Origin of the sequence: Mycobacterium pseudokansasii (assembly GCF_900566075.1) — a bacterium.
Lineage (GTDB): Bacteria > Actinomycetota > Actinomycetes > Mycobacteriales > Mycobacteriaceae > Mycobacterium > Mycobacterium pseudokansasii.
Genome location: NZ_UPHU01000001.1, coordinates 3,628,941 through 3,686,611, shown reverse-complemented (window position 1 = coordinate 3,686,611; position 57,671 = coordinate 3,628,941). Strand labels below are relative to the sequence as shown.

Annotated in this window: 41 protein-coding genes, 1 tRNA gene and 1 pseudogene (2 of these 43 cut by a window edge); 30 read left to right on the top strand and 13 right to left on the bottom strand. The window is 68.4% G+C overall.

Annotated features, from left to right (window positions below):
- Window positions 1-120, top strand: the 3' end of a protein-coding gene (locus EET10_RS16660) for an Rv2175c family DNA-binding protein (RefSeq protein WP_036407259.1). The gene continues 285 nt to the left of window position 1, outside the view; only the last 120 of its 405 coding nucleotides appear in the window; the start codon falls outside the window, past its left edge; the stop codon is at window positions 118-120.
- Window positions 121-248: 128 nt separating this feature from the next.
- Here EET10_RS16660 and EET10_RS16655 read toward each other — a convergent pair whose 3' ends face one another.
- Both EET10_RS16655 and idsA2 read right to left on the bottom strand, forming a co-directional pair.
- Complete coding sequence (locus tag EET10_RS16655) at window positions 249-1,790, bottom strand: alpha-(1->6)-mannopyranosyltransferase A (RefSeq protein ID WP_036407257.1); 1,542 nt, start codon at window positions 1,788-1,790, stop codon at window positions 249-251.
- 4 nt (window positions 1,791-1,794) lie between these two features.
- Window positions 1,795-2,853 (bottom strand): bifunctional (2E,6E)-farnesyl/geranyl diphosphate synthase, encoded by a 1,059-nt coding sequence (gene idsA2, locus EET10_RS16650; protein ID WP_036407307.1) that lies wholly within the window; start codon window positions 2,851-2,853, stop codon window positions 1,795-1,797.
- 241 nt (window positions 2,854-3,094) lie between these two features.
- Here idsA2 and EET10_RS16645 point away from each other — a divergent pair, with 241 nt between their 5' ends.
- Complete coding sequence (locus tag EET10_RS16645; RefSeq protein WP_036407256.1) at window positions 3,095-3,991, top strand: mycobacterial-type methylenetetrahydrofolate reductase; 897 nt, start codon at window positions 3,095-3,097, stop codon at window positions 3,989-3,991.
- Window positions 3,992-4,028: 37 nt separating this feature from the next.
- Here EET10_RS16645 and lppM read toward each other — a convergent pair whose 3' ends face one another.
- Both lppM and EET10_RS16635 read right to left on the bottom strand, forming a co-directional pair.
- Window positions 4,029-4,715, bottom strand: a complete 687-nt coding sequence (gene lppM / locus EET10_RS16640; RefSeq protein WP_122502328.1) for a lipoprotein LppM — start codon at window positions 4,713-4,715, stop codon at window positions 4,029-4,031.
- 101 nt (window positions 4,716-4,816) lie between these two features.
- Window positions 4,817-5,455 carry a GNAT family N-acetyltransferase gene (locus EET10_RS16635; RefSeq protein ID WP_036407254.1) on the bottom strand — a complete coding sequence of 213 codons (639 nt, stop codon included), beginning with the start codon at window positions 5,453-5,455 and terminating at the stop codon, window positions 4,817-4,819.
- 308 nt (window positions 5,456-5,763) lie between these two features.
- Between EET10_RS16635 and EET10_RS16630 the strand changes: the two genes are divergently transcribed.
- The 22 genes from EET10_RS16630 (at window position 5,764) to EET10_RS16525 (ending at window position 31,041) form a co-directional block, all read left to right on the top strand.
- A complete protein-coding gene (locus EET10_RS16630; protein WP_036407252.1) occupies window positions 5,764-6,168 on the top strand; it encodes a DUF3040 domain-containing protein in 405 nt (134 codons plus the stop codon).
- Between the two features lie 378 nt (window positions 6,169-6,546).
- Window positions 6,547-6,978, top strand: coding sequence for a division/cell wall cluster transcriptional repressor MraZ (mraZ, locus tag EET10_RS16625; RefSeq protein ID WP_036407249.1), 432 nt, complete (start codon window positions 6,547-6,549; stop codon window positions 6,976-6,978).
- Between the two features lies 1 nt (window position 6,979).
- Window positions 6,980-8,158: a 16S rRNA (cytosine(1402)-N(4))-methyltransferase RsmH gene (rsmH, locus tag EET10_RS16620; protein WP_099187447.1), complete on the top strand. Its 1,179-nt coding sequence runs from the start codon at window positions 6,980-6,982 to the stop codon at window positions 8,156-8,158.
- The gene (gene ftsL / locus EET10_RS16615; protein ID WP_099187445.1) at window positions 8,155-9,393 is read left to right on the top strand and encodes a cell division protein FtsL; all 1,239 of its coding nucleotides are present in this window, start codon (window positions 8,155-8,157) and stop codon (window positions 9,391-9,393) included. The genes rsmH and ftsL overlap by 4 nt, the downstream gene beginning before the upstream one ends.
- Before the next feature lie 176 nt (window positions 9,394-9,569).
- Window positions 9,570-11,447, top strand: a complete 1,878-nt coding sequence (locus tag EET10_RS16610) for a peptidoglycan D,D-transpeptidase FtsI family protein (protein ID WP_246013649.1) — start codon at window positions 9,570-9,572, stop codon at window positions 11,445-11,447.
- 83 nt (window positions 11,448-11,530) lie between these two features.
- Window positions 11,531-12,802 (top strand): PE family protein, encoded by a 1,272-nt coding sequence (locus EET10_RS31690; protein ID WP_122502327.1) that lies wholly within the window; start codon window positions 11,531-11,533, stop codon window positions 12,800-12,802.
- 336 nt (window positions 12,803-13,138) lie between these two features.
- Window positions 13,139-14,725, top strand: coding sequence for a UDP-N-acetylmuramoyl-L-alanyl-D-glutamate--2,6-diaminopimelate ligase (locus EET10_RS16600; RefSeq protein WP_122502326.1), 1,587 nt, complete (start codon window positions 13,139-13,141; stop codon window positions 14,723-14,725).
- Window positions 14,722-16,296, top strand: coding sequence for a UDP-N-acetylmuramoyl-tripeptide--D-alanyl-D-alanine ligase (locus EET10_RS16595; RefSeq protein ID WP_036407240.1), 1,575 nt, complete (start codon window positions 14,722-14,724; stop codon window positions 16,294-16,296). The genes EET10_RS16600 and EET10_RS16595 overlap by 4 nt, the downstream gene beginning before the upstream one ends.
- Window positions 16,293-17,372 carry a phospho-N-acetylmuramoyl-pentapeptide-transferase gene (gene mraY, locus EET10_RS16590; RefSeq protein WP_063467495.1) on the top strand — a complete coding sequence of 360 codons (1,080 nt, stop codon included), beginning with the start codon at window positions 16,293-16,295 and terminating at the stop codon, window positions 17,370-17,372. Before EET10_RS16595 ends, mraY begins: the two co-directional genes overlap by 4 nt.
- A 1-nt stretch (window position 17,373) precedes the next feature.
- Window positions 17,374-18,816, top strand: a complete 1,443-nt coding sequence (gene murD, locus EET10_RS16585) for a UDP-N-acetylmuramoyl-L-alanine--D-glutamate ligase (protein WP_063467494.1) — start codon at window positions 17,374-17,376, stop codon at window positions 18,814-18,816.
- A 6-nt stretch (window positions 18,817-18,822) separates the two neighbouring features.
- Entirely contained in the window at window positions 18,823-20,526 is a 1,704-nt protein-coding gene (gene ftsW / locus EET10_RS16580; protein ID WP_036407233.1) for a putative lipid II flippase FtsW, read from the top strand.
- Complete coding sequence (murG, locus tag EET10_RS16575) at window positions 20,523-21,722, top strand: undecaprenyldiphospho-muramoylpentapeptide beta-N-acetylglucosaminyltransferase (RefSeq protein WP_122502325.1); 1,200 nt, start codon at window positions 20,523-20,525, stop codon at window positions 21,720-21,722. Before ftsW ends, murG begins: the two co-directional genes overlap by 4 nt.
- On the top strand, window positions 21,719-23,185 hold the full coding sequence (murC, locus tag EET10_RS16570) for a UDP-N-acetylmuramate--L-alanine ligase (RefSeq protein ID WP_036407230.1): 1,467 nt from the start codon (window positions 21,719-21,721) through the stop codon (window positions 23,183-23,185). Before murG ends, murC begins: the two co-directional genes overlap by 4 nt.
- A gap of 38 nt (window positions 23,186-23,223) precedes the next feature.
- The gene (gene ftsQ / locus EET10_RS16565; protein ID WP_099188441.1) at window positions 23,224-24,144 is read left to right on the top strand and encodes a cell division protein FtsQ; all 921 of its coding nucleotides are present in this window, start codon (window positions 23,224-23,226) and stop codon (window positions 24,142-24,144) included.
- A gap of 203 nt (window positions 24,145-24,347) precedes the next feature.
- Window positions 24,348-25,490: a cell division protein FtsZ gene (ftsZ, locus tag EET10_RS16560; RefSeq protein ID WP_063467508.1), complete on the top strand. Its 1,143-nt coding sequence runs from the start codon at window positions 24,348-24,350 to the stop codon at window positions 25,488-25,490.
- Between the two features lie 91 nt (window positions 25,491-25,581).
- Window positions 25,582-26,298: a peptidoglycan editing factor PgeF gene (gene pgeF / locus EET10_RS16555; protein WP_211187960.1), complete on the top strand. Its 717-nt coding sequence runs from the start codon at window positions 25,582-25,584 to the stop codon at window positions 26,296-26,298.
- A 5-nt stretch (window positions 26,299-26,303) separates the two neighbouring features.
- The gene (locus tag EET10_RS16550) at window positions 26,304-27,080 is read left to right on the top strand and encodes a YggS family pyridoxal phosphate-dependent enzyme (protein ID WP_036407302.1); all 777 of its coding nucleotides are present in this window, start codon (window positions 26,304-26,306) and stop codon (window positions 27,078-27,080) included.
- Window positions 27,081-27,145: 65 nt separating this feature from the next.
- The gene (locus tag EET10_RS16545) at window positions 27,146-27,823 is read left to right on the top strand and encodes a cell division protein SepF (RefSeq protein WP_036407224.1); all 678 of its coding nucleotides are present in this window, start codon (window positions 27,146-27,148) and stop codon (window positions 27,821-27,823) included.
- A gap of 178 nt (window positions 27,824-28,001) precedes the next feature.
- On the top strand, window positions 28,002-28,292 hold the full coding sequence (locus EET10_RS16540) for a YggT family protein (RefSeq protein WP_023364806.1): 291 nt from the start codon (window positions 28,002-28,004) through the stop codon (window positions 28,290-28,292).
- 254 nt (window positions 28,293-28,546) lie between these two features.
- A complete protein-coding gene (wag31, locus tag EET10_RS16535) occupies window positions 28,547-29,326 on the top strand; it encodes a DivIVA-like cell division protein Wag31 (RefSeq protein WP_036407221.1) in 780 nt (259 codons plus the stop codon).
- Window positions 29,327-29,416: 90 nt separating this feature from the next.
- Window positions 29,417-29,758 (top strand): phage holin family protein, encoded by a 342-nt coding sequence (locus tag EET10_RS16530; protein ID WP_036407218.1) that lies wholly within the window; start codon window positions 29,417-29,419, stop codon window positions 29,756-29,758.
- Window positions 29,759-29,868: 110 nt separating this feature from the next.
- A complete protein-coding gene (locus EET10_RS16525; RefSeq protein ID WP_063467492.1) occupies window positions 29,869-31,041 on the top strand; it encodes a Fic family protein in 1,173 nt (390 codons plus the stop codon).
- A gap of 400 nt (window positions 31,042-31,441) precedes the next feature.
- On the opposite strand, the gene EET10_RS16515 is transcribed toward EET10_RS16525, so the two are convergent.
- The 3 genes and pseudogenes from EET10_RS16515 to EET10_RS16505 form a co-directional block, all read right to left on the bottom strand.
- The gene (locus tag EET10_RS16515) at window positions 31,442-31,876 is read right to left on the bottom strand and encodes a type II toxin-antitoxin system VapC family toxin (RefSeq protein ID WP_036407212.1); all 435 of its coding nucleotides are present in this window, start codon (window positions 31,874-31,876) and stop codon (window positions 31,442-31,444) included.
- Window positions 31,877-31,879: 3 nt separating this feature from the next.
- Window positions 31,880-32,335, bottom strand: a pseudogene (locus tag EET10_RS30940) (type II toxin-antitoxin system Phd/YefM family antitoxin).
- Between the two features lie 404 nt (window positions 32,336-32,739).
- Window positions 32,740-32,825 (bottom strand) — tRNA-Leu (locus EET10_RS16505).
- A gap of 88 nt (window positions 32,826-32,913) precedes the next feature.
- On the opposite strand from EET10_RS16505, the gene EET10_RS16500 reads away from it, so the two are divergent.
- The 3 genes from EET10_RS16500 to EET10_RS16490 are packed head-to-tail and all read left to right on the top strand — an operon-like array spanning window position 32,914 to window position 35,575.
- The gene (locus tag EET10_RS16500) at window positions 32,914-34,305 is read left to right on the top strand and encodes a M20/M25/M40 family metallo-hydrolase (RefSeq protein WP_051490786.1); all 1,392 of its coding nucleotides are present in this window, start codon (window positions 32,914-32,916) and stop codon (window positions 34,303-34,305) included.
- A gap of 51 nt (window positions 34,306-34,356) precedes the next feature.
- The gene (locus EET10_RS16495) at window positions 34,357-34,887 is read left to right on the top strand and encodes a YbhB/YbcL family Raf kinase inhibitor-like protein (protein WP_036407206.1); all 531 of its coding nucleotides are present in this window, start codon (window positions 34,357-34,359) and stop codon (window positions 34,885-34,887) included.
- 46 nt (window positions 34,888-34,933) lie between these two features.
- Window positions 34,934-35,575 (top strand): dienelactone hydrolase family protein, encoded by a 642-nt coding sequence (locus tag EET10_RS16490; protein ID WP_174719696.1) that lies wholly within the window; start codon window positions 34,934-34,936, stop codon window positions 35,573-35,575.
- On the opposite strand, the gene EET10_RS16485 is transcribed toward EET10_RS16490, so the two are convergent.
- Window positions 35,563-35,958, bottom strand: coding sequence for a hypothetical protein (locus EET10_RS16485; RefSeq protein WP_122502322.1), 396 nt, complete (start codon window positions 35,956-35,958; stop codon window positions 35,563-35,565). The two genes, EET10_RS16490 and EET10_RS16485, sit on opposite strands and share 13 nt — an antisense overlap.
- A gap of 323 nt (window positions 35,959-36,281) precedes the next feature.
- On the opposite strand from EET10_RS16485, the gene EET10_RS16480 reads away from it, so the two are divergent.
- Complete coding sequence (locus tag EET10_RS16480) at window positions 36,282-36,929, top strand: response regulator transcription factor (protein WP_122502321.1); 648 nt, start codon at window positions 36,282-36,284, stop codon at window positions 36,927-36,929.
- Window positions 36,930-37,023: 94 nt separating this feature from the next.
- Here the strand turns inward: EET10_RS16480 and EET10_RS16475 are convergent, their stop codons facing one another.
- Together EET10_RS16475 and EET10_RS16470 are read right to left on the bottom strand one after the other, a co-directional pair.
- Window positions 37,024-38,274 carry a sensor histidine kinase gene (locus EET10_RS16475; protein ID WP_063466498.1) on the bottom strand — a complete coding sequence of 417 codons (1,251 nt, stop codon included), beginning with the start codon at window positions 38,272-38,274 and terminating at the stop codon, window positions 37,024-37,026.
- A gap of 186 nt (window positions 38,275-38,460) precedes the next feature.
- Window positions 38,461-48,603: a PPE family protein gene (locus EET10_RS16470; RefSeq protein WP_122502320.1), complete on the bottom strand. Its 10,143-nt coding sequence runs from the start codon at window positions 48,601-48,603 to the stop codon at window positions 38,461-38,463.
- A gap of 440 nt (window positions 48,604-49,043) precedes the next feature.
- Here EET10_RS16470 and EET10_RS16465 point away from each other — a divergent pair, with 440 nt between their 5' ends.
- Window positions 49,044-54,875, top strand: coding sequence for a PE family protein (locus EET10_RS16465; RefSeq protein ID WP_099187417.1), 5,832 nt, complete (start codon window positions 49,044-49,046; stop codon window positions 54,873-54,875).
- A 55-nt stretch (window positions 54,876-54,930) separates the two neighbouring features.
- On the opposite strand, the gene EET10_RS16460 is transcribed toward EET10_RS16465, so the two are convergent.
- From EET10_RS16460 to EET10_RS16450, 3 genes are read right to left on the bottom strand one after another with little or no spacing between them, the layout of a single operon-like run.
- Window positions 54,931-56,013 carry a quinone-dependent dihydroorotate dehydrogenase gene (locus EET10_RS16460; RefSeq protein WP_036406973.1) on the bottom strand — a complete coding sequence of 361 codons (1,083 nt, stop codon included), beginning with the start codon at window positions 56,011-56,013 and terminating at the stop codon, window positions 54,931-54,933.
- Window positions 56,014-56,039: 26 nt separating this feature from the next.
- Entirely contained in the window at window positions 56,040-56,246 is a 207-nt protein-coding gene (locus EET10_RS16455; RefSeq protein ID WP_051490763.1) for a DUF5703 family protein, read from the bottom strand.
- A 53-nt stretch (window positions 56,247-56,299) separates the two neighbouring features.
- Window positions 56,300-57,352: a YncE family protein gene (locus EET10_RS16450; RefSeq protein WP_218028472.1), complete on the bottom strand. Its 1,053-nt coding sequence runs from the start codon at window positions 57,350-57,352 to the stop codon at window positions 56,300-56,302.
- Window positions 57,353-57,473: 121 nt separating this feature from the next.
- Here EET10_RS16450 and EET10_RS16445 point away from each other — a divergent pair, with 121 nt between their 5' ends.
- A protein-coding gene (locus tag EET10_RS16445; protein ID WP_036406878.1) for a hypothetical protein crosses the window boundary here: on the top strand, window positions 57,474-57,671 show its 5' portion. The gene runs 105 nt beyond the window's last position; 198 of the gene's 303 nt are visible here — the first part of the coding sequence; it begins with the start codon at window positions 57,474-57,476; the stop codon falls past the right edge of the window.

Sequence of the window (57,671 nt, the reverse complement as noted above, 5' to 3'; positions counted from 1 at the left end):
TCGCTGATCATTACCCGCGATGGCTCACGCGATGTCGTGAACAATGCGCGCCCGGTCGATGCGCTCCACGCCCACCAGGCGCGCGAAGTCGTGCGTCGCGCCCAGGCTATGGCCTATTGAGGCCTATTGAGGCCTATTGAGGCCTATTGAGGCCTATTGAGGCCTATTGAGGCCTATTGAGGCCTATTGAGGCCTATTGACGGCTTATTGAGGGCCTATTGACGGCTTATTGACGGCTTATTGAGGGCTTATCGAGCGGGTTCCGTTGCGTCCCTTGGGGCAGCCGGCTCCGGCACCCGGTACAACGAATACCAGGCCAGCAGCGCGAACGCGGTCGCAAACCCGACGTGCAGCCAGGAATACATGCCGTGTGAACCGTCGGGTTTGAAGATCACCATGACCCAGGTCGAGAACCCGGCGATAGCCGCGACAGCCGGCCGTGACTGGGCCAGTGGGGCCACTATCGCCAGTGGCCAGGAGTAGTACCACGGCAGGGCGGCGGGGACGAACAACACCACGATCAGCATCGACCACGCGATGCCGGCCAGCACCGCCCGGTCGTCGCGCCGGAACCGCCACCACAACAGCGGCAGCGACACCGCGATGATCAGAATTCCGATGAACCTGGTTACCCGCAGCAAGGTGTAGAAGTCGATGGTGAAGAAGTTGCTGCCCAGGGCGTGGATCAGGTTCGCCGCTCCCGTCGGCACAGTCAACCAGTTGATGATCTTCACCGAGCCCGCCAGCGCCGTGAGCCACCCCACTCCGACGCCGGCCACCGCGGACAGCACCGCGAACACCGCCACGAATATCAGCAGCGACGCTGCGGCGGCTGCCAGGAACGCGTGAATCGGCCGGTACCCCCGGCCATCGCGCAGATGCCGCATCCATACCCAGAACAGGAACGGCAGCGCCAGCCCGGCCGTGGCTTTGACCGCGATCGCCACCGTGATCAGCGTGATGCCCGCGACATGGCGACGCTGCATGGTGAGCGCGATGCCGGCGGCCATCAGGCCGACCATCAGCATCTCGTTGTGCACTCCACCCATCAGATGGATGAGCACCAGTGGGTTGAGCACGCAGGTCCACAGCGCGGTGGCGCCGTCGGCGCCGAGGTGACGTGCCAGGCGCGGGGCCGCCCAAATCAACAGCGCCAGCCCGGGCAGCATGCACAAGCGCAACAGCATGGTCCCGGCGACCACGTTGTTGCCGACGATAATCGTCACGAGCTTGGCCACCAGAATGAACGCCGGACCGTAGGGGGCGGTGGTGATCGTCCAGATCGGGCTCACGTCGTCCAGCAACGCATTCGGGTTACCCACCGGCCCTACCGCATAGGGATCCAGGCCGTCGCGCAACAGTGCGCCCTGGGCCAGGTAGGAATAGGTGTCGCGGCTGAAGACCGGCACCGACAGCAGCAGTGGCGCCAGCCAGAATGCGGTGGTGGCACGCATGGTGAACTCGGTTGCTTCGCCGGTGAGGACTTGTCGGCCCAGCCACAGCCACGCGATCAGCATCACGCCCACGCCCAACCACAACACGATCGACGACACCACCAGCCCGTGGCCGAAGCGCAGCCACGACATGTGAATCGTCTCCAGCAGCGGGTCATGCTGGCGGGTGCTGCCGGCTCCCAACCCTCCCGCGGTGATCAGCACAGCCCCCAGGAAACCCAGCCAGGCGGGTTTGGCCTGCGGGGTGCCGGCGAATGCACGAAATCGTGAAATACGTTGGCTCACTGACATTTTCGTCGCGGAATCAGCTTCCGGCGGGGGCGTCGCACTGGTCATCGGTTCAGGCCGACCGGTCGGTTGCCGTCCGGGCCAACTGCGACAATCCGGCCTTGGCGCGTGCGTTGATGGGTGCGGACGCGAGTGTTGCCAGCGCCCGTTGGGTGAGTTCGGTGATCCGATTCTCGGCCGCTGCCACAGCGCCGACCCCCGCGATAACCTCACGCAGCTCGCGCACCTGCACGTCGGTCAGCTCGGTGCCGATCGAGCTACGCAACAGGCTGGCGGCCCGAGGGTCCGACTTCTCCGCGAGCTCGGCTGCCTCGGCTATCAGCACCGTGCGTTTTCCCGACCTCAGGTCGTCGCCGGACGGCTTGCCGGTCACCGCAGGGTCTCCGAACACGCCCAGCACGTCGTCGCGCAGCTGAAACGCCACCCCGAGGTCCGTCCCGAACTGATGAAACGCGGCCGCGACGTCGGGCCTGTCTGCGGCGGCGGCAAGCCCGAGTTGCAGCGGTCGCGACACCGTGTAGCAGGCGGTTTTGAAGGTGGCGACCGTCATCGCCGAGTCGATCGAGTTCGCGGCGCTGGCCTCGGCGACGATGTCGAGGTATTGCCCGCCCAGCACCTCGGTGCGGATGCCGGACCATACCCGCCGCACCCGGCGCGCAGCGTCGGGCGGCAGGCTGGTCTGGCCCACCTCGGAGACGATGTCGTCGGCCCAGGCCTGTGCCACGTCGCCGAGCAGTATCGCCGCCGAGATGCCGAACTGGTGCGCCGGGCCGAGCCAGTTGCGCTCCCGGTGCAGCGCGGCGAAATGCACATGGGCCGTCGGCCGGCCGCGCCGGGTCGAAGAGGCGTCGATCACGTCGTCGTGTATCAATGCCCAGGCGTGCAACAGTTCGAGGGCAGAAAACAAGCGCAGTACCTCGGGGCCGGGTTCCTCGGTTTCCACGGCGTGCCAGCCCCAGTATGCGAAGACCGGCCTGAGCCGTTTGCCCCCGCGCAGCGCAAAGTCTTCCAGCCAGGCCGTCAAGAGGTCGTAGTCGCTCCCGATATAGGCCGCCTCGCGGCGACGGTCGTGCAGATACCGTCGTAGCTGGTCGGTGATGGCGCCGCCCAAGTCGGTTGCCGATGCTTCGACGCTCAGCGCGGCGCCCCTTTCTGCTCGGCACATCCCTGGCCCGACAGTCTATTCGGCCCGGGCGCGGTGGGCGGGCATTGGCTCCCACGGGCGGCCATATGCCCTCTCAGCTAGCCATTCCGCCCCTATGCTGTCGTGGTGGCCCTCTGTTGTGGCCGGTGTGGGGGTGCGCGCGGCGTGGCGCGATTTGAGCAGTAGTCGTCTGAGGAAGAGGTGCCGTGTGACGCTCAACACCATCGCTCTCGAGCTGGTGCCGCCCAACGTCGACGGGGGCCGGGAGCGCGCACTGGAAGACGCGCACAAAGTGCAGCGGTACTCCGCCGAGTCCGGTCTTGACTGCCGAATCCGGCACGTGATGATCCCCGGGATGATCGCCGAGGACGACGATCGGCCGGTCCCGATGCAGCCCAAGCTCGACGTCCTAGATTTCTGGTCGATCATCAGACCGGAGTTGCCGTCGATCAGCGGCCTGTGCACGCAGGTCACCGCCTTCATGGACGAGTCGTCGTTGCGTGGGAGGCTCGCCGAGCTGTGTGCTGCCGGGATGGAGGGTGTCGTGTTCGTCGGGGTGCCGCGCACGATGAACGACGGCGAAGGCTCCGGCGTCGCACCGACCGACGCGTTGTCGATCTATCGGGAGCTGGTGGCCAACCGTGGTGTGATCGTGATTCCCACCCGAGACGGCGAGCAGGGTCGGCTCGATTTCAAATGCAATCAGGGCGCGACCTATGGCATGACGCAGCTGTTGTATTCCGACGCGATCGTCGGGTTTCTGACCAAGTTCGCCGAGGCCACCGACCACCGACCCGAGATCCTGCTGTCGTTCGGTTTCGTCCCCAAGGTCGAGGCTCGCGTCGGCTTGATCAACTGGTTGATCCAGGACCCCGGCAACGCGGCCGTGGCCGAGGAGCAGGAATTCGTCCAGAAGCTGGCCGGCAGCGAACCCGCCCAGAAGCGCCGGTTGATGGTCGACCTCTACCAACGCGTGCTCGATGGAGTCGTGGACCTCGGCTTTCCGCTGAGCATCCATTTCGAGGCAACCTACGGCCTTTCCGCGCCGGCTTTCGAGACCTTCGCCGAGATGCTGGATTACTGGTCGCCCGACAAGCAGGGCTAACCGGGACTAACCGAGCCCGGTAAGCGACCTGATCCGGTTACTTCGGCGGCTGGTCGCCCGCGGCCGTGAACCGGGGGGAGCGGTCCCGGCTGACCCAGGCCAGCAGTGCAACCACGCCCGCGGCCAGCAACGACCCGATTCCCAGCCAGATGCCGGCCGCGGTGAATGACCGGGTGTTGGGATCGGTATAGCGGGCCTGAGCGTTCATGGTGCTCACCACGCCCGGCTTGAGCTTCCATTGCACCACCTCGGGCTCGATGCGGTCACCGTTGGTGGAGGTCACGGTTCCGGGAAAGGCGACGGTCAGCTCGACGTCGGCATCGGCGTCGGTGAGTGAGGTCAGATCCACCCGGCCCTCCAGAATCACCAGGTTGCCGTTTCGCCGCAGCGATAGGTTCACCCCGGCCGCGTCGGAGTTCATGTTGGCCAGCTGCGGCAACTCGGCGAACGTCAAATCGGAAAACACCGCCTGCGACCCCACGTAGCCGTCGCTGTCGTAGTTGGAGACAGCCACTTTCTGGCTGAATGCCAGGTTGTTGCTGTCGAGTTGAGGGCCGGCGTCCTTGTTGTTCTTGGGCTTTGCCGCGGCGATGATCTCGCCGGACACCAGGTCGTCGGGTGAGATGGTGATCGACGCCCGGACGCGCAGGCATCCGGTGGCCAGGGGCACCAGCATCAACAGCATCGCGATGGCCAGCATGCGACGCCGTCGGGTCCCGGCCACGTGAGATTTGCGGGCTGAGAGCGAGGGAGAGCTGGCGCGCACCAGGTCATCGTGCCAGACCCGGTGTGCCGCTTGGGCAAGCCGTCCGCAGTCGGTCGGGCCTACAGCGGTAGCGCGCGGCCCAGGACCGCGAACGCGCGGGGGTCGCCGGCGAAGTAGTAGCCGCGGATGATGTCGGTGAAGCCCAGCCGCCGGTACAACCGCCACGCCCGGTTGGCCTCGCCATTGGTCTCCGGAGTGGACAGTAGGACGTGGTCCTCCTGCCGACCGGCGAGTAGCCGGCGGACCAGTGCCTCGCCGACGCCATGGCCCTGGGCGCGCGGCTGGATATGTAATTCCGTCAACTCGAAATAGCTACTCATCACCCGGGAGATCGCCTGCGGCGGAAAACCACTGCGCTGCAGCCCGAGGACCACTTGCTGCTGCCACCACTGCCCGGGGGCGCCGGGGTAGCCGTAGGCGACGCCCACCATCGGTGCGTTGCTCAGATCGCCAGCCGCCGACGCCCGGCTGTCGGGGTCGGCTCCCACGATTCCGGACGGATCGGACCCGCCCGGGTCCGCAACGTCGACGGCGGCGACGGCCTTCCAGCCCGGCCGGCGGATGTGCTCCAGCCACATGGCGGCGCGCTGGTTCTCGGTGCCTCTGGGGTAGCGCATCGCGTCGACATAGACGGTCAGGGCCTCCCTGAGGCGGCGCTCCATCTCGCTCGGGGCCAGATCGATGAGGAATATCGCCAACTGCCCTCCTCGCGGTGATCCGGTGCGGTGCCTAAGCACCAGTATCGGACCACCGCCGTCGCGGTTGGCCGAGCGGTCGAGATGCGCACCGGTATGAAGCGATAGGGAGCGACGCGGAGTTTGTGACCGGTTGCACCCCATGGGGTGTCGGGCGCATTCGTGCGACGGGGTGCGGCCGGGATAGAATCGCCGGCGAATCAGTGGTACGGCTGGGATTGACCTCGTATCATCTGAGTTAGTTGCCCCCACAACGGGCATCCGCGTTGCTACCGGTAGTTACGTGACAGTCTGTCGGCAAGGAGGGACGAATGCCACTCTCCGATCATGAGCAGCGGATGCTTGAGCAGATCGAGAGCGCGCTCTACGCCGAAGACCCTAAATTCGCGTCGAGTGTCCGTGGTGGGGGCTTCCGCGCACCCACGGCACGGCGGCGCTTGCAGGGTGCGGCGTTGTTCGTCATCGGCCTGGCCATGCTGGTTTCCGGGGTGGCATTAAAGGCCACGATGATCGGAAGCTTCCCGATCCTCAGTGTCTTCGGTTTTGTGGTGATGTTCGGCGGCGTGGTGTATGCCATCACCGGTCCGCGGTTGCCGGGTCGGCTGGATCACTCTCGGCAAGCGTCCGGCGGGTCGCGCCAGCGTCGCAGTAAGGGCGCCGGAGGCTCATTCACCAGCCGGATGGAGGATCGGTTCCGGCGCCGCTTCGACGAGTAGGCGAACGAAAGTAGACCTGACGGGGCAGCCATCTGGCTGTCCCGTTTTTCGTGCGCACCCGATATCTCGCACCGAAGCCGCCGTTCCCGGGCGTCGGGGAATCCACCCCGAAACCCCAGTCGTGAACTATTGATCTGGTTGTGCCCCACTGCGCCCCACTTGACGCTCCGTTTTCAATCACTGGCCTCTGAAATGCGGTTTTAGCATGACCAGTGAGCTGGATGCCGGGGCGCAGGGTGATCTAGAGGTGACCTGACGCCGCAGATTCTTGCGGAAATGCCGTGGCGACACCCCATCAATGGGGCGAAGTGGGGGATTGTGGGGTATGGTGGCTGAAGTGTTTGGGTGAGCGAGCAGCTCTAGGTGGGAGGTGGCCTAGTGTTTCTCGGCACCTACACGCCCAAACTCGACGACAAGGGGCGGCTGACGCTGCCGGCAAAGTTTCGCGACGCGTTGGCAGGGGGGTTGATGGTCACCAAGAGCCAAGATCACAGCCTCGCCGTGTACCCGAGAGCGGAGTTCGAGCAGCTGGCGCGCCGGGCGAGCAAGGCGCCGCGAAGCAACCCCGAAGCACGGGCGTTCCTGCGCAATCTTGCCGCCGGCACCGACGAGCAGCACCCCGACGGCCAGGGCCGGATCACGCTATCCGCCGACCATCGCCGCTACGCGGGTCTTTCCAAGGACTGCGTGGTGATCGGCGCGGTCGACTACCTCGAGATCTGGGACGCCCGAGCTTGGCACGACTACCAGCAACTCCATGAAGAGAACTTCTCCGCGGCCAGCGATGAAGCACTCGGCGACATCTTCTGAGGTGCGTGTCCGTGCACCGTGGTCTCTGCCCGAACCGACCCTGGCGTACTTCCCCGACGCCAGGTTCGCGACTTCGGACAGGGACCTCGGTGCAGGGACGCCACTGTGGCCAGACTGGTGGACAGACCGGTATTGCCCCACCCGGGGAGGTGTCACGGTGGCTGATGGCCCAAGGGATTTCGGTCATGTTCCCGTCCTGGCGCGCCGCTGTGTCGAGCTGCTCGCTCCGGCGCTGACGCGGCACCACCCAGACGGTTCCGGGGCGATTCTCGTCGACGCGACCCTCGGCGCGGGCGGGCACGCGGAACGCTTTCTGCGCAACTTGCCGGGCCTGCGGCTCATCGGGCTGGATCGCGACCCGCGCGCCCTGGACATTGCCCGGGATCGGTTGGCGCCCTTCACCGAGCGGATCACACTGATACGCACCCGCTACGACGGCCTCGCGCCGGCACTGGCCGAGTTAGGTTATGGCGCAGTCGAATCGGTCGACGGGGCGCTGTTCGATCTGGGCGTCTCGTCCATGCAACTCGACCGCGCCGAGCGCGGCTTCGCCTATGCCAAGGATGCTCCGCTGGACATGCGGATGGACCCGGACACACCGCTGACCGCGGCCGACATCGTCAACACCTACGACGAGGCCGCGCTGGCCGATATCTTGCAGCGCTACGGTGAGGAGCGGTTTGCGCGCCGCATCGCCGGGCTTATCGTCCGGCAGCGCGCCCATACGCCGTTCACGTCGACCTCCGAGCTGGTTGCCGTTGTCTACCAGGCGATTCCGGCTGCGGCCCGGCGCACCGGCGGGCATCCGGCCAAACGCACCTTCCAGGCTCTGCGCATCGCGGTCAACGAAGAGCTGGACTCGCTGCGTGGCGCCGTTCCCGCTGCGATGGCCGCACTCCGCGTTGGCGGACGCATCGTGGTGATGGCCTACCAGTCGCTGGAGGACCGGATCGTCAAGCGGGTGTTCGCCGACGCGGTCGCCTCCAGAACGCCGATCGGGCTTCCGGTCGAGCTTCCCGGCCACGGACCGCGGTTCCGGTCGCTGACCCACGGCGCCGAACGCGCGGATGCGGTCGAAGTGGAACGCAATCCACGCAGCGCCGCGGTGCGGCTGCGGGCGTTGCAACGCATTGACCATGAGGCGGAACCGCAGCACGCGACCGGGAAGGGCGATTCATGACGGCGAAGCGCGAAGCTCGGGCGCCGGGGAACCGCCGCGGTAGCGATCGTCGCGGCGAAGGCGATCGTACGGCTGCTTCCAACCGGCACACGGCAGCCGACTCGGCGTCGCGTCGCTCCCGGGCGGGAAAGACCACGGCGCCGCACCGCGAGGCGCGGATGCCGAAGTCGGGACCGCAGACCAGTCCGATGCCCCGGCCCGTCGACCGTCCGGCCCGGCCCAAGAACACCAGTCAGGCCAAAGCTCGGGCCAAGGCCCGAAAAGCCAAGTCGCCCAAAGTAGTACGTCCTAAACTGAGCGAGCGGTTGGCCGTCCGGCTGGCATCGATCGACCTGCGCCCCCAGACCTTGCTGAGCAAGGTCCCGTTTGTGGTTTTGGTGATCGGGTCCCTCGGCGTCGGGTTGGCGCTCACTTTGTGGCTGTCGACCGATGCCGCCGAGCGTTCGTATCAGCTAAGCCACGCCCGGGAGCGGACGCGGATATTGCAGCAGCAAAAGGAGGCGCTGGAACGCGATGTTCGTGAGGCCGGGTCGGCGCCGGCACTGGCAGAGGCGGCCCGCAAGCAAGGCATGATTCCGACCAGGGACACCGCCCACTTGGTTCAGGCGCCCGACGGCAATTGGGTGGTGGTGGGAACCCCCAAGCCTGCTGACGGTGTTCCGCCGCCCCCGCTGAACACGAAACTGCCGGAAGAAGGTCCGCCGCAGCCTCCGAAACCGCCGGTGGTTCCCCCGGAGGTTCCGGTTCGGGTCCTGCCGGGTCCCGGTGACCCGGCACCGCCTGCCCGGTCCGGCCCGCAGTTGCTGCCTCGCACTCCCGACGGCGCGTCGACGCTGGGTGCCGACAGCAACCACCTGCCGGGCCAGGCGCCGGCGGTGCCGGGACAGACTGCGGTGCCGGGACAGGCGCCGGGCATGCCGGGACAGCTCCCGCCGCAGCTTCAATTGCCGGCACCCGTCGGCTCGGCGCCCGCCGCGCCGGTGCAGCTGCCCGGTCAAGTGCCGGCCCCGGTACCAGTCGAGGTACCGGTACCACTGCAATCGGGCACCGCGCCGCCGGTGCTCGGCGTACCGCCGGCTCCTGCTGCCCCCATGACCCCGGTAGCTCCGGCAGCGCCCGCGCCCCCGATCACGGTGCACGCACCGCAGCCGATCCCACCACCGGTGCCGTCCAACGGCGAACAGTTCGTCCCGGTGGCTCCCACGGTGCCGGCGGCGCCGGGGGGGGCGCGGTGAGCCGCGGCGGGCGCATTCGCCCGGCGCCATCGACGGGTGGTGCGTGCAAACGGCAGCAAGCCGTCGATGCACGGCAGTCGAAGCGGTCGAAGAAGTCAAGCGAGCGCCGGGTCGACGAGCCCCCGGCTCCCAAGCGGCTCCGGAAAGCCAAGGAAGCCAATAAAACCCGCGTCGCGGTGCGCGCGGAAACAGCCCCACCCGGCCGGCCGGCGGGGCAACGGCGGACCCGTCAGGCAGTGGAAGTGGCGACCCGCGGTGCGTCGTTTGTCTTCCGGCATCGGGCCGGCAACGCGGTGATTTTCGCGTTGACGATGGTCGCCGCGACCCAGCTGTTCTACCTGCAGGTGTCCAATGCCGCGGACCTGCGTGCGCAGGCGGCCGGCCAGCTCAAGGTCACCGACGTCGAACCGGCGGTTCGCGGTGCCATCGTCGACCGGCACAACGACCGGCTCGCGTTCACCATCCAGGCGCGTGCGTTGACCTTCCAGCCCAAGAGGGTTCGCCAACAACTGGAGGAGGCCAAGAAGAAGTCCCCCGCCGCCCCGGACCCGCAGCAGCGGCTCAAGGACATCGCCCGGGAGATCGCGGGCAAGCTGAACAACAAGCCCGACGCCGCAACGCTGCTGAAGAAGCTGCAGAGCAATGATGCGTTCGTGTACCTGGCACGTGCGGTCGATCCCGCTATCGCCAGCGCCGTCTCCGAGAAGTATCCCGAGGTGGGCTCCGAGCGGCAGGACCTGCGCCAGTACCCCGGCGGATCGCTGGCCGCCAACATCGTGGGCGGGATCGATTGGGATGGCCATGGTCTGCTGGGTCTGGAGGACTCCATGGATGCCGTGCTGGCCGGAACCGACGGCTCGGTCACCTACGACCGCGGATCGGACGGCGTGGTCATCCCCGGCAGCTACCGCAACCGGCACAAGGCGGTTCACGGTTCCACCGTCCAGCTCACGCTCGACAACGACATCCAGTTCTATGTGCAACAGCAGGTGCAGCAGGCCAGGAACCTGTCCGGGGCCCACAACGTGTCAGCCGTGGTATTGGATGCCAAGACCGGCGAGGTGCTCGCCATGGCCAACGACAACACCTTCGACCCGTCCCAGGACATCGGGCGCCAGGGCGACAAGCAGTTGGGCAACCCGGCCGTGTCGTCACCCTTCGAACCGGGATCGGTGAACAAGGTGATCACCGCGTCGTCGGTCATTGAGTACGGGCTGTCCAACCCCGACGAGGTGCTGCAGGTGCCCGGCACGATCGAGATGGGCGGGGTCAGCGTGCACGACGCCTGGGAGCACGGCGTGATGCCCTACACCACGACCGGCGTGTTCGGTAAGTCGTCGAATGTTGGCACGCTGATGCTGGCGCAGCGGGTGGGCCCGGAGCGCTTCTACGACATGGTCCGCAAGTTCGGGCTGGGTCAGCGCACCGGGGTGGGGCTGCCCGGTGAGAGCGCCGGGCTGGTGCCGCCCATCGACCAGTGGTCGGGCAGCACCTTCTCGAATCTGCCCATTGGCCAAGGTCTTTCGATGACCTTGCTGCAGATGGCGGACATGTATCAGGCTATCGCCAACGACGGGGTGCGGATACCTCCTCGGATCATCAAGGCGACCATCGCAGCCGACGGCACCCGCACCGAGGAACCGCGTCCCGACGGCGTCCGCGTGGTGTCGGCGCAGACGGCCCAGACCGTACGCCAGATGTTGCGCGCCGTCGTACAGCAGGACCCGATGGGCTACCAGCAGGGCACCGGCCCGGCGGCGGCGGTGCCCGGTTACCAGATGGCCGGCAAGACCGGGACCGCACAGCAGATCAACCCCGCCTGCGGCTGCTACTTCGACAACGTCTACTGGATCACCTTTGCCGGGATGGCCACTGTCGACAGTCCGCGATATGTGATCGGGTTGATGATGGACAACCCGGAGCGCAACGCCGACGGTAGCCCGGGCCACTCGGCGGCCCCGCTGTTCCACAACATCGCCGGCTGGCTGATGCAACGCGAAAACGTGCCGCTGTCACCCGACCCGGGGCCGCCGCTGGTCTTGCAGGCCACCTGAGGCCACCCGCGTCCGCCCAAAGCGCCCGACGGGGTGCACGGGTCGGGATACGATCCGCTTGCTGACCCGTGGGGAGGTACCCGATGTCATTGGTCGTCACGATCCCTTCGCAGCTGGCCGCCGCAGCAACGGAGTTGACGGGCATCGGGTCCACCGTCACCGCGGCGAGTGCGGCTGCGGCGGCGCCCACGACGAATGTGCTGGCCGCGGCCGCCGACGAGATCTCCACCGCCCTTGCGGCCTTGTTCGGTGCTCATGGCGATGGTTTCCAGGCCCTCAGCGCGCGGGCGGCGGTCTTTCACGACCAGTTCGTGCTCGCCCTGAACGCGGCTGCCAGCTCATATGCCGGTGTCGAGGCGATCGGCGCGGCAGCGCTGCAGTCGCCGATCGCGGGCCTGTTGGATGTGGTCAACGCTCCCACCCTGGCTCTGTTGGGGCGGCCATTGATCGGCGACGGGGCAAACGGGGCTTCGGGGCGAGACGGGGGGGCCGGCGGTTTGCTCTTCGGCAATGGGGGCAACGGCGGCCCGGGGAACGGCAGCCACCCCGCCGGCGGCAACGGCGGCGCTGCCGGACTGATCGGCAACGGCGGAGCCGGCGGCGCTGGCGCCAACACCGGCGCCGGCGGCCGGGGCGGCGACGGCGGATGGTTGTTCGGCAGTGGCGGTGTCGGCGGCGCGGGCGGGGCGGGTACCTCGAACGGGGTGGCCGGTGCCGGCGGCGCTGGCGGCAACGCCTGGCTGTGGGGTCATGGCGGTGCCGGTGGCAACGGTGGCAGTGCCGGTCTCGGCGTGCCCACCGCGGGCGCGGCCGGTGGTAACGGCGGGCATGGGGGCTTCGTGAGCGGAAACGGCGGTGCCGGTGGCGACGGCGGGTCGAGCGGAAGGTCGTTCACCGCGGGCGCCACCGGTGGTGCCGGCGGTGCCGGCGGTGCCGCCGGTTGGTTGTTCGGCACCGGAGGTGCCGGCGGTGACGGCGGTAACGGCGGCGACGGCGGCAACGGCACCGTCGCCGGCGGGCAGGGCGGGGCCGGTGCCGGCGGCGGCCGCGGTGGGCTCTTGTGGGGCAGCGGCGGCACTGGCGGGGCGGGTGGAAACGGCGCCGAGGGCTCGGTGGGCGGGATCGGCGGCGTGGGCGGCACCGGCGGGGACGCCGGGCTGATCGGCAATGGGGCGGCGGGTGGGGCCGGCGGGACCGGCGGCCTGAGCGCGATTACGGGGGTCCGCGCGGGCGGCGGTGGCGGCGGCAACGGCGGCAATGCCCTGCTGTGGGGCACCGGCGGTGCCGGTGGCCGGGGCGGTGCGGGCGTCCCGGCCGGCGCCGACGGGACCAGCGGGCGCGGCGGGCTGCTCTAGAGCGCGCTCGGCCGGCACCGCTGATCCAAAGGCCCATCGGCCGGAACTTGTGGTGCGGTCGAGGGGTTCCGGAGGGTTGGTGTACGGCAATGGGAGGCCGGGGGGCATCCGCGGGTGCCGGATCCGGCGGCTGTGGGATGCCCGCCGGGCGCTGCTGATCCCGGGTGCGTCACCGCGGCCGCACCGGCTGGTATCACCGCAGATCGAAGCGAGCCGGGCGGCTGCGGCCGTCCAGCGCAGGCGCGGCTCCACATGGTGAGCGGGTGCGTCTAGGTAGGGTGTCAACGCCGACCATGGCGATCTCTCAACATCTGCGGTCGGACGGAGGTGGTGCCAATGGCGGAATCGATGCCCACTGGGCTACGCCCTCGTGCCGTCGCAGGGGTGAAGCTGGCTGTGCTGGCGGCACAGACCGGCGCGGTACCAGACGGCACCGCGGATTACCCCGAAACCTTCCGGGATGTGCAAGTCACCGGCGTGACACTGCGTGCCCAGGACGTCCGGCCCGGTGACCTGTTCGCCGCCTTGCCTGGCTCGACCACACACGGCGCCCGTCATGCCGTCGATGCCATCGAGCGGGGGGCGGTCGCGGTGCTCACAGACGCCGACGGGGTCGCCGCGATGGGTGCCCATGCGGCGAGCGTGCCGGTCTTGGTGCATCCGGCGCCGCGCAGCGTGCTCGGGGGGCTGGCCGCCACCGTGTACGGTCGCCCGTCCGAGCGGCTCACGGTCGTCGGCATCACCGGGACGTCCGGCAAGACCACCACCACCTATCTGGTGGACGCCGGTTTACGGGCCGGCGGTCGGGTCGCCGGGCTGATCGGCACCATCGGCATCCGCATCGACGGCGCCGACATCCCGAGTGCGCTCACGACACCGGAGGCGCCCGCCTTACAGGCGATGCTTGCGGAAATGTCAGAACGCGGCGTGGACACCGTGGTCATGGAGGTGTCCAGCCATGCGCTGGCGCTGGGCCGGGTGGACGGTACCCGCTTTGCCGTCGGCGGCTTCACCAACTTGTCGCGTGACCATCTGGACTTCCACCCCACCATGGAGGACTACTTCGAGGCCAAGGCGCTGCTGTTCGACCCGGCCTCGGCGCTGCGCGCCGACACCGTCGTGGTGTGTGTCGATGACGACGCCGGGCGCGCGATTGCCGAGCGGGCCGAGACCGCGATCACCGTGAGTGCGCGCGATCGGGCCGCGCACTGGTGCGCCGTCGACGTGGTGCCGATGGGCGCCGCCGGACAGGAATTCACCGCCGTTGACCCGTCCGGCATCCAGCACCGGGTGCGCATCGGCTTGCCGGGCAGCTACAACGTCGCCAATTGCCTTCTCGCACTGGCGATTTTGGACAGTATCGGGGTCTCGCCGGAACAGGCTGCGCCGGGACTGCGGCAGGCCCGGGTCCCCGGACGCCTGGAACAGGTGGACCGCGGTCAGGACTTCCTGGCTCTCGTCGACTACGCGCACAAGCCCGGGGCCTTGCGGGCGGTGTTGACTACGCTGGCGAGCCCGGACCGTCGGCTGGCGGTGGTGTTCGGCGCCGGTGGCGAGCGTGACCCGGGAAAGCGCGCCCCGATGGGTGCCGTCGCCGCGGAGCTGGCCGACCTGGTCGTCGTCACCGACGACAACCCACGCGGTGAGGATCCCGCGGCGATCCGCCGGGAGATCCTGGCCGGGGCCGCGGGAGCCGGCAGTACTGCCGAGGTGGTCGAGGTCGCTGACCGAAGGGACGCGATCCGGCACGCGGTCGCCTGGGCCGGCCCCGGGGACGTGGTCCTCGTCGCCGGCAAGGGCCATGAAACCGGCCAGCGCGGCGCCGGGGAGGTCCGCCCGTTCGATGACCGGGTGGAACTGGCCGAGGCGTTGGCCGCGCGCAGGGCCGGCGGGCTTCCCGGATCCGGGCAGACACGCCCATGATCGACCTGACCGTGGCTCAGATCGCCGACATCGTCGGCGGCACCCTGGCCGATATCTCGCCGCAGGACGCCGCACAACGTCGCGTCACCGGGACCGTCGAGTTCGACTCCCGCGCGATCGGCCCCGGCGGATTGTTCCTGGCGCTGCCGGGCGCACATGTTGACGGACACGACTATGCGGAGTCGGCGATAGCGGCCGGGGCGGTCGCCGTGCTGGCCGCTCGGCCGGTCGGTGTTCCGGCCATCGTGGTGGCGCCGGTGCGGTCCGCGGTCGAGGGCGCGCTGGCCGGAGTGCTCGAGCACGACGCCGACGGGTCGGGCGCAGCTGTCCTGGCCGCGCTGGCGAAACTGGCCAAGGCGGTGGCCGCGGAACTGGTCGCCGGCGGGCTGACCATCATCGGGATCACTGGTTCGTCGGGCAAGACGTCGACCAAGGACCTGGTGGCCGCGGTGCTGCAGCCGTTGGGTGAGGTGGTTGCCCCGCCCGGATCCTTCAACAACGAGCTGGGTCATCCCTGGACCGTGCTGCGCGCCGGCCGCGACACCGACTACTTGATTCTGGAGATGTCGGCCCGCCACCCCGGCAACATCGCGGCGCTGGCCGAGATCGCGACCCCGACCGTCGGGGTGGTGCTCAACGTCGGAACCGCGCACCTGGGCGAATTCGGCTCCCGTGAGGCCATAGCACGAACGAAATCGGAACTGCCGCAAGCTGTTCCGCGATCCGGGGTGGTCATTCTCAATGTCGACGACCCGGCCGTGGCGGCGATGGCCGAGGTGACCGCGGCCCGCGTGGTGCGGGTCAGCCGCGGCAGCACTGGCGATGTATGGGCCGGGCCGGTGTCGCTGGACGAGCTGGCCAGGCCGCAGTTCACCGTGCACGCCGGTGCCACCCAGGCTGAAGTCCGGCTGGGCGTCTACGGCGACCATCACGTCAGCAATGCGTTGTGCGCGGCCGCCGTCGCGCTGGAATGCGGTGCCACCCTCGATCAGGTGGCAACCGCGCTTGGCGGCGCGGGTCCGGTGTCGCGCCATCGGATGCAGGTGACCACCCGCGCGGACGGGGTGACGGTCATCGACGACGCCTATAACGCGAACCCTGACTCCATGCGGGCCGGTCTGCAGGCGCTGGCCTGGATCGCCCACGGCGGCTCCGGCACCGGGTCCGACCGCTCCGACAAACGGCGCAGTTGGGCGGTGTTGGGGGAGATGGCTGAACTCGGCGCGGACGCCGTAGCCGAGCATGACCGCGTCGGCCGGCTCGCGGTGCGTTTAGATGTGTCTCGACTCGTCGTCGTGGGAACCGGGAGGTCGGTGAGCGCCATGCACCACGCTGCGGTGCTGGAAGGAGCGTGGGGCTCGTGGGGAGCCGGGGCTGATAGAGGGGCGGTCAACGTCGCCGACGCCGATGCCGCGCTGGAACTGTTGCGCGCCGAAGTCCAACCCGGGGATGTGATCCTGATCAAGGCATCGAACTCGGCAGGCCTGGGAGCGCTGGCCGACGCGTTGGTCTCAGACGGCGCCGACGGCGCAGCTGGGGGCGCCGACAACGGCGGGAGCGCACGCCCATGAGACAAATCCTGATCGCCGTCGCCATCGCGCTGGCGGTTTCCATCCTGCTCACCCCGGCGCTGATCCGGCTGTTCACCAAACAGGGTTTCGGTCACCACACCCGCGACGATGGCCCACCCAGCCACCACAGCAAACGCGGCACGCCGTCGATGGGCGGCGTGGCGATTCTGGCCGGCATTTGGGCGGGCTACTTCGGCACCCACCTCGCCGGTCTGGCGGTCGACGGCGAAGGCATCTCTGCGTCGGGTTTGCTGGTGCTGGGCCTGGCCACCGCGCTGGGCGGGGTCGGATTCCTCGACGACATGATCAAGATCCGCAGGTCACGCAACCTCGGGCTGAACAAGACCGCCAAGACCGTCGGGCAGATCACCTCCGCCGTGCTGTTCGCCGTGCTGGTGCTGCAATTCCGCAATCCGGCCGGCCTCACGCCGGGCAGCGCGCAGCTGTCCTACGTGCGCGAGATCGCCACGGTCACGCTGATTCCAGTGCTGTTCGTGCTGTTTTGTGTGGTCGTCGTCAGCGCCTGGTCGAACGCGGTCAACTTCACCGACGGCCTGGACGGGCTGGCCGCCGGCTGCATGGCGATGGTCACCGGTGCCTACGTGCTGATCACCTTCTGGCAATACCGCAACGCATGCGTCACCGCGCCCGGGTTGGGCTGCTATAACGTGCGCGACCCGCTGGATCTGGCGCTCATCGCCGCCGCGACCGCCGGCGCCTGCATCGGCTTTTTGTGGTGGAACGCGGCGCCCGCGAAGATCTTCATGGGCGACACCGGTTCCCTGGCATTGGGCGGTGTCATCGCCGGGCTCTCGGTCACCAGCCGCACCGAGCTGCTGGCAGTGGTGCTGGGCTCGCTGTTCGTTGCCGAGATCACCTCGGTGGTGCTGCAGATTCTGACGTTCCGCACGACCGGGCGCCGGGTATTCCGGATGGCGCCCTTCCACCACCATTTTGAGTTGGTCGGCTGGGCAGAAACCACGGTGATCATCCGTTTCTGGCTGCTCACCGCCATCAGCTGTGGTTTGGGTGTGGCCTTGTTCTACGGTGAATATCTGGCTGCGATCGGTGCCTGACGTGCTTGCCCCCCTGGCGCCGGGCGCGCCGGTGCTGATCGCCGGTGGCCGGGTGACCGGGCGCGCCGTGCTGGCGGCGCTGACCCGCTTCGGGGCGGCGCCCACGGTCTGCGACGACGATCCGGCGATGCTGCAGCCTTATTCCGACGGCGGTGTGGCGACGGTCGAGCCGTCGGTCGCGGCATCGCAAATCGCCGAGTATGCATTGGTGGTCACCAGCCCCGGGTTCCAACCGACGACGCCCGTGCTGGCCGCGGCCGCCGCCGCGGGCGTGCCGATCTGGGGTGACGTGGAGCTGGCCTGGCGGCTGGATGCGGCGGGCCGCTATGGGCCGCCGCGCCGCTGGCTGGTGGTGACCGGCACCAACGGCAAGACCACCACGACCTCGATGCTGCACGCCATGCTGATCACCGCCGGCCGCCGTAGCGCGCTGTGCGGAAACATCGGCAGCCCGGTGTTGGAGGTGCTTGACCAGCCGGCCGACGTGCTGGCCGTCGAGTTGTCGAGTTTCCAGCTGTACTGGGCGCCGTCGCTGCGGCCCGAGGCCGGTGTGGTGCTCAACATCGCCGAAGATCACCTGGACTGGCACGGCACGATGGCGGCCTACACCGAAGCCAAAGCTCGGGTGCTGACCGGCCGGGTGGCAGTGGTGGGACTCGATGACGCCCGAGCCGCGGCACTGCTGGACACCGTGCCCGCGCCGGTGCGGGCCGGTTTCCGGCTCGGTGAGCCCGCCGCCGGGGAGCTGGGCGTGCGCGACGGCCACCTGGTTGACCGCGCTTTCGCCGCCGACCTGCCGCTGCTGCCGGTCGCCTGCATCCCGGTACCGGGCCCGGTCGGGGTGCTCGACGCACTGGCTGCGGCCGCGCTGGCCCGCTCCGTCGGGGTGTCCGCCGCGGCGATCGCGGACGCGATCGCGTCGTTTCAGGTCGGCCGGCACCGCTCGGAAGTGGTGGCGGTCGTCGACGGCGTTACCTATGTCGACGACTCCAAGGCCACCAATCCGCACGCCGCGCAGGCATCGGTGCTGGCCTACCCGCGGGTGGTCTGGCTGGCCGGTGGGCTGCTCAAGGGCGCATCCGTGGATGCCGAGGTGGCGAGCATGGCATCGAGGCTGGTCGGCGCGGTGCTCTTCGGCCGAGACCGGGCAGCGGTTGCCGAGGCGTTATCACGACACGCGCCGGATGTCCCCGTCGTCCAGGTTGTGACAGGCGAGGATGCTGATATGGCTGTGGCTTCTGATGCTTATGTGACAAAAGTTGACGATTCCGTCAAACCGCTCGGCGCGCGCGTGATGACCGCCGCGGTGGCCGCGGCCAAAGAGATGGCCAAACCCGGTGACACGGTGCTACTGGCGCCGGCCGGCGCGTCGTTTGACCAGTTCAACGGTTACGCCGACCGGGGCGACGCGTTCGCGGCCGCGGTACGCGCCGCGGTCCGGTAGCCGAGCGTGCGCAGCGCATTCACCCGGCTGAAGCGCCGGGGCAACGCCGGCAATGCCGACAATGCCGAGCCGGCCGAGCCGGAGGAGACGGCCCAGGCTGACGAGCAGGTCGACGCTGCGGCTTCGCCCGACAAGCAGCCGGGCGCGCAGACCGGCGAGAAGTCCCGCGAGAAGTCGGGCGAGAAGTCCGGCGACAAATCCCGGGCAAAGCCCGAGGATGCCGGCCCGCGCACCCGGTTCGGCGTTTGGCTGGGCCGGCCCATGACCTCGTTTCACCTGATCATCGCCGTCGCGGCGCTGCTCACCACGCTGGGCCTGATCATGGTGCTCTCGGCCTCCGGCGTGCGGTCCTATGACGACGACGGGTCGGCATGGGTGATCTTCGGCAAGCAGGTTTTGTGGACCATCGTCGGTCTCGCCGGCTGCTACGTCGGGTTACGCATGTCGGTGCAGTTCCTTCGCCGCGTCGCCTTCTCCGCCTTCGCGTTCACCATCGTGTTGTTGGTGCTGGTGCTGATTCCGGGAATCGGCAAAGAAGCCAACGGTTCCCGCGGCTGGTTCGTGGTGGCGGGCTTTTCGATGCAGCCGTCGGAGCTGACCAAGATGGCGTTCGCGGTCTGGGGTGCGCATCTGCTGGCGGCCCGGCGGATGGAGCACGCGTCGCTGCGGGAAATGCTGATTCCGCTGGTGCCGGCCGCGGTCGTGGCGCTGGCCTTGATCGTGGCCCAGCCCGACCTGGGACAGACGGTGTCGATGGGCATCATCCTGCTCGGGCTGCTGTGGTATGCGGGGTTGCCGCTGCGCGTTTTCGCCAGCTCACTGGCAGCGGTCGTCATCTCTGCGGCGATCCTGGCGATGACCGCGGGTTACCGATCCGACCGGGTGCGGTCGTGGCTCGATCCCGACAACGACCCGATGGACTCGGGCTACCAGGCCCGGCAGGCCAAGTTCGCGCTGGCTCACGGTGGAATCTTCGGCGACGGCCTGGGCCAGGGTGTGGCCAAGTGGAACTATCTGCCCAACGCCCACAACGACTTCATCTTCGCGATCATCGGGGAGGAGCTCGGCTTCATCGGCGCGCTCGGGCTGCTGGGACTGTTCGGGCTGTTCGCCTATACCGGCATGCGGATCGCTCGCCGGTCGGCCGACCCGTTTCTGCGGCTGTTGACCGCCACCGTCACGTTGTGGGTGCTGGGACAGGCGTTCATCAACATCGGTTACGTGATCGGGCTGCTGCCGGTCACCGGGCTGCAGCTGCCGCTGATCTCGGCCGGTGGCACCTCGACGGCCACCACCTTGTCGATGATCGGCGTCATCGCCAACGCGGCGCGGCATGAACCCGAGGCGGTGGCCGCGCTGCGCGCGGGTCGCGACGATACAGTGAACCGACTGCTGCGGCTACCGCTACCCAAGCCCTACATGCCGACCCGCCTCGAGGCGTTTCGCGACCGCAAGCGCGCGCACCCGCAGCCGGCCAAACAGCCGGCTGGCCGGAAGACGCCCAAGGCGATTCGCAAGGCGGGCGAGCCACCGCGGCCGGCGTTGCCGCGCCGTGCCGATCGGCCGGTTCGCCGGTCCGCGGGTACCGCGCGCGCGCCGGGGCGGGGGCACCACCCGCTTGCGGGGGAGCATCATAGAGCGGGTCAGCGCTACGCCGGCCAGCGTCAGGCAGGTCGGGTTCGGGCATTGGAAGGTCAGCGTTACGGGTGAACGACTCGGTCAGGGAGCCGGCCGGTGGGCAGAGGGTGACCGACTACGGTCCTTCGCTGTCGATCGTGCTCGCCGGCGGCGGCACCGCCGGCCATGTGGAGCCCGCGATGGCCGTCGCCGATGCACTCAGCGCTCTGCAGCCGAATGTCCGGATCACCGCGTTGGGCACCCCCCGCGGGCTGGAGACGACGTTGGTGCCCGCGCGCGGCTATCACCTGGAGCTGATCACTCCGGTGCCGTTGCCGCGCAAACCCAGTGGTGACCTGGCCCGGCTGCCGCCGCGGGTGTGGCGTGCCGTCGCGGAGACCCGGGCGGTGCTCGACGCGGTCGACGCCGACGTCGTGGTCGGTTTCGGTGGGTATGTCGCGCTGCCCGCCTATCTGGCCGCGCGGGGTATCCCCGGCATGCGCGGGCGCGGCCGCCGTGTCCCGGTGGTGATCCACGAGGCCAACGCCAGGGCCGGGTTGGCCAACCGGGTGGGTGCCCGCAGCGCCGACCGGGTGCTGTCGGCGGTGCCGGATTGCGGGCTGCGCCGCGCCGAGGTGGTCGGGGTTCCGGTCCGGCAGGCCATCACCGGCCTGGACCGCGCGGCGCTGCGCGCCGAGGCCCGGGCGCATTTCGGCTTCGCCGACGACGCCCGGGTGCTGCTGGTGTTCGGCGGTTCGCAGGGCGCGGTCTCACTCAACCGGGCGGTGTCAGCGGCCGCGGCCGACCTGGCCGCCGCGGGTGTTTCCGTCTTGCATGCCCCCGGCCCCAAGAACGTCTTGGAGCTGCGCACGCCCGGCGCCGGTGACCCGCCCTATGTCGCGGTGCCCTATCTGGACCGGATGGATCTGGCCTACGCCGCCGCCGACCTGGTTATCTGCCGCTCCGGGGCGATGACGGTCGCCGAGGTGTCCGCCGTCGGGCTGCCCGCCATCTATGTGCCGCTGCCGATCGGCAACGGCGAGCAGCGGCTCAATGCGCTGCCGGTGGTCAACGCCGGCGGCGGCATGGTGGTCGCCGACGCCGACCTCACCCCGGCCCTGGTGGCTCGCGAAGTCGCCGGGCTGCTTACCGATCCGCCCCGGCTGGCGGCGATGACGGCCGCCGCCGCGCAGGTGGGACACCGTGATGCGGCCCGGCAGGTGGCGCAGGCGGCGCTGGACATCGCACGGCGGGCTCGCTCCGGGAGCGCCTCCGGGAGAGCCAAGTGAACACCAAGCAGTTGCCGCCCGAACTGCAGCGGGTCCACATGGTCGGCATCGGCGGGGCTGGGATGTCGGGCATTGCCCGCATCCTGCTGGACCGCGGCGGCCTGGTGTCGGGCTCGGACGCCAAGGAGTCACGCGGTCTGCACGCGTTGCGGGCGCGCGGCGCGCTGATCCGGATCGGGCACGACGCGGCGTCGCTGGACCTGCTGCCCGGTGGCGTCACCGCCGTCATCACCACTCGCGCCGCCATCCCCAAGACCAATCCCGAACTGGTCGAAGCCCGGCGCCGCGGCATCCCGGTATTGCTGCGACCGGTCGTGCTGGCCAAGCTGATGGCCGGTCGCACCACGCTGATGGTCACCGGAACGCACGGCAAGACCACCACGACGTCAATGCTGATCGTCGCGCTGCAGCACTGCGGGCGCGACCCCTCGTTCGCGGTGGGCGGCGAACTGGGCGAGGCCGGCACCAACGCCCATCACGGCAGCGGAGACTGCTTTGTCGCCGAAGCCGACGAAAGCGACGGTTCGCTGCTGGAGTACACGCCCAACGTCGCCGTGGTCACCAACATCGAGTCCGACCACCTGGACTTCTACGGCAGCACCGAGGCTTATGTGGGGGTGTTCGACGCGTTCGTGGAGCGCCTGGCGCCCGGTGGCGCGCTGGTGGTGTGCACCGACGACCCGGGCGCGGCCGCACTGGCCCGGCGCTCCGCTGAGCTGGGAATCCGGGTGCTGCGCTACGGGTCGGCCGAAACCGCCGGCGCGCCGTTGGCCGCGACACTGCTGTCCTGGGAGCAGCGGGGCACCGAAGCGGTGGCGCATGTCCGGTTGGCCGGCGAACGGCACCCGCGGGTGATGCGGCTCGCACTGCCCGGACGGCACATGGCGCTCAACGCGCTGGGTGCACTGCTGGCGGCGATCGAGGTGGACGCCGCGATCGACGAGGTGCTCGAGGGCCTGGCCGGATTCGAGGGAGTACGCCGTCGATTCGAGCTGGTCGGCACGGTGGGATCGATACGGGTGTTCGACGATTATGCCCACCACCCGACCGAGATCGGCGCCACGCTGGCGGCCGTGCGCTCGGTCGTCCAGCACGGGGGCACCGGTCGGCTGCTGGTCGTCTTCCAGCCGCATTTGTACTCGCGCACCAAGGCTTTCGCCGTCGAGTTCGGTCGCGCCCTCAGTGCCGCCGACGCGGTGTTCGTGCTCGACGTCTACGGCGCCCGCGAACAACCGCTCGCCGGCGTCAGCGGAGCCAGCGTCGCCGAGCATGTGAGCGTACCGGTGCGCTACCTTCAGGATTTCTCGGCGGTGGCCGGCGAGGTTGCCGCCGCAGCGGGCCCCGGTGACGTCATCGTCACCATGGGCGCCGGAGACGTCACCCTGCTGGGTCCGGAGATCGTGTCCACCCTGCGGGTACACGCCAACCGCGGTGCGCCCGGCCGGCCGGGAGTTCTGCAGTGACCCAACCCGACGAGGGCAGCCCGGTCGACGCCAGCCCGATCGACGTCGTCGCCGGCGTCTCGGCAGACGTCGGTGCCGAAGCGGTCACCGAGCCACTCACCACCGAGGCGCCGGGCGCGCAGCAGTCGGCAGCCGACGACGAATTCGAGGGCCCGCGCCGCCGGGCCCGGCGCGAACGTGCCGAGCGCCGTGCCGCCCAGGCTCGCGCCGTCGCCATCGAGCAAGCCCGCCGCGAGGCCAAACGACGGGCCCGCGGGCACGTCGTCAAAGAGCCCAAACCCGTTGCGCGCGGCGTTGTTCAGGGATTGAAGATGCTGCTGGCCACCGTGGTGTTACTCGTCGTCGGGGTGGGGCTGGCGCTGATCCTGTATTTCACGCCCGCGATGTCGGCGCGCAACATCGTCGTCGTCGGGGTGGGCGCGGTGACCCGCGAGGAGGTTCTCGACGCCGCCCAGGTGCGCCCAGGTACGCCGCTGCTGCAGATCAATACCAGTCAGGTCGCCGACCGGGTGGCGGCGATCCGGCGCGTGGCCAGCGCCCGGGTACAGCGGCAGTACCCGTCGGCGTTGCGGATCACCATCGTGGAGCGGGTCCCGTTGGTGGTCAAGGACTTCCCCGACGGGCCGCACCTGTTCGACCGCGACGGCGTGGATTTCGCGACCGGTCCGCCGCCACCGGCACTGCCGTATATCGATGTGGACAATCCGGGCCCGACGGATCCCGCCACCTTGGCAGCGTTGCAGGTGCTGACCGCGCTGCGTCCCGAAGTCGCAGGCCAGGTGGGCAGGATCGCGGCGCCCTCGGTGTCCTCGATCACCCTCACGCTGGCCGACGGGCGAGTGGTGATCTGGGGGACCACCGACCGTGCCGAGGAGAAGGCCGAGAAGCTGGCGGCGTTGTTGACTCAGCCCGGGCGGACCTATGACGTGTCCAGCCCGGACCTGCCGACCGTGAAATGACGTGGGGCTCAGCGAGCCGGCCCACAAAAAATTTGCGGGTGACGCGTCGGCGCGCCTGCACCGTTAGCACCCGTCGTACCCATACGGTTCTGGTTACGCGGAGGTACTTGACATAACTCTAAATCTATGGTTGAGGTTGAGAGTTTTGCAAGCAGACACACCGCAGGAGGAACCGAGTTTCCCTTCAGGGAGGAAGACGAATGATGACCCCCCCGCATAACTACCTGGCCGTCATCAAAGTCGTGGGCATCGGCGGCGGCGGCGTCAACGCCGTCAACCGGATGATCGAGCAGGGACTCAAGGGCGTGGAGTTCATCGCGATCAACACCGATGCGCAGGCGTTGTTGATGAGCGATGCCGACGTCAAGCTCGACGTGGGCCGCGACTCGACCCGTGGGCTGGGCGCCGGCGCCGACCCGGAGGTGGGACGTAAGGCCGCCGAGGACGCCAAGGACGAGATCGAGGAGCTGCTCCGCGGCGCCGACATGGTCTTCGTCACCGCCGGTGAGGGCGGCGGCACCGGAACCGGTGGGGCACCCGTCGTGGCCAGCATCGCCCGCAAACTTGGGGCGTTGACCGTCGGCGTGGTCACCCGGCCGTTCTCCTTCGAGGGCAAGCGGCGCAGCAACCAGGCCGAAAACGGCATCTCGGCACTGCGGGAAAGCTGCGACACCCTGATCGTCATCCCCAACGACCGGCTGCTGCAGATGGGCGACGCCGCGGTGTCGCTGATGGACGCCTTCCGCAGCGCCGACGAGGTGCTGCTCAACGGCGTGCAGGGGATCACCGACCTGATCACCACGCCGGGTCTGATCAACGTCGACTTCGCCGACGTCAAGGGAATCATGTCCGGCGCCGGCACCGCGCTGATGGGCATCGGCTCGGCCCGCGGTGAGGGCCGGTCGCTGAAGGCCGCCGAGATTGCCATCAACTCGCCGCTGCTGGAAGCCTCGATGGAGGGCGCGCAGGGCGTGCTGATGTCCATCGCGGGCGGCAGCGACCTGGGCCTGTTCGAAATCAACGAGGCGGCCTCGCTGGTGCAGGACGCCGCTCACCCCGACGCCAACATCATCTTCGGCACCGTCATCGACGACTCACTCGGCGACGAGGTACGGGTAACGGTGATCGCAGCGGGCTTCGAGGCCGGCGGTGCCAGCCGCAAGCCTCCCGGGGTGGCCGAGACGGGCGGCGCACACCGCATCGAGTCGGCCCGGGCCGGCAAGCTCACCTCCACGCTGTTCGAGCCGGTCGACGCCGTCAGCGTGCCACTGCACACCAACGGCGCGACCCTGAGCATCGGCGGCGATGACGACGACGTCGATGTGCCGCCCTTCATGCGCCGCTGAGGATCTCGATTTGCTTGCCAGTGCGCGACAAACCGGCTGCGGCGCGACATTGGTGCAACCTGGCGGGCAACGGGTTTCGGATACTGGGAAGGTGAGCGTTCGCATCCGCCGGGTGATCACCACCCGGGCGGGCGGTGTGTCCAAGGCACCGTTCGACACCTTCAACCTCGGCGACCATGTCGGTGACGACCCGGCCGCGGTGGCGGCCAACCGGGCCCGGCTGGCCGCCGCCATCGGGCTGCCCGGCGAGCGGGTGGTGTGGATGAATCAGGTCCACGGTGACCGGATCGCGATGGTCGACGGGCCGCAGAGCGCCGCCGTCGGCGGCAGGGTGGGCACCGACGGATTGGTGACCGGCACCCGCGGACTGGCGCTGGCGGTGTTGTCGGCCGACTGCGTGCCGGTGTTGCTGGCCGATGCGCGTGCCGGTGTCATCGCGGCGGTTCATGCCGGCCGGGTTGGTGCACAGCACGGGGTGGTGGCCCGAGCGGTGGAGGCGATGCTCGACCTGGGTGCCCGGGCCGGCGACATTTCGGCGCTGTTGGGCCCGGCGGCCAGTGGCCGCAATTACGAAGTGCCCGCCGGCATGGCCGACGAGGTCGAGGCGGCGTTGCCGGGCAGCCGCACCACCACGTCGGCCGGAACGCCCGCACTCGATCTTCGCGCCGGAATCGCTTGCCAGCTAAGAGGTTTGGGCATTACGTCGATCGACGTCGACCCCCGGTGCACGGTGGCCGACCCGACGTTGTTCAGCCATCGACGCGGCGCCCCCACCGGGCGGCTGGCGTCGGTGGTGTGGATGGAATGACCGCGATGGTGGTGGACCTTTCGGAGCAGGCAGACCGTCAATCGGAATTGACGCACGCGTTGGCCGCGGTGCGGTCCCGGCTCGCGGCCGCGGCCGAGGCGGCCGGTCGTAATGTCGGCGAAATTGAACTTCTGCCAATTACCAAATTCTTTCCAGCAACCGATGTTGTGATTTTGTGCCGATTGGGTTGCCGCGCCGTTGGTGAATCTCGCGAACAGGAAGCTGCGGCCAAGGCGGTCGAAGTGGCTCGGCTGTTGGCGGCACCGCCAAGGGCCGGGCATGGCAGCATCGGCTGGCACATGGTGGGACGAATCCAGCGCAACAAAGTGCGTTCGCTGGCGCGGTGGGCGCACACGGCTCATTCGGTCGACAGCCCGCGGTTGGTGACGGCGCTGGATCGCGCCGTCACCGCGGCGCTGGCCGAGCGCCGTCGCGACCATCCGTTGCGGGTTTACGTCCAGGTGAGCCTCGACGGCGACGTGTCACGCGGCGGTGTGGACATCACCGCGCCCGGAGCGGTGGATCGGATCTGCGCGCAAGTGGATGAGGCACCGGGCCTGGAACTGGTCGGTTTGATGGGCATCCCACCCCTGGACTGGGATCCGGACGAGGCGTTTGACCGGCTGCAATCCGAGCACAACAGGGTGCGCGAGTCGTTCCCCGGGGCGGTCGGGCTGTCCGCCGGCATGTCAGCTGATTTCGAAACTGCCGTCAAACATGGTTCGACGTGTGTGCGTGTCGGTACCGCGCTATTGGGTCCGCGGCGGTTACGGTCACCGTGAATAGTCACTGTAGTCACACCTTCATCACAGACAACAGGTAACCCAGGGCTAGAAGGGGTCAAGCGATGAGCACACTGCACAAGGTCAAGGCCTACTTCGGTATGGCTCCGATGGAGGAATACGACGACGAGTATTACGACGACCGCGCGCCCTCACGCGGTTATTCGCGGCCCCGATTCGAAGACGATTACGGCCGTTATGAAGGACGCGACTACGAGGATCCCCGCGACCCCCGCGACCCCCGTCGCGACCCGCGTGGCGACTTGCGCGGCGAGCCGGCCGACTATCCGCCGCCCAGCAGCTATCGCGGCGGGTACCCCGACGAACCGCGATTCCCGCCCCGTGAGTTCGACCGTCCCGACATGGCACGGCCGCGCTTCGGCTCATGGCTGCGCAACTCCACTCGCGGCGCGCTGGCGATGGACCCGCGCCGGATGGCGATGATGTTCGAAGACGGCCACCCACTGTCCAAGATCACCACGCTGCGGCCCAAGGACTACGGCGAGGCGCGCACTATCGGTGAGCGGTTCCGCGACGGCACGCCCGTCATCATGGACCTGGTGTCGATGGACAACGCCGACGCCAAACGGCTCGTCGACTTCGCGGCGGGTTTGGCCTTCGCGTTGCGCGGCTCGTTCGACAAAGTCGCCACGAAGGTGTTCCTGTTGTCACCCGCGGACGTCGACGTGACCCCGGAGGAGCGTCGCCGGATCGCCGAAACCGGTTTCTACGCTTACCAATAGCCGCATCTGGCGATGCGCAGCCCGGTGGGTGGCAGCTGAGCCCGCCGGGCTGGTTGCGGCCCGGCCCGGCCGCCGGCGATCGCACCACATGTGTGTCCGTCGGCCGAGTCGGTAGGCTTGCGCTTGCCGGCCTCACGGACGGCACATTCACATCCTCGTCGGTAAGGTCGGGCTCTCGTTGGTGCTGTTTTTTCAGATCCTTGGGTTTGCGCTGTTCATCTTCTGGCTGCTGCTGATCGCGCGGGTCGTCGTCGAGTTCATCCGCTCGTTCAGCCGCGACTGGCGCCCGACCGGGCTGACGGTGGTGATCCTCGAGATCATCATGTCGATCACGGATCCACCGGTGAAGCTGCTGCGCCGGCTGATCCCGCAACTCACCATCGGCGCGGTGCGCTTCGACCTGTCCATCATGGTGCTGCTGCTGGTGGCGTTCATCGGAATGCAGCTGGCGTTCGGCGCTGCGGCCTGAGCCGTGCACTCATTGCCCGGACATAGTTGGGCGACGGTTCGGCCACGATTCGGCGACAAGTTTCGGCACGGGATTTTCAAATCTAAGAAATGTGATTTATTTGCCTCAGAGATTGAAATTGGCCCTTATTTATTAGTCCAATCGGCAACCGCCGAGTCTGGTGTGACAGGATGGACGGTAGTTGCACGACGGCTACCACTCCGTTCTACACTTTCCAGATCGTTTGACCGTCCAGGAACTCGAGGGGACAAACAATGCCGCTTACACCTGCCGATGTCCACAATGTGGCGTTCAGTAAGCCGCCTATCGGCAAGCGCGGGTACAACGAAGACGAGGTTGACGCCTTCCTTGACCTGGTGGAAAACGAACTGACCCGGCTCATCGAAGAGAATTCCGACCTGCGCCAGCGGATCGCCGAGCTGGATGCCGAGCTGGCCTCCGGCGGCGCCGGTGCCGGCGTGACCGCCGCGCCCACGCAGGCCATCCCGGTCTACGAACCCGAACCCGAGCCGGTCAGGCCCGCTCCGACGGGAACCAACGAGGAGCAAGCCCTCAAGGCGGCCCGGGTGCTGAGCCTGGCCCAAGACACCGCCGACCGCCTCACCGCCACCGCCAAGGCCGAGTCGGACAAGATGCTGGCCGATGCTCGCGCCAACGCTGAGCAGATCGTCAGCGAGGCCCGGCACACCGCCGAGACCACCGTCGCCGACGCCCGGCAGCGCGCCGACGCAATGCTTGCCGATGCCCAGGCCCGGTCCGAGGCCCAGCTGCGGCAGGCCCAGGAGAAGGCCGACGCCCTGCAGGCCGACGCCGAACGCAAGCATTCCGAGATCATGGGGACCATCAACCAGCAGCGCACCGTGCTGGAAGGCCGCCTCGAGCAGCTGCGCACGTTCGAGCGCGAGTACCGCACCCGTCTCAAGACCTACCTGGAGTCCCAGCTCGAAGAGCTCGGTCAGCGTGGATCGGCGGCTCCGGTCGATTCCAGCGCCGATGCCGGCGGTTTCGACCAGTTCAACCGGGGTAACAACTAGCTCGACACGGGCCGCACACTCGCCGGGCGGCACGGCCGGTGCTGCAAGCTTGGTACGTTTAGTTGCTGCTCGCCGGCTGGAGGATGACCCATGCTGATCATTGCCCTGGTATTGGCCCTGATTGGGCTCGTTGCGCTGGTGTTCGCGGTGGTCACCAGCAACGTGCTGGTGGCGTGGGTGTGTATCGGCGCCAGCGTGCTGGGCGTGATCCTGCTGATCGTCGACGCCATCAGGGAACGTCAGCACCGGGACGCGGGCGGCCAAGACCGCGATGAGGCCGACGAAGAACCCGAAGACCAGGAGGCGGTCGACTACCCGGATGACGAGGCTGGCGTCGATGAGTCGTTCGACGATGCCGAGGGGGAGGTGGCCGAGGAATCAGAGGAATCGGCGGTATCGGCCGACCGTGGCGGTGACGACAGCACCCGCTGAGCGCGGCTTGCCGGCAACCCGTCGCCCGGGTCCGGACAGTCCCGCATCATGTGAAGTCGACGGGAGCTATTAACTTCATTTAGCCACATAAGTGAGGTTAGGCTGAAGCAATGACGTCACTTCGCCCCATCACCTACGAGGACGTACGTTGGGCACCACAGGGGATGCGGTACGCGAGCGCCGCGCTGCTGAAGTACGGCACCTACCACCCTGCTGTGCCGGCCAACATTGCCGAGCTGGTCCTGGAACTGCCGCCGTCCGTGCTCGCAGAAGCCGAATCCGCCAGCAACGAGATCACGCGCTTCGACGCTGAACTCGGAGGCGAAATCGCACCGTTTGCCGCCGTGTTGCTGCGGTCAGAGTCCGCCGCAAGCTCGCAGATCGAGAACCTGACCGCATCAGCCCGCGCTATCGCCGAGGCAGAGCTGCCCGGTGGCAAGGCCAAGCGCAACGCCGAGATGATCGTCGCCAACACCGCTGCGATGCAAGCAGCGGTCGCCCTGTCCGGCACCGTTGACGCCGACGCCATCCTGGCGATGCACCGCGCGTTGATGGCCAACGAGCCACGCCATACGCCAGGCGAATTCCGCACCGAGCCAGTGTGGATCGGCGGTGGCTCCACCCCCATCGGTGCGACATTCGTCGGCCCGCGCCGCGAGCTGGTCCCCGGCGCGATTGACGACTTGATCGCCTTCGCGCAGCGCGCCGACGTTCCCGCGCTGCCGCAGATCGCGGTGGCCCATGCACAGTTCGAGACCATTCACCCCTTCACCGACGGAAACGGCCGCACGGGCCGTGCGCTGGTGCAAGCCCTGCTGCGCAACAAAGGCCTGACCCGCCAGGTGACGGTGCCGGTCTCGGCTGGGCTGCTGGCCGACACGGACGCATACTTCGTCGCGCTGACTACCTACCGCGACGGTGCCGCCGCGCCGATTGTCGAGCGCTTCTCACAGGCCAGCATCCTGGCTATCGCCAACGGGCGTCAACTGGTCAGCGACCTTCGCGATATCCGGGAGGCATGGAACGACGTGATCACCGCGCGGTCCGACTCGGCGGTGTGGAAGGTCGCTGACTTGTTGGCCCGCCGCCCGGTCGTCAACGCTGCGCTACTCGCGCAGGAGCTGGGCATCGAGTCCACCAACGCTCACCGCTACCTCAACCCGCTCACCGAGGCGGGAATCCTCGTCGAGACGACCAGCGGGCCCCGCAACCGCGTGTGGCGTTCTCCTGAAGTGCTTGCCGCGCTCGACGCGTTCGCCGAACGGGCCGGACGGCGAGGCTGACGCCGTGCGAAAAGTCCATGGGCGTTGCGAGATAACACCATTTCCCGGGATGTCACGCATTTTCGCCCTCCGCGCGAGGCTTTGAACAGTTTGTCGGCCTGTTCGTGTGCATGCTGCGGCCACTACGGACGGCGGCATGCCTTAATGCGTTGGCCAGGAAGGTCATTCCGCCTCGACCGGACCCATGATGAGCACGTCCGTAGGCATACTCGACAACCGCGCCCAGGTGTGCGCGGGCCTGGGTCTTCGTCTTGAGTACGATCTCCATCAGCGACGAGACAAGGTGACGGCCGACTTGAGTCGTGTTGCCGGTGTTGTGTGCGAGGGGACTTGGCCATCTGCGACACGGGTCCTGACCTGGCGAATCGGGGTTGTTCCACGCTGATGTCGAGCGGTTGGATCAGGCGTCGAGTTGGGCGGGGGCGACTCGGCATCCGGTGGCTTGGGCTCCGGTGTGCAGGCGCCGATCCCAAACGGCGACTATCAGGCCGGGGTCGCCGACTGCCAACGCGCTGGCCAGGTGAACAGCGTCGGCTCCGCGCAGGGCATGGGCTCGGGCGAGGCGGCCGGCGTGCTGTTCAACCTTCATGGTGAGTTCGACTGGGCGGGTGGCGGCCCAGAAGTCCTCCCAGTCACGCTCGGTTCTGGCGAGCTCGGATTCGGTCAGGTCGTGATTGCGGGTCGCTGCGGCGAGTGCGGCGCGGACTTCGGGATAGGCCAGGCGGCTGGACAATGCGGCATCGCAGCCATCCCATAGCGCGGAAGCCAGCGAGCTCCCTTTCTCGGTGGTGAGAAGTTTGACGAAGGCGCTGGCGTCGAAGTAGACGAGCGACACCGGTCAGCGCCGCTGGTCGCTGACCCGGTCAGACACCGGCCGCCGCGGTCGGGGCCCGGACCGACCCGCAGCGACGGGCCGCTGCCCGGTGGCCTTGCCAATCACGCCTTCGGCCGTGAGACGCTCCAAGGTGCCTGCGCTGTCCAGCGCAGCGAGTCGCGCGACCGGAATCCCGCGGTCGGTGATGACGACCTCAACACCAGCCCGAGCTCGATCGAGCCAATCGCTGAGGTGCGCGCGCAACTCGGTCACGGATACATCCACACCGTGAACTGTACACTCATTGACCCGTGATTTGTACATGTCACTACTGAGGTGCGCCAACGAGGACCTGAGAGATTGACCTGCGCAAGCCGGAGGTGAGGTGGCAACGGGCAGGTACACCGATTCGTCCGCGGTGCTGGCGACGCCGAGACGGCCGATGTCATGGTGGCTGGTCGCCTTCCGTCTAAGCTGCATCCGAAGGCGTTGCGGCGGAAGGTGTTTGCCGCCCCAGTGGGACTTTGGTGCAGCTGGCGTTCGTGGTCAGCTATATGGCGACGGCAGCACCTCCGTGTGCACCCGCGACACGCCCACCCGACCCGGGCCGCGCGCCCCGTAGCTAACAGCCGCCCCGCAAGACTCACCGGCTGAAAGAGACGCGAGCCCGCTGAATGCGTCATGCTCTTCCGCGGTCGTCGTGTGCTCGCTTTGCACGAGCACCGCGGTGACACCCCACGGCATAGCGCCGCAATGGGATATTCGCCGTTCACCGTACGACAGATTGAGGATATCAACGCGATGCCCAAACGATGCCAGCAAATGCAGAAATCCCGCTCTGATCGAGTGCATAGCGGGTTTCCATGATTGTAGCTAACAAATTGTGTCCGAGGGGGGACTTGAACCCCCACGCCCATTAGTAGGGCACTAGCACCTCAAGCTAGCGCGTCTGCCATTCCGCCACTCGGACAAAACCACTCGCATGAGTTGGCAGCTAAGGCTATCCGATCGGCTCGCCTCAGCCCAACCGGGCTCGCGCCTTCGGCCGGAGGATCCGGATGGGCGGGGCACTCAGAAGCGGCCCGGAGTGCCCGAGAGTGGTAGGAAAGGTGACTGTGACAAGTGCGGGCGATGACGTTGCCGAGGTTGTCAGCAGGTTGATCCGGTTCGACACCACCAACACCGGGGACCCGGAAACCACCAAAGGCGAGGCCGAGTGCGCGCGCTGGGTGGCCGAACAGCTCGCCGAGGCCGGCTACCAGCCGGAATACGTGGAGTCCGGTGCGCCCGGCCGCGGCAACGTGTTCGCCCGGCTGGCCGGCCCCAAAGGCCACGCCGGTTCCCGGGGCGCGTTGCTCATCCACGGGCATCTGGACGTGGTGCCGGCCGAACCGGCCGATTGGAGTGTGCACCCGTTTTCCGGTGCGATCGAAGACGGTTATGTGTGGGGCCGCGGCGCGGTCGACATGAAGGACATGATCGGCATGATGATCGTGGTCGCCCGGCATTTCCGGCGCGCCGGCATCGTGCCGCCGCGGGACCTGGTCTTCGCGTTCGTGGCCGACGAGGAGCACGGCGGCAAGTATGGTGCGCAATGGCTGGTGGACAACCGCCCCGATCTGTTCGACGGTGTCAGCGAGGCGATCGGTGAAGTCGGCGGGTTTTCGTTGACCGTGCCGGGCCGCGACGGCGGTGACCGCCGCCTGTATCTGATCGAGACGGCCGAGAAGGGCATCCAATGGATGCGCCTGACGGCACGCGGCCGCGCCGGGCACGGCTCGATGGTGCACGACCACAACGCGGTCACCGCCGTCGCCGAAGCCGTCGCCCGGCTGGGCCGGCACCAATTCCCGCTGGTGTGCACCGACACCGTGGCCGAGTTCCTGGCCGCCGTCAGCGAGGAGACCGGCCTCACCTTCGACACCGATTCGCCGGACCTGGACGGGGCGATCGACAAACTCGGCCCGATGGCCCGCATGCTCAAGGCGGTCCTGCACGACACCGCCAACCCCACCATGCTCAAGGCCGGGTACAAGGCCAACGTCGTCCCCGCGACCGCGGAGGCGGTGGTGGACTGCCGGGTACTGCCCGGCCGGCAGGCGGCGTTCGAAGCCGAGGTGGACGAGCTGATCGGGCCGGACGTCACCCGGGAGTGGATCCGGGACCTGCCGTCGTATCAGACCAGCTTCGACGGCGATCTGGTCGATGCCATGAACGCCGCGGTGCTGGCCGTCGATCCCGACGGCCGGATAGTGCCTTACATGCTGTCCGGCGGTACGGACGCAAAGGCCTTCGCGCGCTTGGGGATTCGTTGCTTCGGTTTCAGCCCGCTGCGGTTGCCGCCCGATCTGGACTTCACCTCGTTGTTCCACGGTGTCGATGAGCGGGTACCCGTGGATGCGCTGAAGTTCGGCACCGAGGTGCTGACACACTTCCTGACCCACTGCTGATCCTGACCCACTGCTGATGTTGAGTGAGCCGACAACCCGGAAGGACCGAGCATGACAACACCACCCGACCCGTATGCCGCACTCCCAGAGCTGGCTTCTTTCAGCCTGACCTCGGCCTCGGTGACCAACGGCCAGCCACTGCGCACCGCACAGGTCAGCGGGATCATGGGCGCGGGCGGACAGGACGCCAGCCCGCAACTGAGCTGGTCGGGCTTTCCGCCGGAGACGCGCAGCTTCGCGGTCACCGTCTATGACCCCGACGCCCCGACGCTGTCCGGGTTCTGGCACTGGGCGGTGGCCAACCTGCCGGCCGAGGTGACCGAACTGCCCGAAGACGCCGGCGACGGCCGAGAGCTGCCCGGCGGCGCACTGACGCTGGTCAACGACGCCGGTATGCGCCGCTATGTCGGCGCCGCGCCGCCGCCCGGACACGGTGTGCACCGCTACTACGTGGCGGTGCACGCGGTGGACGTCGAGGAACTGGACTTGAGCGAAGACGCCAGCCCGGCGTTTCTCGGTTTCAATCTGTTCCAGCACGCGATCGCACGGGCGGTCATCTACGGCACCTACCAACAGACCTGAGAACAAACGCAGGGACGTCGCAGTCCGCCGCCGCCCTCGGCTCCGAATGACAGATGTGCCCCCACATCGTCGCGCCGCGCGTGCCTGTGTTCTCGTGCTGCCGGGTGGCAAGGTCCGCAGCGACGACGCATCCAGGTGGTGGCAGCCGGCCAACCTGAGGATGATGTTCCTCACCCGGGCATTGCGGCGTCGGCTGGGGCGCGACGTGCAGGTGCGACGCGTTCAGTACCGCCGGCGCGGCTGGAACAGTCCGCGTCTGGATGCCGTTCGCGACGGCTTGGCGGCGCTCGACGATGTGCGACAGCGGCTTGCACCCCAACACGTGGTGTTGGTGGGCCATTCGATGGGCGGCCGCGTTGCCGCGCAGCTGTCCGGTCGAGGTGACGTCGGGGCAGTGGTGGCGCTGGCGCCGTGGTGGATTGACGGTGACGGGGACGTGATCCCTGCGCGGACCCGGCTCCTGGTCCTGCACGGCACCGCCGACACGTGGACCGACCCGCGCAGTTCGCGTACTCAGGCCGCTCGAGCCCGCCGCCGCGGGGTAAATGCCCAGTGGGTGGGAATCCACGGGGCAGGCCATTACATGGTGCGCCGTTGGAGTGAGTGGCACTGGCGCACAACAGATTTCGTTGTTGACTATCTGTCGGACGGGCGGCGCTACAGCCCGGGCAAGCATCACGGGAAATAGCAGGGGCTACCCGGAGGCTGAGCCTTCATGACCAGATCGACCAGCTTGACAATGGCCATGCTCAGCATCGCTTGCACCTCCGGCTGCTGATCCGGAGGCAGATTACGGGTGTCCCGGTCCACGACGGTGACCTGCTGCTGTAACTGGGCTATGCGCTGCTGACGCTGCTGCGGCGTGAGGCTGTCCCAGCTATCGTCCAGGTCGGAGATTTGCTGCCGCAGATCTTGCACCTCCGACCTGGGGTCGGATTCCAGCCGGGGGGCCGGCTGCAGCAGCTGGACGCCGCTCACCTGTGGTGCCGCCGTTACCTCGCCGTGCGCCGGGCTTGCTGTCAGCAGCATGCCGGCCACCAGGCCGGCTGCCGCGATCACTGTGATTTTCATGAATGTTCGTTTCTGTCGGCTCGGCATCGCTGTTGCGGGGAATAACACTTCAGCGGCGTTGCTACCGATCCCAACTTTCAACGAACTTCAACGCATGCCGTCGGACCCGGCAGGTTGGACGGCGCGGTGAATCCTGTTGTGCCCAAGTTGCGCACGTCGAGCTGAGTGGTAACACGGCTTCGCGGACGTGCCGCGCAGTTGCACCTGCGTAACCCGTGTCGGGAAATCGTCGCGCCTGCTTGTCACGGGAGCAACAATGTTGAGGTGCCCGTCCGGCACTCGGCCGGGACGAATAGCTTTGCCGAGAGCGCTTGGAGCACCGCATGGCAGATTCCGCTGACCGAGTCACCGTCGTAGTAGCCGACGATCACCCGGTAATGCGTCAAGGGGTCGTGCGCGCCCTCAAGTCCAGCGGGCGAGTGGAAGTCGTCGCCCAGGTGGCCGACGGCCGCGCGGCGCTGGATGTCATCCGGCGACTGCGGCCTGCGGTCGCACTTCTCGACTACAAGATGCCCGAGCTGGATGGTCTCGAGGTCACCCACGCGATAGCCCGCGACAGGTTGCCCACGCGCGTGGTGCTGCTGAGCGCGTTTGATGACAGTCCCGTCGTCTACAAGGCTCTGGCCGAGGGCGCCTCGGGATTCTTGACCAAGGAATCCGACAGCGACGAGATCGTGAACGCCGTGATCAGATGCGCCGAAGGCGCCTCATACCTGCCGGCCGGGATAGCCGGCGGGCTGGCTGGTGAGGTGAAACGGCGGGGCAGGGGAGCGACGACCTTGCTGACCGAGCGTGAGGCCCAGGTGATCACGATGATGGCCGACGGGCTCTCGGTTCCGCAGATCGCGTCGCGACTTCACTTGGCGCGCAGCACGATCAAGACGCACGTGCACAGCCTTTACGAGAAACTTGGAGTTTCTGATCGGGGAGCGGCCGTCGCCGAGGCGATGCGGCGTCGATTGCTCGAATAGCCGTCGGCGTCGGGGCCCGCGGCATGGGCGGGGCCTTGGCGGTCGGGTCGCTGCGGGAAGCGCGTCGACTAAGCGTGACGGCTTCGGTTGGCGTTCAACACCGTTGAGACTCCCAATCGGTCCCGTGCGGCACCGTCACCGAGCCGCTGGTCGCCGCCGGGCGCCGAAGCGGCAGCTCCACGCGCAGGTGCGCGCCGACGGGTTCCTCGAGGATGGTCAGACTGCCGCCGGCGGCTTGGACCCGCGCCCGGTGCGAGGCAAGGCCGATGTGTCCCTGGGCGAGACGACGCGCTGCGGCGTCACCGGTTATCCCGATTCCGTCATCGGCCACGTCGATGCGGGCGACCTCGCCGTCGACCGTCAGTTTCACCGTCGCCGAGCCGGCCTGCGAATGACGGGCCACGTTGGACACCAACTCGCGGATCACCCCGAACAGGATCGGGTCGATCGCATTCGGCTCGGGGTAATCGATGTCGGCCGTGATCGCCATGCCCGAGCGGGCCGCGGTGACGGCGACGAGTTTCTCCACCGCGGCCGCCAGGCCGACTTGGTCGAGTAGAGCCGGGTGTAGCTCAAAGGTCGCCTCGCGCAGCAGCCGGGAAGCATCCTGCAGGCTGGCCAGTGCCTGTTCGAGGGGTGCATCCGGGGACCGCTTGAGGAATCCGGCGATGTCGCGGCGGGCCGCGAGCACGTCTTGCAAGGGTCCGTCATGGATGAACTCCGATATCTGCCGCCGCTCGGCCTGCGAGGCGTTCATGGTCTCGGCGAGTAGCTCTTCGCGCGAGGTCGTGAGTTCGGCCAGTTCGTCGATGTTGCGCAACCGGAAAATCACCACCAACAAGGCTGTGCCGCAAATGAATCCGTAGACCAGCACTATCACCGCGGTCTCCCACGGGCCAATCCGGCGCATGATCACGGGGTCTTGAAGAACCGATGCGGTAAAGACCGCGAAGGTACAGGCCAGTACGACACCGGCGCGCCGCAGCGACAACTCGACAGCCACCATGCGCGGCAGCAGCGCCATCACCAACAGCGGAATAAATCCGCCGGGTGAGAGCAGTTTGAAACCGAACACCGCGGCGACGTCGGTCAGCGCGAGGGTCAACAGGGCGCGGTCGTCGTTGAGCAGCTGACTCGTGCCGGCATAGGTCAGCAGCAGCGCGCCGATGGTCACGATGGCATAGACGCCCAGCAGCACGGCCTGCTCGGGCAATCGAGCCGGATCGGTGACAGTCGGCATTGCGCTGAACATGATGACGGCGACGCCGACGCGAAGTATGGACCCGCCCTGCAATGAGCGCAACCGTTGTTTGCGCAGGACCTGCTCGATATCCGTGCTGTTCATCGGTGACCTGGGCTTAATCGTTGGGATCGTTGGGGCCGTTCGCGTTTTACCTTATTGCCGGATACTGCCGATCGGATAGCGTCCATCCCGCGAATGCACCGGATGACCGGATGCGTGCCGACTACTCCGCCGAGGCGGCACCACGAATCGTCGATGGCCCGCCGGCACAGCCCTGCCCGACCGCCGTTACGGCACGAAGACGTCGTTGAAGACTCCCGAGAGGTTGGTGCCAACGTTTCCGATACCGGAGTCGAAGGCGGCCTGTGTCAGATCCAGGGTGCTCGTGTTGAAAAAGCCCGACATGGTGTTGCCCAGGTTCGCGAAGCCCGATTCCAGCCCGCCGTAGTTGAGGTAGCCCGAGTTTCCGGTTCCGCCGGCGTTGCCCAGGCCCGACGAGTCCGCGACAGCGTTTGCCAGCCCCGACACCGACCCGGGTGCGGAATTGAAGAGGCCCGAGGCGCCGCCCCCGCCGGAGTTGAAGAAGCCCGACGACGGGTCGGTGGTCGAATTGAAGAATCCCGGGCTCTGCTGGTAGGCGAATCCGAAGGTGTAGGGACCTAGGGTTCCGCTGCCCGGCAGATCAAATGTCTGGGTGATGGTTTCGTCTACCGGGGTTGCCGCGAGCAAAGTGTACGGACCGAGTGCCCAGCCGCCGACGCTGTCGTCGTACAAGGTTGTTGTGATGGTGGTGCAGTACCCCAGGAAGCAGATGGTCTGCTGTAGTTGGACCTTTATGGGGATGCTGGAAATGTGGAACAATTCCTGGTTAATTTCATTGACGTTGCCGCTGATCGGTATCTCGATGGGGGCATTCACGTCGTAGTGCCAGGGGATTTCGGGAATGGTCGAGGAGTAAGAAATGGTAATCAGGCCCTGATAATCGCCCCGCCACCAGAAGCCGTTGCTGTAGTTGCCCGAAATGAACGCGCCGGTGTCGACGTTGCCCGAGTTCGCAATGCCCGTGTTGGAGTTGCCGGTGTTGGCCAGGCCGGTGTTGTAGCTACCCGGGTTGAACAGGCCGGTGTTGGCGTTGCCCGGGTTGAAGCTGCCGGTGTTGGTGGCGCCGGTGTTGTAGCTGCCGGTGTTGTAGCTGCCCGCGTTGGCGATGCCGGTGTTGGCCAGGCCGGAGTTGAACCAGCCGGTGTTGGTGCTGCCCGTGTTACCGATGCCGGTGTTGTAGTTGCCGGAGTTGCCGATGCCCCAGTTGCCGGTGCCGGAGTTGGCGATGCCGACGTTGTCGGTGCCGGAGTTGAACAGGCCGATGTTGCCGTTGCCGGAGTTCAGGGCGCCGAACCCGGTCTTGCCGTCGCCGGTGAGGCCGATGCCGATGTTGCCGTTGCCGGTGTTGCCGAAGCCGATGTTGGCGTCGCCGGTGTTGCCGGCGCCGATGTTGTGGTTGCCGGTGTTGGCGAGGCCGACGTTGTGGACGGCGGCCGTCAGCGCGGGGCCGGTGTTGGCGAACCCGATATTGGCGCTGCCGATATTGCCGCTACCGAAATTGGTGCTGCCGAGGTTGCCGCTGCCGACGTTGAGGTCGCCGATATTTCCGCTGCCCAGGTTGACGTTGCCGATGTTGGCGCTGCCCAGGTTGACGTCGCCGACGTTTGCAAAGCCCACGTTCCCGGCGCCAATGTTTGCCAGACCCGCGTTGAAGGCCGTCGCGGTGGGGCCGTCGCGAAGCACGCCGGCGAGGTCGGTGCCGATGCTCGCGATACCGGAGACATTGGCCGGCGACGTCAGGCCCACGGTGCCGGTGTTGTACAGACCCGAGATGGTGTTGCCGAAGTTGGCCAGGCCCGACTGCAGTGATCCGTAGTTGAGGTAGCCCGAGTTTCCCGCGATTACGGACGAGACGTTCCACACGCCTGAATTGTTGGCGCCGAAGTTGGCGAAGCCCGATGCGCTGCCGGCTCCGGCGTTGAAGAAGCCCGACGACGGGCTGGTGGTCGCATTGCCGAATCCGGGCGCCGCCGCGATGTCGATGATCGGGATGTTGATGGGGCCCAGACCGCCGGTGCCACTGATGTTTATCACCGTCGAGCCGTCGGGGTTACCCACGTTGAGTGCCACCGTCGGTTGGTCGCCGAAGCTAATGACGATGGGGTCTCCGGTCTGCGCGCCATAGACACTGACGGGGCCGATGGAGCCGATGACTTTGCCGCCGATGCCGTCGTCCAAGCCGCTGAACGAGACCTTGGGAATGGTGACGGCATTGATCTCGATGTCGGTGATGCTGACGGTGATCGGTATGTCGACGGGGATCTCGACATTGAAGAATGCGGGGATCTCGGGAACGGTGATCGCGTAGTAAGCACCGATCAGGCCCTGGCTGTCGCCGCGCCACCATAAGCCGTTGTCCATGTTGCCGGTGTTGAAGGCGCCGGTGTCGATGTTGCCGGTGTTGGCGAGGCCGGTGTTGTAGCTGCCGAGGTTGAACAGGCCGGTGTTGGTGTTGCCGGGGTTGAAGCTGCCGGTGTTGGTGGCGCCGGTGTTGTAGCTGCCGGTGTTGTAGCTGCCGATGTTGGCGATGCCGGTGTTGGCCAGCCCGGCGTTGAACCAGCCGGTGTTGGTGTTGCCGGCGTTGGCCAGGCCGGTGTTGTGGTTGCCGGAGTTGGCGATGCCCCAGTTGCCGGTGCCGGAGTTGGCGATGCCGATGTTGTCGGTGCCGGAGTTGAACAGGCCGATGTTGCCGTTGCCGGAGTTCAGCGCGCCGACCCCGGTCTGGCCGTTACCGGTGAGCCCGATGCCGATGTTGCCGTTGCCGGTGTTGCCGAGGCCGATGTTGCCGTCGCCGGTGTTGCCGGCGCCGACGTTGTGGCTGCCGGTGTTGCCGAGACCGACGTTGCCGTCACCGGTGTGGGCGAAGCCGATATTGCCGCTGCCGATATTGCCGCTACCGAAGTTGGTGCTGCCGAGGTTGCCGCTGCCGAGGTTGAGGTCGCCGATATTCCCGCTGCCCAGGTTGTACTCCCCGGTATTGCCGAAGCCCACGTTGAGTTGGCCGGCGTTTGCCAGGCCCAGGTTGAGGACGCGTCCGGCCGGGATGGTGCTGTTGTGGAACACGCCGGCCAGGTTGGTGCCGATGTTCGCCAAGCCGGAGAGGTTGCCCGGTGCTGTGAGCCCTAGGGTGCTGGTGTTGTAGATGCCCGAGACGGTGTTGCCGACGTTGGCCAGGCCCGATTCCAGGGAGCCGACGTTGCGGTAACCCGAGACGCCCGAGTCGGCGAGGTTGCGGAAGCCCGAACTGTCGGCGCCGGCGTTGCCGAAGCCCGATGCGCTGCCGGTGCCGGAGTTGAAGAACCCCGACGACGGGCTGGCTGTCGAATTTCCGAAACCCGGGGCCGCCGGGATGTCGATGAACGTGATGTCGATGGGGCCCAGGCCGCTGGTGATGGTGATGGGTATCGACGTATCGGGTCCGCCGATGAGGGCGTCGACCGCGAGCCCATTACCGCTGAGGGCCGGAATGGATATGGTGTCGAAGGTGATGCTGAGGTAGGACGAGCCCAGGACGCTGACGGTAACCGGTTGAATGGCGAACGGGTTGACGAGAATATTGCCGGCATCCAGATTGATCGGGATATTGATCGGAATTGCTATACCCATGTTCAGGACCGGGAATTCGGGGATATAAATTCCGGCGTGGAAGCCGTATAGGCCCTGGTAGTCGCCGCGCCAGAAAAAGCCATTGCTGTAATTGCCGGCGATGAAGGCGCCGGTGTCGACATTACCCGTGTTGGCCAGGCCGGTGTTGTAGTCGCCCGTGTTGGCCACGCCGGTGTTGTAGCCGCCGGTGTTCGCCAGGCCGGTGTTGGTGTTGCCGGTGTTGTAGCTGCCCGTGTTGTAGCTGCCGGGGTTGGCGATACCCGTGTTGGTGCTGCCGGTGTTGTAGACGCCGGTGTTGTAGGCGCCGGCGTTGGCGATGCCGGTGTTGCCGGTGCCCGGATTCCACAGACCGGTGTTGTGGTCGCCGGCGTTCTCGACGCCGGTGTTGGCGGTGCCGGGATTCCCGATGCCGATGTTGCCGGTGCCGGAGTTTCCGATGCCGATGTTTCCGTTTCCGGAGTTGAACAGCCCGACATTTCCGGTGCCGGAATTAAACAAGCCGATGTTGTCGCTGCCCGAGTTCAGCGTGCCGATCCCGACTTTGCCGTTGCCGGACAGCCCGATGCCGATGTTGTTGCTGCCGGTGTTGGCAAAGCCGATATTGAAGTCGCCGGTGTTCGCGAAGCCGGTATTGCCGTCGCCCGCGTTCGTCACCCCCAGGTTGTGATCGCCCACGTTGGCTGGGCCCACGTTGTCGTCGCCCAGATTTGCGGAGCCGAAATTGTGCAGGCCATGGCTACCGAAGCCGACGTTGAAGCTGCCGATGTTTGCGCCGCCGACGTTGTGGTCGCCGACGTTTCCGCTACCGACGTTGAGATCGCCGACGTTGCCGCTGCCCACATTGAGGCTGCCGTCGTTGGCGACGCCCAGGTTGGAGATAGCGAAGTTGCCGAAGAAACCCGCGAGGTCGGAGCCGACATTGGCGACGCCGGAGACATTGGACGGCGTCCCGAGGTCCACCGTGCTGGTATTGAGCAGACCCGACACGGTGTTGCCGAAGTTCGCCATGCCCGAGACCAGGTCGCCGACATTCTTGTAGCCCGAGATACCCGCGCTGCCGGAGGCGTTGAAGAGGCCGGAGTTGTTGGGGCCGACGTTGGCGAACCCCGACGAGCTGCCGGTACCGGAGTTGAAGAAGCCCGACGACGGGATGGTGGTCGAGTTCCCGAAGCCCGGGGCCGCTGGAATGTCGATGACCGGGATCGCGATGGGGCCGATGCCGCCGCTGCCGGTGATGTCGATCGCGGTGGTCGGACCGCTGATGGTGGCATTGACCGGCGGCAGCGAGATGACGATATCCGAGACCGTGAGGGGACCAATGCTGATGGCCTGGGTGGTTCCGGAATCCAGCACGGTGATATCGGCGGTGTACTTGGGAATGGTGAAACCCTCGATGGTCAGGAGGCCGAACGTCGCGCTGATCGGAATATCGATGGGGATTTGCACGCCAAGGTTCACCGGAATGGCGGTGTCCGGTATATAGATCGTGTAGTTGTAGCCGACCAGGCCCTGGTAATCGCCCCGCCAGAGAATGCCGTTGTCGTAACTTCCGGAATTGAAGAAGCCGGTGTCGACGTTGCCCGAGTTGGCCAATCCCGTGTTATAGCTGCCGGTGTTCGAGTAGCCCGTGTTGTAGGAGCCCGGGTTGAAGCCGGCGGTGTTGAAGCTGCCGGCGTTGAAGCTGCCGGTGTTGTAGTCGCCCGTGTTGCCGATGCCCGAGTTGACGTTGCCCGCGTTCCAGAGCCCGGTATTGACCATTCCAGCGTTAGCCAGGCCCGTGTTGGTGCTGCCGCTGTTGCGGATGCCCCAGTTCCCGGTGCCGGAGTTTGCGATGCCGACGTTGCCGGTGCCGGAGTTGAACAGGCCGACATTGTCGGTGCCGGAGTTGAACAAGCCGGTGTTGCCGCTGCCCGAGTTGAGCGCGCCGATCCCGACTTTGCCGTTGCCGGTGAGCCCGATGCCGATGTTGTTGCTGCCGGTGTTGGCAAGGCCGATATTGTCGTCACCGGTGTTGGCAAAACCGGTATTGGCGGTGCCCGCGTTTGCGAAACCGCGGTTGTCGTCGCCGAAGTTTGCCGGGCCGATGTTGTCGTTGCCGAGGTTTGCCGAGCCGACGTTATGCAGTCCATGGCTGCCGAGGCCGACGTTGAAGCTGCCGATGTTTGCGCCTCCGAAGTTGTGGCTGCCGACGTTGGCGCTGCCGACGTTGTAGTCGCCGACGTTTCCGCTGCCGACGTTGTAGTCGCCGACGTTGCCGAATCCCACGTTCAACGTGCCGGTATTGCCCAGCCCCACGTTGAACGTCGTCATCCCGGCCGTGCTGTCGCGGTAGAGCCCGGCGAGGTTGGTACCGATATTGGCGAAGCCCGAGACGTCAGCCGGCGTCGCGAGGTCCAGGGTGCTCGTGTTCAGGAATCCCGACACGGTGTTGCCCAGGTTCGCCATGCCCGAGACCAGGTCGCCGACGTTCTTGTAGCCCGAGCTCCCCGAGGAGGCGTTCAGCAAACCCGAGTTGTTGGCGCCGAAGTTGGCGAAGCCCGATGCGGTGCCGGTGCCGGCATTGAAGAACCCCGACGACGGGCTGGTTGTCGAGTTTCCGAATCCCGGGGCGCCACCGATATCGATGATCGTCCAATCGGCGGGACCCAGGCTGGCGAACGCGGGGATCACGATCGCAGTCGAACCGTCAGACCTGCCGATCTGAATTGCCGGCGTGGGGCCGGTAGCCGAAATCGGCGGAATGGTCAGCGAATTGACCGTGCCCTGCAACACCGGGATGGGACCGAGTGTGACGGTGGTACCGAACGGGATGTCCTCGATCGTTATCCCGTGGTAGACGGTGGTGGTGAAGCTCGCCTTGATGGGGACATCGATCGGAATGGTTGCGACGACGTTCAACGGGATTTCGGGAATATGGATCGCGTAGTGCAAGCCGATCAGGCCCTGGCTGTCGCCGCGCCACCATAAGCCGTTGTCCATGTTGCCGGTGTTGAAGGCGCCGGTGTCGATGTTGCCGGTGTTGGCGAGGCCGGTGTTGTAGCTGCCGAGGTTGAACAGGCCGGTGTTGGTGTTGCCGGGGTTGAAGCTGCCGGTGTTGGTGGCGCCGGTGTTGTAGCTGCCGGTGTTGTAGCTGCCGATGTTGGCGATGCCGGTGTTGGCCAGCCCGGTGTTGAACCAGCCGGTGTTGGTGTTGCCGGCGTTGGCCAGGCCGGTGTTGTGGTTGCCGGAGTTGGCGATGCCCCAGTTGCCGGTGCCGGAGTTGGCGATGCCGATGTTGTCGGTGCCGGAGTTGAACAGGCCGATGTTGCCGTTGCCGGAGTTCAGCGCGCCGACCCCGGTCTGGCCGTTACCGGTGAGCCCGATGCCGATGTTGCCGTTGCCGGTGTTGCCGAGGCCGATGTTGGCGTCGCCGGTGTTGCCGGCGCCGATGTTGTGGCTGCCGGTGTTGGCGAGGCCGACGTCGTGGACCGCCGCGGTCAGCGAGGGACCGGTGTTGGCGAACCCGATATTGTCGCTGCCGATATTGCCGCTACCGAGGTTGGTGTTGCCGAGGTTGCCGCTGCCGAGGTTGAGGTCGCCGAGGTTGCCGCTGCCCAGGTTGTAGTCCCCGGTATTGCCGAAGCCGACGTTCAACGCGCCGATGTTTGCCAGGCCCGCGTTGAACACCGTCCCGGTCGCGCTGTCGCGCAGCCCACCGGCCAGGTTGGTGCCGATGTTGGCGTAGCCGGAGAGGTTGCCCGGTGCTGTGAGCCCTTGGGTGCTGGTGTTGTAGGCGCCCGAGATGGCATTGCCCCAATTGGACAGGCCCGATTCCAGGGAGCCGACATTGCGGTAACCCGAGACGCCCCCGCTGCCGACGGACAGGTTGCGGAAGCCCGAATTGTTGGCGCCGGCGTTGCCGAAGCCCGATGCGCTGCCGGTGCCGGAGTTGAAGAACCCCGACGATGGGCTGGCTGTCGAATTTCCGAAACCCGGGGCGGCCGGGATGTCGATGATCTGGATCGTCCCGCCCTGTAAGGCGCCGATGACCGTGGCATCGATGGATGTAGCCGGGCCGCCGATGTCGATGGTCACCGTGGGACCGGTGACCGTCGATGACGAGATGGTGACCGGTCCCAGATAGAAGTCGCCGTCGAGGAAGTATGTCTTGGGATAGGTGTAGCCCGGGATGGTGTATTCCTGACCGCCGACCACCATTGTTTGATTGATGGGATTGGCGGACTCGACGTCGATGGGGACGGTGGGAATATCGATGGCCAGATGGGCGCTGATCTGGCCCTGGTTGTCGCCGGTCACGAATAAGCCGTTACTGTAGTTTCCGGTGTTGAATGCGCCGGTGTCGACATTTCCCGGGTTGAAGTACCCCGTGTCGAAATTGCCAGGGTTGAATCCGCCCGTATTGTGCTGGCCGGTGTTATAGCTGCCGGTATTGGTGCTGCCCGCGTTGACGAAGCCGGTGTTATAGCTGCCCGCGTTGCTCAGACCCGTGTTGGTGCTGCCCGCGTTGGCGACGCCGGTGTTGAAGGTGCCGGTGTTGTCGATTCCGGTATTTCCGGTGCCGGTGTTCCCGATGCCCCAGTTTCCGGTGCCCGAGTTTCCGATGCCGATGTTGCCGGTGCCGGAGTTCAACAAGCCGACGTTACCGGTGCCGGAGTTGAACAAGCCAAGGTTGCCGCCGCCCGAGTTCAGTGCACCGAACCCGACTTCGCCGTTGCCGGACAGCCCGATGCCGATGTTGTTGTTTCCGGTGTTGGCAAAACCGACGTTGAAGTCGCCGGTGTTGGCGAAGCCAACATTGGAGTTGCCGGCGTTCCAGAAGCCCCGATTGTGGGTGCCGACGTTTCCCGGGCCGATGTTGTAGTCGCCCAGATTTCCGGAGCCGAAGTTGTCGATACCGATGCTTGCGAAGCCGAGGTTGCCGTCGCCAATGTTGCCGCTGCCGATGTTGGTGCTGCCGATGTTGCCGCCGCCGAGGTTGGTGTTGCCGATATTTCCCCGGCCGATATTGCTGTTGCCGACGTTGCCGCTGCCGAAGTTGGAGTCGCCGATGTTGGCGTTGCCGATGTTGGCGCCCCCGTGGTTGGCGAAGCCGAGGTTCAGCGACGACGGGCCGCCGCGCAAGCCCGACAGGTCACTGCCGGTGTTGAGGACACCGGAGACAACGGCCGGCACGGCGACATTCAACAGGCTTTCGTTGAACGCGCCCGAGACAGTGTTGCCCGAGTTCACCAGGCCCGATTCCAGCGCGCCGGCGTTGTGGTAGCCCGAGATTCCGACGTCCGATGCGTTGAAGAAGCCCGAATTGTTGACACCGGAATTGGCGAAACCCGATGCACTACCGGACCCGATGTTGAAAAAACCCGACGACGGCATGTCGGTGGAGTTGCCGAAACCCGGAGCCATCAGGCCCTGATAATCTCCTCGCCACAACAGGCCGTTGCTGTAATTACCCGAGATCAATGCGCCGGTGTCGACGTTGCCGGTATTTGCTACGCCGGTGTTGTAGTCGCCCCTGTTCAGCAAGCCGGTGTTGTAGCTGCCGCCGTTGAAGGCGCCCGTGTTGGTGCTGCCCGGGTTGTAGCTACCCGTGTTGTAGTTGCCCGCGTTCGCGATACCGGTATTGGCCACACCCGAGTTGAACAAGCCGGTGTTTGCTTCACCCGAGTTGCCGATGCCGGTGTTGTAGCTGTTGCCCGAGTTGCCAACGCCCCAGTTTCCGGTTCCCGAGTTCCCTATGCCGACGTTTCCGGTGCCCGAGTTGAACAGGCCGACATTGCCGGTGCCCGAGTTCAGGCCGCCGAGACCGGTCCCGCCGTCGCCGGTCAGCCCGATACCGATGTTTCCGTCACCGGTGTTGCCGAAGCCGATGTTTTCGTTACCCGTGTTGCCGAAGCCGATGTTGGTGCTGCCCGTATTGCCCCACCCGATGTTGCGGCTGGCCGCGGTCAGCGAGGGGCCGGTGTTGCCGAACCCGAGGTTCGTGTTGCCGACATTTCCGCTGCCGATATTGGTGCTGCCGATGTTCGCAGAACCGATATTGAAGCTGCCGATGTTGCCATTGCCGACGTTTCCGCTGCCCACATTGGCGAATCCCAGGTTCAAGCCTGCCCTACCGAGCGGGTCGACGACGGTCTGGGCGGGGTTGGCCGAGCTCGTACCGGCTAACCCCGCACCGGACCCTGGTCCGGGCAGGCCCGCCAGCGCCTGCAGTGTCGGGGGGAATGGGGTCAACACCGCGGCGACCGCCGACGCCTCGGCGTGGTAGCCGAACATTGCGGCCACATCCTGGGCCCACATCTGCTCATACTCGGCCTCGACAGCGGCGATCGCCGGGGCGTTGTGGCCCAACACGTTCCAGGCCACCAGCCGTAGCAGCCGGGCCCTGTTGAGCGAGATGATCGCCGGATGCACCGTTGCCGCTCGCGCAGCCTCGAACGCGGCTGCCGCTAACCGGGCTTGGGCGGCTGCCTGCTCGGCCTGCACTGTCACCGCGTTCAACCAGCCCACATAGGTTGCGGCCGCGTCGGCCATCGCCGCCGAGGCCGGGCCCTGCCACGACGAACCGGCCAGCCCGGAGGTCAGCGATGCGAACGCGACTGCGGACGAGCTCAGCTCGGCGGCTAACCCCTGCCAGGCCGCCGCCGTCGCCAGCATCGGCGCCGACCCCGCGCCGGCAAACATCCGCGCCGAATTGTGCTCCGGCGGCAACCCCGCGAAATCCATCACATCTCCCTAAGCCGAAGCAGATGGCGGTGCCGCACCGGCGGGCGGTCCGCCGGTATCTCTGCGGGCCGGTGGTGTCTCGGCCGAGATTGCTCAGCGACGCCAGGCGGTATCACCGCAATTCATAGTGAAATTCGAGCAATCCGCAACCGGCCTCCAGCTCGATTCCCTCCCGGGGCGGTGTTGACCGCGGAGCCGGGTCCGGATACGTCATGTTCATGAAACATACAGCGCCACATCATGTTTCGATGCCCGGCGTGGTCTCGTCGGAACTCCCGCCGGGAGTCGACGGCTGCGTTGTCCTCCCCCAATAGGGGGAGAAATTTTCAACCCTCGAATCCGCCTTTTGGCCGAGGGCACTGCGGCCTGAATGGGGCGATGGTGATGGGTGGAGTACTGGCTCGGTAGCCAAAGGCGCTCGGACAAAGGGGATCGACGTGATGTCGTTCGTGGTGGCTAGCCCGGAGGTAGTGGCCGCGGCAGCGGCTGATGTCGTACGGATCGGTTCGGCGCTGCGTTCAGCAAATGCGGCGGCAGCGACTCCGACGATCGCGGTGTCGGCCCCGGGTGCCGATGAGGTCTCGGCGGCGGTGGCGTCGCTGTTTTCCAGTCATGGCCAGGCCTATCAGAGTCTGAGCGCTCGCATGACGGCGTATCACGACCAGTTCGTGCGGACCCTTAGGTCGAGTGCGGATGCCTATGCCGGTGCCGAAGCCGCTAATGTGTCGCCTTTGCAAACCGCGGGGCAGGGTCTGCTCACCGTGATCAATGCGCCCACCGAGGCGTTGGTGGGGCGCCCGTTGGTCGGTAACGGCGCCGATGGGGCCAGTGGGCCGGTGGGGCAGCCGGGCCAGGCGGGCGGGATCTTGTACGGCGACGGCGGAAATGGCGGCAATAGCAGCGCTCCCGGAGCGGCGGGGGGCGCCGGCGGGTCGGCCGGGCTGATCGGCCACGGCGGCGCGGGCGGTGCCGGCGGGGTCGGCGGGGCCGGCGGGACGGGCGGTCGTGGCGGGTGGTTGGTCGGTTCGGGCGGTGCCGGCGGACTCGGCGGTGCGGGCGGCGGTTACGGCGGCCACGGCGGCTACGCCCCGCTGGTCGGAAACGGCGGCCAAGGCGGCGCCGGCGGGAGCGACGCCGGCGGGTACGGCGGCCACGGCGGTACCGGGGGTCGCGGCGGCGTGGTGTTCGGTTCCGGCGGGTCGGGCGGCGCCGGTGGGGCTGGCGGCGTGGCTGGTGGCGCCGGCGGCGATGGGGGGAACGCGGCGTTGATCGGTCTCGGCGGTGCCGGTGGTGCCGGGGGCGACGGTGCGGGCGGTGCGGCCGGGGTGTCCGGTGGCGCGGGGGGTGCCGGCGGCACCGGTGGAAACGGTGGTGTGTTCGGCTTCGGCGGCCATGGCGGTGCCGGCGGCGATGGCGGCGCCGGTGGCGCGGGCGAGGCGGCTCTCGCGGGTCAGCAGGGCGGCATGGGCGCCACCGGTGGTGCCGCCGGTGCGGGCGGAGCCGGGGGTCGCGCGATCATCGGACTCGCCGGCGACGGTGGCCACGGCGGTTCCGGCGGTGCCGGCGGCATCGGCGGGACGGGCGGCAACCCCGTGACCCTGGGCGCCCAAGGCGGGCAGGGCGGCACCGGGGGTACCGGCGGGGCGGCCGGCGCCGGTGGCGCGGCCGGAGGATTTGGCGGCAACGCGGGCAGCGCGGGCCGAGGCGGTGTCGGTGGCCAGGGTGGCACCGGCGGCACCGGAGGCGCCGGCCAAGCCGGCACCAGTGACCCGAGCGCGCCCACCGCGGGCCTGCAGGGTGGTCAAGGTGGCGATGGCGGTGCCGGCGGCGCCGGCGGTGCGGGCGTTGGCGGGGCCGGCGGCGGCGCCGGTGGGCAGGGCGGCGTTGGCGGGCAGGGCGGTTACGGCGGCAGCGGCGGCGCCAACACCGGAAGCGGCGCCGGCAGCGGCGCCGCGGGTGGACAGGGCGGTACCGGCGGTGCCGCCGGGGCCGGTGGCTCCGGGACCGATGGCGGGGCGGCCGGCGCGATTGGCGTCGGTGGACAAGGCGGCATCGGCGGCACCGGTGGGAGCGGGGCCAGCGGCCTAGCCGGCACCTCCGGCGTCTCGCCGACCGCCGGTGGCCAGGGCAGCCAAGGCGGCGACGGTGGCCAAGGCGGCGCCGGCGGCGCCGGTATCGGCGGGGTCGGGGGCGGGGCCGGCGGTCAGGGCGGCGTTGGCGGGCAGGGCGGCGTCGGCGGCACCGGCGGCGCCAATACCGGCAACAGCGGCGGCAGCGGGGCTGATGGCGGCCAGGGCGGCATCGGTGGCGCGGCCGGGGCAGCCGGTTCGGGAACCGACGGCGGGGCGGCCGGCGTGGCCGGCACCGGCGGGCAGGGCGGCGCCGGTGGTACCGGCGGGGCCGGCGGCACCGGCGCAACCGCCGCGACACGGTCCGACACCGGCTCCGCCGGCGGTCAGGGCGGCACCGGTGGTGCCGGCGGCCAGGGCGGCGCGGGTAACGGAGGCATCAACGGCTCCGGCGGAGCCGGTGGCGACGGCGGCCGCGGGGGCCAGGGCGGCACCGGTTACGCCGACGACGGAACCAACAGCGCCACCGCCGGCGGGACGGGCGGTACCGGTGGCACGGGCGGGACCGGCGGTGCGGTCGGCACGGGTGGCGCTGGCGGGAGCGCCGGCGCGGCCGGTGCCGGCGGCGACGGCGGCCGGGGTGGTCAGGGCGGCGTCAGCACCACCTTCGGCGACACCGCCGGTCAAGGGGGCCAGGGCGGTCAAGGAGGCCAAGGTGGCCAGGGCGCGCTCGGTCCGGCGTCGGGCATCGGCCACGCCGGCGGCCAGGGCGGCCAGGGCGGCCAAGGCGGCCAGGGCGGTAACGCCGCCAACGGCGCCAACAACGGCGCCGGCGGCCGGGGCGGTGACGGCGGCGCCGGCGGCACCGGCGGGTCGGGCTACAACGACGACGGCGCCAACAACGCAGGCACCGGCGGCACCGGCGGGACAGGGGGACAAGGCGGTGCCGGCGGCACGACGGGCACCGGCGGCTTCCCGGGACAGAATGTCGGCCAGGGCGGCCAAGGCGGTGCCGGCGGCCAAGGGGGCCAGGGAGGGGCCACCACCATCATTGGTCACGCCGCCGGCGACGGCGGGCAGGGCGGACAGGGTGGCCAAGGCGGCAACGGGGCCAATGGTGTGCGGCCCAACGTCGCCAACACCGGCGGCCTAGGCGGTCAAGGCGGGGCCGGCGGCCAGGGCGGCGACGGCGGCAGCGCCGTCGCCGGAGCGACCAATGGCAGCGGCGGACACGGCGGTCAGGGCGGTCGCGGCGGCACCGGAGGCGCCGGCTACAACGACGACGGTGGTTACAACGCGACCGACGGCGGTGCCGGAGGTACTGGAGGCCAAGGCGGCGCCGGGGGTGCCGCGGGGACGGGCGGCACCGGTGGCGCGGCGGGCGCCGCGGGCACCGGTGGCACCGGCGGCACCGGCGGTGATGGCGGCGCCGGCAAGGCAGCCAGAGCCAGCGCGTCGCCCTTCGAGGGTGGCTGGGGCGCGGCGGGCGGCGCCGGTGGACAAGGCGGTGCCGGGGGCGCGGGCGTGGGCGGAGTCGGCGGTGGCCAAGGCGGGCAGGGCGGCGTCGGTGGACACGGTGGCGCCGGCGGCGCCGGCGGCAACAACACCGGAACCAGCAGCGGCACCGGCGGTGCGGGCGGTCAAGGTGGTACCGGTGGCGCCGCGGGTGCCGGCGGCGCCGGCACCGACGGCGGCGCGGCCGGCGCGAACGGCACCGCCGGGGACGGCGGGGATGGGGGCGCTGGCGGCAAGGGTAGCGCCGGTCAAGCCGGCACCTCCGGCGCTTCGCCTACCGACGGCAGTCCGGGTGGCCAAGGCGGCGCCGGTGGTCAGGGCGGTACCGGCGGTGCAGGTATCGGTGGTGTCGGTGGTGGTGATGGTGGTCGGGGCGGCGCCGGCGGCCAAGGGGGCGTCGGCGGTGCCGGCGGCACCAACACCGGAACCAGCGGCGGCAACGGCGCCAACGGCGGCCAGGGCGGCTTCGGCGGGGCCGCCGGCGCGGGCGGCTCTGCCACCGATGGCGGCGCCACGGGCGCGAACGGTGCCGGCGGCAACGGCGGAGCGGGCGGGGCGGGCGGCAACGGCGGTGTTGGCCAGGCCGGCACCTCCGGCGCTTCGCCTACCGCCGGTGGCCAGGGCGGTACCGGCGGCAAAGGCGGCAAAGGCGGTGACGGCGGTGCGGGCATCGGCGGGGTCGGCGGCGGCCAAGGTGCCCAGGGCGGCGCCGGCGGCCAAGGGGGCGTCGGTGGCGCCGGCGGCGCCAACACCGGGACCAGCGGCGGTGACGGCGCCGACGGCGGCAAGGGCGGAACCGGAGGCCTCTCCGGCAGCGGTGGCTCGGGGACCGACGCTGGTCTGAACGGTGCGGACGGTGTCGGCGGCAAGGGCGGCACCGGCGGCACCGGCGGCAACGGCGGCACTGGTCAAGCCGGCACATCGGGCAGTGTTCCGACCGCCGGCGAGACGGGCGGCAGGGGCGGCGCCGGCGGCCAGGGCGGCGACGGCGGTGCGGCTCCCGGCAACGTCTTGGGCGGCCAAGGTGGTCAAGGTGGCGTCGGCGGCCAAGGCGGCGCCGGCGGCACCGGCGGCACGAACACCGGAGCCAGCGGTGGCTACGGGGCCGACGGTGGTCAAGGCGGTGCAGGCGGCGCCGCGGGCGCCGGCGGCGCTGGGAGCGGTAACGGCGCGAACGGGGCGATCGGCACCGGCGGCAAGGGCGGCACCGGCGGCGCCGGCGGCAGCGGCGGCACCGGTCAAGCCGGCACGTCCGGCAGCGTTCCGACCGCGGGTGGCCAGGGCGGTGGCGGCGGCGCCGGCGGCCAAGGCGGTGCCGGCGGTGCGGGTATCGGTGGCGTCGGCGGTGGTAAAGGGGGCCAGGGCGGGGTCGGTGGCACCGGCGGCACCGGTGGCGCCGGCGGCACGAACACCGGTACCGGGATCGACGCAGCGGGTGCCAACGGCGGCAAAGGCGGCACCGGCGGAGCCGCCGGAGCTGCCGGCTCCGGAACCGATGGCGGGGCGGCCGGGGCGATCGGCACCGGCGGCAAAGGCGGCGCCGGCGGCACCGGCGGTAACGGGGGCATCGGCCAAGCCGGCAGCTCCGGAACCACCCCGACCGCCGGCGGTCAGGGCGGCCGTGGCGGCGCCGGCGGCCAGGGCGGTGACGGCGGTGCGGGCATCGGGGGAGTCGGCGGCGGTCAAGGAGGCCAGGGCGGCATCGGCGGCCAAGGCGGCACCGGCGGGGCAGGCGGCAACAACACCGGAACGGGGATCAACGCCGCCGGCGCCGACGGCGGCAAGGGCGGCACGGGTGGCGTCGCCGGAGCTGCCGGTTCCGGAACCGACGGCGGCGCCGCCGGCGCGGTCGGCACCGGCGGCAAAGGCGGAACCGGCGGGGCGGGCGGCAACGGCGGCGTTGGCCAGGCCGGCACGTCCAGCCCCTCGCCGACCGCCGGTGGCCAGGGCGCCGCCGGCGGCCGGGGCGGTCAGGGCGGTGACGGCGGCGCGGGCATCATCGGCGGCATCGGCGGCGGCCAAGGCGGCACCGGGGGCGCCGGTGGCCAGGGCGGCACCGGGGGGCCCGGCGGCAACAACACCAGCAGCAGCACCGCTAACGGAGCAGCCGGTGGTCGGGGCGGCAGCGGCGGAGCCGCCGGAACCGGAGGGGTCGGCGGAGACGGCGGCGGCACCGGCGGCATCGGCGGGCAAGGCGGGGCCGGCGGCACCGGCGGCACCGGCGGCTCCGGCAGCGTCAGCGGCACCGGCGGTAGTGGCGGTGCCGGCGGCACCGCGGGCGCCGGCGGGGTCGGCGGTGCCGGCGCCTCCAACGGCATCGGCAACGCCGGCACCGGCGGCACCGGTGGGACGGGCGGCAGTGGCGGCACCGGCGGCCACGGCGGGTTCGGAAACGGCACCAAGAACAGCGCGGGCGCCGGCGGCAAAGGCGGCGACGCGGCTATCGGCGGCATCGGCGGCGTCGGCGGCAATGCAGTGTTCGGCGTCGGCGGTACCGGCGGCACCGGCGGCACCGGCGGCAATGGTGGCACCGGCGGTGACGGCGGTGGCGGGTTCGGAAGCGTCGGCACCAGTGGCGGCGGCGGAAGCGCGGGCGCGGCGCCGCTGGGTTCCACGGGCGGCGCGGGTGGCGGTGGCGGCTCCGCCGGCACCGGCGGCGCCGGTGCTCCCGCCGGATCACCCTTCTGATCACCACTGGCGGGTGGCCGGGCCATCGCTGTTTGCAGCGCTCGGGCTACCGGGCCTAACCGGGCGGTTTCCCGGCGTTCCGAGCAGCCGAGCCCACGGCGTCAGCCAGCGAGGCAAACCCGCCATCATGCAGCCGGCGGGCGATGCCGTCGTGAATGTGCTTGGCCCACAAGCCGCCGCCGTAGATGAACCCGGTATAGCCCTGCAGCAGTGTCGCGCCGGCAGTGATGCGTTCCCATGCGTCGTCGACGGTCTCGATACCGCCCACGCTGATCAACACCAGGCGATCACCGACCCGGTGTTGAAGCCGCCGCAACACCTCGACAGCGCGGCCTGCCACCGGCGGTCCGGAAATGCCGCCGGCACCCAGCTCGTCGACCCCGGGGGTCGCCAGGCCGTCTCGCGAGACCGTGGTGTTGGTCGCGACGATCCCGGCAAGACCCAACTCGACCGCGAGGTCGGCGATGTCGTCGATGTCGGAGTCGGAGAGATCCGGCGCGATCTTGACCAGCACCGGGGTCGAGGTTTCGGCCAGCACGGCGGCCAGGATGGGCCGCAGCGACGCCACCGCCTGCAAGTCCCGCAGCCCGGGCGTATTCGGCGAACTGACGTTGACCACCAGGTAGGCGGCCAGCGGGCCGACCAGCCGGGCACTGGCCCGGTAATCCTCGACCGCGTCGCCGGCCGGCGTCGTTTTGCTCTTGCCGATGTTGACCCCGATCGGGACCCGGGGTCGGTGCCCGGTGAGCCGGATCGCGAGCGCCCCGGCACCGTGGTTGTTGAACCCCATCCGGTTGAGCAGGGCGCGGTCGGCGGGCAGCCGGAACATCCGCGGGGGCGGGTTCCCGGGCTGCGGATGCGCGGTGACGGTGCCGACCTCGGCATAGCCGAATCCCAACGCACCCCAGGCGTCCAGCCCGGTGCCGTCCTTGTCGAACCCCGCGGCCAACCCCAGCGGCCCGGGAAAGCGCACCCCGAACACCGTGCTCGCCAGCACCGGATCCGTCGGCCCCAGCCATCGGCTCAGCATCCGGCGCGCCGGCGCAACGGCGGTGACCGCACGCAGCACGGCGAAGACGAATGTGTGGGCACGCTCGGGCGGCAGGAGGAACAACAGCCGCCGCACCAGGCCGTACATCCAGCCCTGGCGCCGCTCACCGACCGTCACGGTTCCGGCTGGTCGGACGACGCTTCTTCCAGACGAGACTTCTTGCGGCGCAACAACACCCGCCTGCTGCCGTCGGTGTAGAGCCGCACCCGCGTCAGCTCCCAGCCGCGGTACTCGGCCTCGATGGACAACCGGGTGGACGCGCTGAGCCTGGTCACTTCCGGCGGCAGGCGCAGCGGCGCCCACTCATATTCGTCCGACATGTCGGTATCCCAGCCCGCGGGCAACCGGCTCCACCTCGGCGCGGGCCAGCCCTTCACGCAATACCCGCCGCATGCTCGATGACCTGGACCCCGCCACCCGACCCCGACACCACGTACAAGGTGCCCGACGCGTCGTCGAAGGCCAGCGAGTTGGGTTGCTGCACGGTTGGGTAACGCACCTTTTCCACGGGTATTCCGGTGGACAGATCGTAACCAATGACGACGTTGGATGCGGTTTGGGATACCCAGGCCAACTCGCGGGAGCCGACCAGCCCATACGGGGCCTGCGGCACGGGGTAGGCCTGGCGCAGGATCAGCGGATCGACCCCGTACACCAGCAGTTGGCCGCCGCGAGTGTCGGCGACCAGTACCCGGCCCAGCGGATCGGCGGCCAGCGTAGTGGCGCCCTCTCCGGCGCGCAGCGCCTGCCGGGCGCGGCCGTCGGCCCCGACCGTCGTCACCGACGTCTGCCCGCGATCCAAAACAACAGCGGTATTTCCCTGTGTCACAAGGGAATCGACGCGAGCAAAGATCTTGATGCGGTTGGCTACGGCGGCGACGCCTGTGGACACGTCGGAGGCCAGGATGTAGACGGCGCCGTCGGCGCTGCCCAGCACCAGCTTGCCGTCGGCGCGCCGCGCGATCGCGGTGAACTCGGTGCCCGCGGCGTCGGCGACGCTGACCTGCGTGATGCGGCCGGCGGACAGGTCGACCACGAAGTACCCCCCCCGGGTGGCCAGGTAGGCGATGCCGTGGCCGTCGCAGGTCAACGCCGTCGCGGGCCCGGGCAGCGTGATCGCCTGGGGCGGAGTCTGCGCATCGTCGAACACGGTGATGCCCGATGGCGCTGACTGATCGGCGCCCGCGGTAAGAACCGCCAGCCGACGCGCGCCGTTGTCGTACAGCGCCGTCTGCGGATGGCCGCTGAACGGCCGAACCACCCCCGCCGGGGCCTGGGAAACCGGCGGAGACACGGCAGGCTGCGCAGGCTGAATCGTGGGCGGCGCGGTTTGCAGCGGATTCGACGAACAAGCCGTCACCAATGTCAGCAAAGCGGCAGCGGCCCAAAGGCGGCGTTGAGCTGCTTGCTTAGTAGCTGTCAGCAACTATCCGTCCTCCGAACGTCGAGCATGGGTCCCACAACTCAAGGAATTTCGACTATCCAAGTCGCGTCCGATCTCGCCATGTTGCCCACGAAAAGTGGTACTGGAGAGGTATTGTCGCGGCATGACCGTCACCGCTGACCGGCATGTCGCGAACAAACAGTTTGCTATCGAAGACATGTCGACGGGCATCTTCGCCAGCGGCTATGGACAGGTCGGCGACGGACGTAGTTTTTCCTTCCACATCGAACACCGGTCACTTGTCGTCGAAATCTACCGGCCGCGCCTGACCGCGCCGGTCCCGCAGGCCGAAGACGTCGTC

Excerpts from the sequence above, each read along its gene's own strand:
- EET10_RS16490 (WP_174719696.1), top strand. The coding sequence starts at position 34,934 with ATGACAGATGTGCCCCCACATCGTCGCGCCGCGCGTGCCTGTGTTCTC.
- mraY (WP_063467495.1), top strand. The coding sequence starts at position 16,293 with ATGAGACAAATCCTGATCGCCGTCGCCATCGCGCTGGCGGTTTCCATC.
- EET10_RS16655 (WP_036407257.1), bottom strand. The coding sequence starts at position 1,790 with ATGACCAGTGCGACGCCCCCGCCGGAAGCTGATTCCGCGACGAAAATG.
- ftsZ (WP_063467508.1), top strand. The coding sequence starts at position 24,348 with ATGACCCCCCCGCATAACTACCTGGCCGTCATCAAAGTCGTGGGCATC.
- EET10_RS16525 (WP_063467492.1), top strand. The coding sequence starts at position 29,869 with ATGACGTCACTTCGCCCCATCACCTACGAGGACGTACGTTGGGCACCA.
- EET10_RS16475 (WP_063466498.1), bottom strand. The coding sequence starts at position 38,274 with ATGAACAGCACGGATATCGAGCAGGTCCTGCGCAAACAACGGTTGCGC.
- EET10_RS16480 (WP_122502321.1), top strand. The coding sequence starts at position 36,282 with ATGGCAGATTCCGCTGACCGAGTCACCGTCGTAGTAGCCGACGATCAC.
- EET10_RS16630 (WP_036407252.1), top strand. The coding sequence starts at position 5,764 with ATGCCACTCTCCGATCATGAGCAGCGGATGCTTGAGCAGATCGAGAGC.
- EET10_RS16530 (WP_036407218.1), top strand. The coding sequence starts at position 29,417 with ATGCTGATCATTGCCCTGGTATTGGCCCTGATTGGGCTCGTTGCGCTG.
- EET10_RS16600 (WP_122502326.1), top strand. The coding sequence starts at position 13,139 with ATGGCGGAATCGATGCCCACTGGGCTACGCCCTCGTGCCGTCGCAGGG.
- EET10_RS16500 (WP_051490786.1), top strand. The coding sequence starts at position 32,914 with ATGGGCGGGGCACTCAGAAGCGGCCCGGAGTGCCCGAGAGTGGTAGGA.
- EET10_RS16455 (WP_051490763.1), bottom strand. The coding sequence starts at position 56,246 with ATGTCGGACGAATATGAGTGGGCGCCGCTGCGCCTGCCGCCGGAAGTG.
- EET10_RS16460 (WP_036406973.1), bottom strand. The coding sequence starts at position 56,013 with ATGTACGGCCTGGTGCGGCGGCTGTTGTTCCTCCTGCCGCCCGAGCGT.
- EET10_RS16545 (WP_036407224.1), top strand. The coding sequence starts at position 27,146 with ATGAGCACACTGCACAAGGTCAAGGCCTACTTCGGTATGGCTCCGATG.
- EET10_RS16485 (WP_122502322.1), bottom strand. The coding sequence starts at position 35,958 with ATGAAAATCACAGTGATCGCGGCAGCCGGCCTGGTGGCCGGCATGCTG.
- EET10_RS31690 (WP_122502327.1), top strand. The coding sequence starts at position 11,531 with ATGTCATTGGTCGTCACGATCCCTTCGCAGCTGGCCGCCGCAGCAACG.
- EET10_RS16470 (WP_122502320.1), bottom strand. The coding sequence starts at position 48,603 with ATGGATTTCGCGGGGTTGCCGCCGGAGCACAATTCGGCGCGGATGTTT.
- wag31 (WP_036407221.1), top strand. The coding sequence starts at position 28,547 with ATGCCGCTTACACCTGCCGATGTCCACAATGTGGCGTTCAGTAAGCCG.
- EET10_RS16465 (WP_099187417.1), top strand. The coding sequence starts at position 49,044 with ATGTCGTTCGTGGTGGCTAGCCCGGAGGTAGTGGCCGCGGCAGCGGCT.
- ftsL (WP_099187445.1), top strand. The coding sequence starts at position 8,155 with ATGACGGCGAAGCGCGAAGCTCGGGCGCCGGGGAACCGCCGCGGTAGC.
- EET10_RS16595 (WP_036407240.1), top strand. The coding sequence starts at position 14,722 with ATGATCGACCTGACCGTGGCTCAGATCGCCGACATCGTCGGCGGCACC.
- EET10_RS16495 (WP_036407206.1), top strand. The coding sequence starts at position 34,357 with ATGACAACACCACCCGACCCGTATGCCGCACTCCCAGAGCTGGCTTCT.
- EET10_RS16550 (WP_036407302.1), top strand. The coding sequence starts at position 26,304 with ATGGTGGTGGACCTTTCGGAGCAGGCAGACCGTCAATCGGAATTGACG.